We start from the raw sequence: 57,671 nt of genomic DNA on the forward strand, positions 1-57,671 counted from the left end.
TACACCGCGGACTGGCCGATCGACAGCGCGAGAACGATGCCGACCTCCCAGAGGAGGCGCGCGCGGGATGGGGCGGAGGTAGTCACGCACGTCAGCGTGCCACAGCGATGTTATTTCCACCTGGAACGCAGGAAGCGAGCGTAACCTTGAGCACAATGCGCAGCGCACAGCGATTTCTGAGTACTTCCTGAGCAGTCTGGTGGCATCGAACTTTGGTGGTTTCCTCTCGAGCGCATATAGTCGCGTGGCAGTCTGCGACGTCGACCCCGATGTTCGGATGCACCCGTCTCTTTCTCAAGGAGTAACAGTGAAACGCAACACCCACGCACTGACCGGTGTCGCTGTCCTCGGTCTCGCCGGCATCGCCCTCACGGGCTGCGGTCCGGCCGACGACGGCGAAACCGCGCAGGTCTCGGGCCCCGCGCTGAAGATCTCGTCGAACGCCGACGGCGGCCACGAAGGCTGGATCAACGCGGTCGCCAACTCGATCTCGGGCGCGATCGGCATCCCCGTCGAGGCGGACATGTACCCCGACTTCGCCAGCTACCTCGATGACCGCGACGCCGAGAAGATCCCCGGCGCGTTCCGCGCGGGCTGGCAGGGCGACTACCCCGGCCTCTACAACTTCCTCGGCTCGCTCTACACGACCGGTGCCGAGTCGAACGACTCGGGCTACTCGTCGGAGGAGTTCGACACCCTCGTCGCCGAGGGCATCAGCGAGGCCGACCCGGACAAGGCCGCCGAGCTGTTCAACCAGGCGCAGGAGGTGCTGCTGCGCGACCTTCCGGTCATCCCGCTGTGGTACCAGAACGCCGTGGGCGGCTGGAGCGAGAACGTCGAGAACGTCGAGTTCGGCTGGGACTCCGTCCCGCTCTTCGACGAGATCACCAAGCCCGGGGGCGGCCCCGTCACGGCTAACGGCACCGAGCCGCAGAACCCGATCCTCCCGAGCCGCACCGACGAGGTCGGCGGCGGCCGCGTGCTCGACACGATCTTCGCCGGTCTCGTGAGCTACAACGCCGACGGCTCGATCGAGAACGACGTCGCCGAGTCGATCACTCAGGACTCGCCGACGCAGGTCACGATCAAGATCCGCGACGGCCTCACCTTCACCAATGGCGAGCCCGTCACCTCGGACAGCTTCATCGACGCCTGGAATTACGGCGCCATCGCGTCGAACGCCCAGAAGTCGACGTACTTCTTCCAGGACATCGAGGGCTTCGTCAACACGGAGGAGCAGTACGGTGCGCCGGACGAGGGCCTCTCGGGTCTGAAGAAGATCGATGACCACACCTTCCAGGTGACGCTGAACAAGCCGGCCTCCGACTTCGCGCAGCGCCTCGGCTACTCGGCGTACTACCCGCTGCCGCAGGTCGCGTTCGAGGACATGGACGCCTTCGGCGAGAACCCGATCGGCAACGGCCCCTTCAAGTTCGAGAAGGAAGGCGCCTGGGAGCACGACGTGCAGATCTCGCTCGTCAAGAACGAGGACTACAACGGCCCCAGCGAGGCGCAGTCCGAGGGCCTGATCTTCAAGTTCTACTCGGGCTTCGAGGCCGCGTACAACGACCTCCTGGCGAACAACCTCGACGTGCTCGACACGCTGCCCGACCTCGCATACGAGACCTACGAGGAAGAGCTCGGCGACCGCTCGGTGAACCAGCCCGGCGCGCTCAACCAGACCCTGGCCATCGGCGAGTACGTCGAGCACTTCGGACCCGACGAGGAGGGCACGCTGCGTCGTCAGGCCATCTCGATGGCCATCGACCGCGAGGCGATCACCGAGAAGATCTTCTTCGGCACGCGCCAGCCCGCCACCGACTTCACCTCGCCCGCGCTCGACGGCTGGACCGACGAGCTCGAGGGCGACGAGGTCCTGGAGTACAACCCGGAGAAGGCCAAGGAACTCTGGGAGCAGGCCAACGAGATCAGCCCCTGGGAGTGATCTCTCCGCCCAACCGATGATGCGAGGCGGTGGCACAGCGCCACCGCCTCGCAGCGTGTTGGACCCCGATATTCATCTAAGGAGGCTCGAGGGTGCTGTATTACATCCTCAAGAGGATCCTGCAAGTGATCCCCGTGTTCCTCGGGGCGACCCTGCTGATCTACTTCATGGTTTTCGCCATGCCGGGCGACCCGATCGCGGCGCTTTTCGGTGACAAGCGGCCGCCGGACGCGCTGCTCGACCAGATTCGCGCCGAGTACCTGCTGGATCAGCCGTTCATCGTGCAGTACCTGCACTATCTCGGCGGCATCTTCCGCCTCGACTTCGGCACGACCTTCGCAGGTCGAGAGGTCATCGACGTGCTCGCCGACACCTTCCCGGTGACGTTGCGGCTGGCGGTCGAGGCCGTTCTCATGGCCTTCGTGCTCGCGATCGTCATCGGTGGCCTGTCGGCGTTCTTCAAGAACACCTGGTTCGACCACACGATGCTGATCATCTCGCTGATCTTCGTCGCCATCCCCGTCTTCGTCGTCGGCTTCTTCGCGCAGTACTTCATCGGCGTGAAGCTCGGCTGGGCCAGCCCCACGGTGGGCGCGGACAACGGATGGCTGGGGCTGATCCTGCCCGCCATCACGCTCGCCTTCAGCATCTACGCCACGAGCATGCGCCTGACGCGCTCGTCGACGATCGAGACGCTCGGCCAGGACTGGGTGCGCACCGCCTACGGCAAGGGCCTCCCGCGCCGCCGCGTCATCCCCGTGCACGTGCTGCGCAACTCGCTCATCCCGATGGTGACCGACCTCGGCACGACCTTCGGCGTCCTCATGGTCGGCGCCACGGTGACCGAGGCGATCTTCAACATCCCCGGCGTGGGAAACACCCTCTACCTCGCGATCGTCAAGCACGAGGCGCCGACGATCGTGTCGTTCGTCACGGTGTTCGTCGTGCTGTACGTGATCATCAACCTGCTGATCGACCTGCTGTACGGTCTGCTCGACCCGAGGATCCGCTATGTCTCGTAACGAACACTTCGTCGCGCCCGTGCAGGGCGACGAGCTCGTCGTCGACCGGCTCGCGATCGACGCGAAGCGCAGCAACCTGTGGCTCGACGCGTGGCGCGACATGCGCCGCCGTCCGCTCTTCTGGGTCGCGTCCGTCGTCGCGCTCGTCATCGTCGTGATGGCCATCGTGCCGCAGCTGTTCACGAACGTGTCGCCTCTCGGCGGCGCGTGCCAGCTGCTCAACAGCAACGAGGGCCCTGCCCCCGGTCACCCCCTCGGCTTCGACAAGCAGGGTTGCGACATCTGGTCGCGCATCGCGTGGGGTTCGCGGACCTCCGTCGTCGTCGGGCTTCTGGCGACCGTGATCGGGACCGTGATCGGCCTCGTGATGGGCGCGCTCGCCGGATTCTTCGGCGGCTGGATCGACGCGCTCCTCTCGCGCCTGGGCGACATCTTCTTCACGATTCCCTACATCATCGCGGCCATCGTCGTGATGACGGTCGTGCCGAAGGACGAGCGCACCGTGCTGGTGCTCGCGTTCGCGATCGGCGGCTTCAGCTGGGCGAGCATCGCGCGCATCGTGCGCGCCGAGGTGCTCCGCGTCAAGCAGGCCGACTTCGTCATGGCGTCGACGGCGCTCGGTATGGGCCGCTTCAAGACCCTGCTCGTGCACGTCCTGCCGAACTCGATCGCGCCGCTCATCGTCGTGGCGACGCTCAGCCTCGGCAACAACATCGTGGCCGAGTCGGTTCTGTCGTTCCTCGGTGTCGGACTGGGCGGCGGCACGATCTCGTGGGGCGCCGACATCAGCCAGGCGCAGTCGGTCATCCGCACGGCGCCGATGTCGCTGATCTGGCCCTCGCTGGCCCTGACGTTGACGGTGCTGGCGTTTATCATGCTGGGCGAAGTTCTGCGCGACGCCCTGGACCCGAAGGCGAGGGCACTGCGTTGAGCAACGAGAAGACCCTGCTCTCCGTGCGCGATCTGAAGATCTCGTTCGGCAAGGGCAAGAAGCAGCGCGAGGTCGTCCACGGCGTCAGCTTCGACGTGTATCCGGGCGAGACCGTCGCGATCGTCGGCGAATCCGGATCCGGCAAGTCGACCACGGCGACCGCCGTGATCGACCTGCTGCCCGGAACGGGACAGGTCACGGGCGGATCCGTCACCCTCGACGGCCGCGAGCTGACGTCCATGAAGCGCGCCGACATGGAGCGCCTCCGCGGGCGCGAGATCGGCTACGTGCCGCAGGATCCGATGTCGAACCTGAACCCGGTGTGGTCGGTCGGCTTCCAGGTGAAGGAGACGATCAAGGCCAACGGTCTCGCCTCGAACCGCCGCGACGTGCACAGGATGGCCGTCGAGGTGCTGCAGAACGCGGGCCTCGCCGACGCCGAGCGCCGCATGCACCAGTTCCCGCACCAGTTCTCGGGCGGGATGCGCCAGCGCGCGCTGATCGGCATCGGCCTCGCCGCCGATCCCAAGCTGCTGATCGCCGACGAGCCGACGAGCGCCCTCGACGTCACGGTTCAGCGCGTGATCCTCGATCACCTGGCGAGCCTCACGCGCGACAAGGGCACGAGCGTGCTCTTCATCACGCACGACCTGGGTCTCGCCGCCGAGCGCGCCGACCGGGTCATCGTGATGAGCCGTGGTGAGATCGTCGAGTCCGGCCCCAGCCGCGAGATCCTCGAGAACCCGCAGCACCCCTACACGAAGCGCCTCGTGGCCGCCGCCCCGAGCCTCGCCTCGAAGCGGATCCAAGCGCGCGTCGTCGAGTCGGGTTCCACCGAGCAGACGAGCGTGCTGCTCGAGCAGAAGCCCGTCGTCGAGGTCGTCGACCTCGTGAAGGAATACCAGATCCGGGGCGGGGGCCTGCGTTCGACGCCGTTCCGCGCCGTCGACGGTGTCTCATTCCAGATCCCGAAGGGCAAGACACTCGCGCTCGTGGGCGAATCGGGATCCGGTAAGTCGACCGTCGCGAAGATGGTGCTGCAGCTCGAGAAGGCGACGAGCGGATCCGTGTTCATCGAGGGTCGCGAGACCACGTCGATGTCGCGGAAGGAGGTCTTCGACCTCCGCAGCCGCATGCAGCCGGTGTTCCAGGATCCGTACGGCTCGCTCGACCCGATGCGCTCGCTCGGTGCACTGATCGCGGAGCCCCTGAAGATCCACGGCGTGGGAGACGCGGCCTCGCGCCGCGCTCGGGTGCACGAGCTGCTCGAGCAGGTTGCGCTCCCGACGTCGCTCGCGGAGCGCTACCCGAACGAGCTGTCGGGCGGTCAGCGTCAGCGCATCGCCATGGCGCGTGCCCTGGCGCTCAAGCCGTCGATCATCGTCCTCGACGAGGCGGTCTCGGCCCTCGACGTCCTCGTGCAGGATCAGATCCTGACGCTGCTGAACGACCTGCAGTCTGAGCTCGACCTGACCTACCTCTTCATCACGCACGACCTCGCCGTCGTGCGCGTGGCGGCCGACCTGGTCGCGGTGATGGAGAAGGGGCGCATCGTCGAGCAGGGCACGGTCGACCGCGTGTTCGCCAGCCCGGAGCAGGAGTACACGCAGCGCCTCCTGAACGCGATCCCCGGCAAGGACCTGAAGCTCGGCGCGGCCTGACGCGCGTGTCCCGAAACCGGGCGCTCTCCGCTTTGCGGGGGCGCCCGGTTTCGGTCTATAGGCTGATCGCTATGCCATCGAGCTCCGATAAATACGTCTTCCGTTCCACCCTCGGCTGGGTGTGGTTCGGCGTCGCCGTCGTGGTCTGTGGCTACCTACTGGTCGACATGGCGATCCGGGGCGGCGTGTGGGATGCATTCCTCGTCGCACCCTGGCTCATCGGCGTGTGCTGGCTCGTGTGGATCTTCCAGGTCTCCCCGCGCATCGTCGCCGATGACGACGGCGCCCGCGTCGTCAACGTGCTGCGCGTCATCGAGCTGCCGTGGTCGACCGTCGAGACCGTACGCCTGCGCTACAACATCGAATTCCAGCTGCGCACGGGTGCCAAGGTCACCGCGTGGGGCGGATCCTCGCGCCGGCTGCACAAGTCCCTCAAGCGCCGCTCCGCGGAGGATCCCGCCGAGCAGGAGGCCGAGGCGCTGCAGCGCCTGCACGCGAACTCGAGCGCTCGGTCCGGCCGCGTGCACCGCACCTGGGACATGCCGGCGCTCATCGCGCTCGCCGTCATCATCGTCTGGATCGCCTTCTCGCTCATCCAGACCGGTGGGTTCGTGCTGCCGTAGGACCGCTCAGCGCACGGTCAAGTGGACACGATAAGATCGACTGCTCTGGTTTTCGGAGCGCATTCCAACGACCCAGAAGGATCCCTTCATGGCGCTTGCCACCCGTTCTGATCTCCGCAACGTCGCGATCGTCGCGCACGTCGACCACGGCAAGACCACCCTGGTCGACGCTATGCTCCGCCAGACCGGTTCGTTCGGCGACCACGAGCACGTCGACGAGCGTGCCATGGACTCGAACGATCTCGAGCGTGAAAAGGGCATCACGATTCTCGCCAAGAACACGGCGATCACCTACAACGGCGAGCACACCGACACTCCCATCACGATCAACGTGATCGACACCCCGGGCCACGCCGACTTCGGTGGCGAGGTCGAGCGCGGCCTGTCGATGGTGCACGGCGTCGTGCTCCTCGTCGACGCGTCCGAGGGCCCGCTGCCGCAGACCCGCTTCGTGCTCCGCAAGGCGCTCGAGGCGAAGATGCCCGTCATCCTCCTCGTGAACAAGACCGACCGTCCCGATGCGCGCATCGAAGAGGTGGAGAGCGAAGCACAGGACCTCCTGCTCGGTCTCGCCGGCGACCTCGCCGACGAGGTTCCCGACCTCGACATCGACGCGCTGCTCGACGTTCCCGTTATCTACGCCTCGGGTCGTGCCGGCGTGGCCAGCTGGAACCGCCCGGCCGATGGTTCGCTGCCCGACAGCGAGAACCTCGAGCCGCTGTTCGAGGCGATCCTCAAGCACATCCCGGCCCCGACGTACGACGACGAGGCGCCGCTGCAGGCGTGGGTGACGAACCTCGACTCCTCCACCTTCCTCGGTCGCCTCGCGCTGCTGCGCGTCGTCAACGGCACGCTGAAGAAGGGCCAGACGGTCGCCTGGGTCCGTTCGGACGGATCCGTGCAGAACGCCCGTATCACCGAGCTGCAGATGACGAAGGCGCTCGACCGCTACCCGGCCGAGCAGGCCGGACCCGGCGACATCGCCGTGATCGCGGGCTTCGAGGACATCATGATCGGCGAGACGATCGCCGACCCCAACGACGTGCGCCCGCTTCCGCAGATCACCATCGATGAGCCCAGCATCTCGATGACGATCGGCACCAACACCTCGCCGCTCGCCGGCAAGGTGAAGGGCCACAAGCTGACCGCCCGCATGGTCAAGGAGCGCCTCGACCGTGAGCTGATCGGTAACATGTCGATCCGCGTCAACGACATCGGCCGCCCCGACGCCTGGGAGGTGCAGGGCCGCGGCGAGCTGCAGCTCGCGATCCTCGTCGAGAACATGCGCCGCGAGGGCTTCGAGCTCACGGTGGGCAAGCCCCAGGTCGTTACCCGCAAGGACGAGAACGGCCAGCTCATGGAGCCCTGGGAGCAGCTGACGGTCGACTCGCCGGAGGAGTACCTCGGTGCGATCACGCAGCTCCTCGCCGCCCGCAAGGGCCGCATGGAGTCGATGACGAACCACGGTACCGGCTGGATCCGCATCGAGTTCGCGGTCCCGAGCCGCGGCCTCATCGGCTTCCGCACCCAGTTCCTGTCGATCACGCGCGGTACCGGCATCGCCAACGCGCTCTCGACCGGCTACGGTCCCTGGGCGGGCAACATCGAGGCCCGTGCACAGGGGTCGATCGTCGCGGACCGCGCGGGCGTCGTCACCCCCTTCGCGATGATCGGCCTGCAGGAGCGCATGTCGTTCTTCGTCGGCCCCACGGAAGAGGTCTACGAGGGCATGGTCATCGGCGAGAACTCGCGCGCCGACGACATGGACGTCAACATCACGAAGGAGAAGAAGCTGACGAACATGCGTTCGGCCACGGCCGACTCCTTCGAGTCGATGACGCCGCCGCGTCGACTCTCGCTCGAGGAATCGCTCGAGTTCGCCAACGAGGACGAGTGCGTCGAGGTGACCCCGGAGGCCGTGCGCATCCGCAAGGTCGAGCTCGACCAGGTCATCCGCGGTCGCGAGGCCTCGCGCCGCAAGCGTCAGGGCTGATCCCATGACGTGGCCGGCCCGCATTGTGACATGGATCCTCGCGCTCGCGTCGGGGGCCGTGTTCGGTGTGGCCGGCACGATCACGCACGCGTACCGGGCCGGCTCGATTCCCGTCGGGCTGGCCCTGTCGTGCGTGGGGTGCGCGGCGCTGCTCGTCGCCGTGCGTCTGCTGATCGAAGAGCGCGGCGCCGTCTGGTGGTGCGGGCTCGGCATGATCGGCGCGATGGCGCTGTTCTCGGGGCGCGGGCCCGGCGGATCCGTCGTCGTGCCGCAGGCGGCGGAGGGGGAGTTTCCCTTCGGGATCGCCTGGATGGGTCTGCTGACCCTCATCGTCGTCGCGGTCGCGGCATGGCCGCGCATTCCGGCGCTCCGGATGCCCGCCGAGTAAGGCGCTCCTTCAAGGCGACGATCAGATCGCGCGGCTAGAATAAAGCCGTGACTTACGTGATCGCCCTTCCCTGTGTCGACGTCAAAGACCGGGCCTGCATCGATGAGTGTCCGGTCGACTGCATCTACGAGGGCGAGCGCAGCCTCTATATTCATCCCGACGAGTGCGTCGACTGCGGCGCCTGCGAGCCCGTGTGCCCCGTCGAGGCGATCTACTACGAAGACGACCTGCCGGAAGAGTGGGAAGACTACTACAAGGCGAACGTCGAGTTCTTCGAGGGCGTGGGCTCGCCGGGAGGCGCGGCCAAGGTCGGTGTGATCCCGAAGGATCACCCCATCATCGCGGCGCTTCCCCCGCAGGGCGAGTAAGCGCGTGTCGATCAACGACCTCGACGACTACCCCTGGGATAAGGTCACGCCGTTTGCCGATCGGGCACGGCAGCACCCGGACGGCATCTGCGATCTGTCCATCGGATCACCGACCGACCCGACGCCGCAGATCATCCGCGACGCGCTGGTCGAGGCGACGGACGCGCACGCCTACCCGACGGCGGCAGGCACGGCCGAGGTCCGTTCCGCGATCCGCGCCTGGTATGAGCGACGCCGCGGAGTTGCGGGCCTGACCGACGCGAACGTCATCCCGACGATCGGTTCGAAGGAGCTCGTGGCGCTTCTGCCGTTGCTTCTCGGCCTCGGCGCGGGTGACGTCGTCGTGCATCCGCGCGCCGCTTACCCGACCTACGACGTCGGAGCGCGCGTGGCCGGCGCGACGCCCGTCGCCGCGGACGATCCGGCCGAGTGGCCGGAGGGCACGAAGCTCGTCTGGATCAATTCGCCCGGAAACCCGGACGGTCGCGTCTGGAGCGCGGAGGAGCTGCGCGCCGCGGTCGAGCGCGCGCGCGAGATCGGCGCGGTCGTCGCGAGCGACGAATGCTATGCCGAGCTCGGATGGGACGCGCCCTGGGACACCGAGCGGATCCCGAGCGTCCTGGATCCGGCGGTCGCGGGCGATTCGCTCGACGGCCTGCTGAGCGTGTACTCGCTGAGCAAGCAGTCGAACCTCGCCGGCTACCGTGCCGCGCTCGTCGCGGGGAGCGCGCAGCTCGTCTCACAGCTGCTCAAGAACCGCAAGCACCTGGGCCTGATGCCGCCCGCGCCGGTGCAGCACGCGATGGCCGTCGCTCTCGGCGACGACGAGCACGTGGCGCGCCAGCGCGAGATCTACCGCGCACGGCGCGAGGTCCTGAAGCCCGCCGTCGAGGCCGCGGGTTTCCAGGTCGACGGCAGCGAGGCGGGCCTGTACCTGTGGATCACCGAGGGCCGCGGCGCGTGGGAGTCCATGGGTCGACTTGCGGAACTCGGGATCCTCGCGGGGCCGGGCGTCTTCTACGGCGAGCACTACCCGAACCACGTGCGCCTGTCGCTGACGGCGAGCGACGATCGCGTCGCGGAGGCCGCAGCACGCCTGCGGGCCGCAGCGAATTAGTTCCTTCCGCCAGCTCAATTGCCCATACATTGACGATATCCACATAGGCCTCCCGGTGCCGGTAGGCTATGGCGGGATCACCGCACACCACGCGGGCGATTCCACCGCTTGAACACAGACGAATGCGAGGAGGCGCCGTGAGCGACGCGGGAACCCTGCCCGAGAAGGCCACTCTGACGATCGGTGACAAGATCGCCGAATTCCCGGTTCTGCCGGCTGTCGACGGCAAGCCGTCGATCGACGTATCGACCCTCTCGAAGCAGACCGGATACACGGCCCTCGACTACGGGTTCGTGAACACCGCGTCGACGAAGTCGGAGATCACCTACATCGACGGCGAGGCGGGGATCCTCCGCCACCGCGGATACCCCATCGAGCAGCTCGCGGCGAACTCGAGCTTCCTCGAGGTGGCCTGGCTCCTGATCTATGGCGAGCTGCCCACGGCCGACGAGCTCGGCGAGTTCGACGAGAAGATCCGTCGACACACCCTCCTCCACGAAGACCTCAAGCGCTTCTTCTCGGCACTTCCCTCGGGCGCTCACCCCATGGCCGTGCTCTCGTCCGCCACCAGCGCGCTGTCGACCTACTACTCGGACCAGTCGGATCCCGACAATCCGGATCACGTCGACATGAACATTATTCGCCTGCTGGCGAAGCTGCCCGTCATCGCGGCGTACGCCCATAAGACGGCCAACGGCCAGGCCTTCCTGTATCCCGACAACTCGCTCGGATACGTCGAGAACTTCCTGCGCCTCAACTTCGGCGTGATGAGCGAGCCGTACGAGATCAATCCCGTCATGGCGAAGGCGCTCGAGCGCCTCCTGATCCTGCACGAAGACCACGAGCAGAACGCCTCCACGTCGACGGTGCGCCTCGTCGCCTCGACCGGCGCGAACCAGTTCGCGTCCGTCTCGGCCGGAATCCAGGCCCTCTCGGGCCCGCTGCACGGCGGCGCGAACGAGGCCGTTCTGCGGATGCTCGGTCAGATCCGCGACTCGGGCGAGAGCGTGGCCCGCTTCGTCGAGCGCGTGAAGAACAAGGAAGACGGCGTGAAGCTCATGGGCTTCGGGCACCGCGTCTATAAGAACTACGACCCGCGCGCGAAGATCGTGAAGGCCTCGGCCGACGAGGTGCTCGAGGCGCTGGGCGTGAACGACCCGCTGCTCGACATGGCGAAGGAGCTCGAGGAGATCGCGCTGAGCGACGAGTACTTCCAGTCGCGCAACCTGTACCCGAACGTCGACTTCTACACCGGCGTGATCTACAAGGCGATGGGCTTCCCGACGAGCGTGTTCACGGTGCTCTTCGCGATCGGCCGCCTTCCCGGTTGGCTCGCGCAGTGGCGCGAACAGAATCTCGACCGACAGGGCAAGATTGGCCGTCCGCAGCAGCTCTACGTGGGCCCCGCCGAGCGCGACTACCCCGCGAAGTAAGCCCGACGAGAAGGCGGCCGCTCCCGGAAGGAAGCGGCCGCCTTCTCGCGTCCCCGGATCCCGGAGGTCAGGCGTGCAGGGCCTCGTTCAGGGTGACGCCAACGCCGCGGCGCTTGCGGGCCTCGATCGCACCGGTGACCGAATTGCGCAGGAACAGCACGCCGTTCACGCCCGAGAGCTGCGCGGCCTTGATCGTCTGCAGCGCCCCGTCGGCGGTGCGGGGCTCGTCCACGAGGACGACCTTCGTGCCCGCCGTGATGTACAGGCCGGCCTCGACGACGCAGTCGTCGCCGAGCGAGATTCCGATTCCGGAGTTCGCGCCGAGGAGGCTGCGCTGGCCCACCGACACCCGGTGCGAACCGCCGCCCGAGAGCGTTCCCATGATCGACGCGCCGCCTCCGATGTCGCTCCCGTCGCCGACGACGACGCCCTGCGAGATGCGGCCCTCGACCATCGAGGTACCCATGGTTCCGGCGTTGAAGTTCACGAAACCCTCGTGCATGACGACGGTTCCGGGCGCCAGGTGGGCGCCGAGGCGTGCGCGCGACGCGTCGGCGATCCGCACGCCGCGCGGGAGCACGTAGTCGGTCAGGCGCGGGAACTTGTCCTGTGCATACACCTGCACGCCGGCGCGCTTCAGCGCGGCGAGGTTCGACGCGGCGAACTCGGGCGTCGTGGGGCCGGCGTTCGTCCACGCATTGTTCGGCAGGTGGCCGAAGATGCCGTCGAGGCTGATGCTGTTGGGCTCGACGACAAGATGCGAGAGCAGGTGCAGACGCAGATAGGCGTCCGACACGGATCCGACGGCGGCGTCGAGGTCGATCTCCACCTCGACGACGCTCGTCGACGTGCCGAGGCGCTCGTCGGATCCCGTCTGCGGCTCGAGCGCGGCGCGCTCGGCTGCCGTGTCGAGGCCCGACAGCGGCAGGAGAGCGGGGGAGGGGTACCAGGTATCGAGGATCGTTCCATCGGCGGTCGTCGTCGCAATTCCGACTCCGGAGGCCCAGCGCGTTTCAGTCATACGTCAAGGCTAATAGGCTGGGGCCATGCTCGATCTCACCGCATCCGTTGCCCAGATCACTCGCGACATCTGCGACATCCCGAGCGAGTCGGGAGATGAGCGGCTCCTCGCCGATCTCGTCGAGCGCGCCCTGGCGGCGTACCCTCACCTCGAGGTGATCCGCGACGGCGACGCGGTCATCGCGCGCACGAACCTCGGCCGCGACACGCGCATAATCATCGCGGGACACCTCGACACCGTGCCCATCAACAACAACGTCCCGACACGCATGGTGGAGGAGGACGGCGAAAGCTACATCTGGGGGCGCGGAACGGTTGACATGAAAGCGGGCGTCGCGGTCCAGCTCAAGCTCGCGGCGGAGGTGACGGATCCGCTGTACGACATCACGTGGGTCTGGTACGACAACGAGGAGGTCGCGGCGGCGAAGAACGGACTGGGCCGCATCGCGCGCACCCGCCCCGAGCTGCTCGAGGGATCCTTCGCGATCCTCGGCGAACCATCGAACGGCGGCATCGAGGGCGGCTGCAACGGGACCCTCCGGGCCGTCGTGCGCACCCGCGGAATGCGCTCGCACAGCGCCCGGAGCTGGAAGGGCGAGAACGCGATCCACTTCGCCGCCCCCATCCTGACGAAGCTCGCGGGCTACACGGCGAAGACGATCACGGTCGACGGGCTCGAATACCGGGAGGGGCTCAACGCCGTGCGCATCTCCGGAGGGATCGCGGGAAACGTGATCCCCGACCTGTGCGAGGTCGAAGTCAACTACCGCTTCGCGCCCGACAAGTCGCCGGAGGAGGCCGTCCGACGCGTTCGTGGGTTCTTCGACGAGTACGAGGTGGAGATCACCGACCTCTCCGGGGGAGCCCGCCCCGGCCTCGACGCACCCCTTGCTCGGTCGCTCGCGGCGGCGGTGGGCGGCGTGCCTCGCCCGAAGTACGGCTGGACCGACGTCGCCCGATTCAGCGAACTCGGCATCCCCGCGGTCAACTACGGGCCGGGCGATGGTCAGCTCGCGCACCACGACGAGGAGCGCGTCCCCGTGTCGCAGATCGAGGCGGTCGAACAGGGCCTGCGCGCATGGCTGAGCGCGCGCTGACGCGCCCGCGCCGCCACGTGCTCGTCACGCTGCCCGTGTGGGCGCGTGTGCTCGTGGTGTACCTCGCGGCGCGCATCGTCACAACCCTGCTCATCGCCCTCAGCTCGGCGCTCGCCCCCGACGACGGCAGACACGGCGCAAATCCGACGATGCTCGACTACATCGTCGCGTGGGACGCCGCCTGGTATCGGGAGATCGCCCTCAACGGATACCCGAGCGAGATTCCCGTCGACGGTCACGGCCAGGCGCAGCAGAACGCGTGGGCGTTCATGCCCGTCTACCCCTGGGCGGCCAGGATCCTCGCCGCGCTCGTGCCCGGCGCGGGCTTCGGATCCGAGGACGTCTGGGCCGTCGCGAACGCCTGGGCGCTCGCCGCGGCGCTGATCTCGCTCGTGGCAGGATACTTCGCCTGCTGGGGGATCCATACCCTCCTCGTCGACCGCCTCGGAAGGATCAGCGCCCTCTGGGGCGTCGCGTTCGTCGCCTTCGGGCCGCTGTCGCTGATGTTCCAGGTCGGATACGCCGAGGCCGCCTTCCTCGCCCTCGCGGTGTGGTCGCTCGTCGCGATCCGGCGTGAGGCCTGGTGGTCGCTCTACCTCACGATCCCCGTGATGGCGTTCACCCGACCGGGCGAGCTCGCGCTTCCCCTGACGATCGCGCTGTACGGCCTGTGGCGCATTCGGCATCGGGCAGAGCGCCCGATTCATCGCGCCGAGGTGGTGCACATCCTCGCGACCGGTGCGCTCGGGTCGCTGCTGGGGTTCGCCTGGCCCATGATCGCGAACGCCGTCACGCGCAATCCGGACGCCTATTTCGAGACGGAGCTCTCGTGGCGCCGAGGCTGGGTCGGGGAGCACAGCGGCTTCATTCCCGGCGAGGGCTGGATCCAGGGCGCCGAGGCGTGGGCGGGAATCTGGGGCGTCCCCCACCTGTACGGCTACCTCCTGCTCGCGCTCGTCGCGGCGTGCGCCGTCGGCCTCTTCTTCCTGCCGTCCGTGCGCGCGCTCGGAATCGAGACGAAGCTCTGGGGTGCGAGCTACCTGGTATACGCGGCGCTCGTGATCTTCCCCCAGTCGAGCGTGTTGCGGCTCCTGATGCCGCTGGCCCCGCTGGCAGCCGGTGCCCTCGCCGCGCCGCGCCTGCTCCGTTCATCGCGGATCCTGATCCTCGTCGCGCTCACGGCGCTCCAGTTCTGGTGGACGCACGCGATGTACGGCATGGGCAACACCTTCTACTTGATTCCGTGACGCCCTACCTGATTCCGTGACGCCGCGTGACACTCCGAAGAACGGAACCCTGAACGATCGCCCTATAGAATGGGTGTGACCAATCTAGAAGGGGAGCTACCTATGGCTGCTATGAAGCCGCGCACCGGAGACGGGCCCATGGAGGCCGTAAAGGAAGGGCGCCTCATCATTGTTCGCGTCCCGCTCGAGGGCGGCGGACGCCTCGTCGTCTCGGTGAACGACGAAGAAGCGAAGGAGCTGCACGGCGTTCTCGCGAACGTCGTCGAGGCAGCCTGAGCGACCTGACAAGAAGGGCCGGATCCCACGGGATCCGGCCCTTTTGTCGTCTCGTCAGGAGCGCGGAAGCGTGATCTGCAGAAGGCCCTCGTCCGCGGTGTTGAGCGAAGCGAACACCGACGACGAGCCCAGCGTCTCGGAGATGAGGCTGCGCAGGTCGCTCGTGTGCGCGTCGCGCGCCACCGGATCCGCGACCCGCCCGCCCGCGAGAACGCGCGGCACGAGCACCGTGCCGCCCGGTCGCGCGAGGCGGAGCCCGTGCGCGACGTAGTCGATGATCTGGTCCTGGTCCGCGTCGATGAGCACCACGTCGTATGCGGCCTCGTTCATGCGTGGCAGCACGTCGGCCGCGCGGCCCCGGATCGCTCGCACGCGCGATGACGGCACCCGCGCCGCCGCGAACGATTCCCTCGCCGCGGCCAGGTGCTCAGGCTCCTTGTCGATCGTCGTGAGGACGGCGTCCGGCGCGCCGTGCAGGAGCCAGAGGCCGGACACCCCCGCGCCCGTGCCGATCTCGATCATCGAGCGTGCCCCCGTCGCCGCGGCGATCACGGCGCACTGGGCGCCGACGGAAGGGCTGATGGGAGCGGCGCCGAGCTCGAGTGCAGTCTGGCGGGCCCGGGCGATGGCGTCGGGCTCGACGACCTGTTCGCGGGCGAAACGTGCGACGGCGGAGCTGCTCATACGACCCACACTAATGACCTCGGCCTGTCAAGGTTCTCTGGAGCGGTCGCCACTAGGCTGAGCGCATGGGCTTCAGCATCGAGAAGGTCGTCATGATCGCGCTGATCGCCGCGATCCTGATCGGCCCCGAACGGTTGCCCCAGGCCGCGGAGTGGCTGGGGCGCGCCGCGCGCAAGACGCGCGAGTACGTTCAGGGTGCGCGGAGCCGCGTCGAGCAGGAGGTCGGCGAAGACTTCAGCGAGGTCGACTGGAAGAAGCTCGACCCGCGCCAATACGATCCGCGACGGATCATTCGCGAGGCGCTCCTCGACGACGCCCCGGTCGCGGCGCCGGCATCGCCGACGGTGCAGCCGCCGCGCACCGCGCCGCTGGTCCCGCACACCTTCTCGAGCGACAACCTTCCGCCGTACGACGACGAGGCCACGTAGCGGTCCGGAGGGCGCTCAGCGCGTCGTGAAGGGGAGAGATCGCGCCGTCAGGCCGCGACCGCTCGTCGCGATTCGTTCCGCGATCGCCGTGATGGCCTGCGCCGCGGGATCGGTGGGATGGGCGATCACGACCGGCGTCCCGTGGTCGCCGTCGGCTCGCAGCGCGGGGCTGAGGGGAACGGACCCGAGGAGGGGAGCGCCGTCGCCGAGCGCCGCGGACACCTCGGCGCCGCCGCCGGAGCCGAACAGGTCCATCGTGGATCCGTCGGGCATGACCATCGCCGACATGTTCTCGACGACGCCGATGACGCGCTGCCCGACCTGTCGGGCGACGAGCCCCGAACGGATCGCCACGTCGCTCGCCGCCGCCTGCGGAGTCGTGACGACGATGACCTCGGCCCCCGGCAGGAGGTGACCGGCCGAGATGGCGATGTCGCCCGTGCCAGGCGGCATGTCGAGCAGGAGCACGTCGAGGTCGCCGAAGAACACGTCGGTCAGGAACTGCTGCAACGTGCGGTGCAGCATCGGCCCCCGCCACATCACGGCGCCGGGGTTGGATCCGTCGGACTGCTTCAGGAACATGCCGATGGAGATCGTCTTCACCTCGTGCGCGATGGGCGGCAGGATCATGTCGCCGAGCTGCGTGGGGGAGGCCACCTCGTCGCCGTCCACGAGCCCCAGCAGCTGGGGGATGGAGAACCCGTGCACGTCGGCGTCGACGAGCCCGACCTTGAGGCCGCGCCGCGCCAGGGCGACGGCGAGGTTCGCCGTGAGCGTCGACTTGCCGACGCCCCCCTTTCCGCTCGTGACGGCGATGACGCGGGTCAGCGAATCCGCCCCGAAGGGGTTGCGCTTCGCCGGCCCGCGGAGCCGCTCCGTCAGGGCCTGACGCTCGGCGGGCGTCATCACGCCGACCTCGACCGCGACGGCGCGGCCCTCCGCCGCGCCCTCGGCGGCGGCGCGCACGTCCGCCTCGATCCGGTTCGCGGCGGGACAGCCGACGATCGTCAGGGCGATGCTCACCTCGACGCGGTCGGGCGTGACGGCGACGCCGCGCACCATGTCGAGCTCCGACAGCGGTCGGCGCAGCTCGGGGTCCGTGACGCGCCCGACGGCCTCGGTGACGCGCAGGGTGACGGCATCGCTCATCGGCGGCTCCTCATCGGTGTTCGTGCGTGCGCGGACCCGGTCACGCTCGGCCGTCGCGCAGCTCGCGGCGCACGTCTTCGCGGATCTCCTCGCGGAGCTCGGCCCGGATCTCCTCGCGGATCTCGTCGCGCAGGGTGTCGTGGGCCGTGTCGCGCACGACATCGCGGAGCGTATCGCGGAGTGCCTCGCGCGTGACCTGCTCCTTCTGCAGCTCGGCGAGCGTGAGCCGCAGGGAGACGATCTCGCGGGCAAGGTACTCGGTATCGGCGAGGTTCCGCTCGGCGCGCTGGCGGTCGTTCTCCAGCGCGACGCGGTCGCGGTCGTCCTGACGGTTCTGCGCGAGCAGCAGCAGGGGAGCCGCGTACGAGGCCTGGAGCGACAGGATCAGGGTCAGCGCCGTGAACCCGATGGCCGCGGAGTCGAATCGCCATTCCTCGGGGGCGAGCGTGTTCCAGGCCATCCACACGATGCAGACGACGGTGAGGATCAGGAGGAACGTGGGCGTGCCCATCGCCCGGGCGATCCACTCCGTGGCCCGGCCGAAGCGGTCGTTGGTGTGCACGGCATCGTCGATGCGGGGCCGGCGACCGCGGACGAAACCGCGTCCTTCTCCGCGCGCCATCAGGGCTTCACCGTCCGAATCGTTCCGGTTTCCATTGCGGGGATCGGGTCGTCCTCGTCGTGCGATCGCCAGTCGTCCGGCAGGAGCGAATCGAGCACGTCATCGACGGTGACGGCACCGAGAAGGCGGTGCGCCCGGTCGACGACCGGCATCGAGACGAGGTCATAGGTGGCGAGGCGCCGCGCGACCTCCGCGCCGGTCGACTCCGCCTGAACGGGCTCGATCGACTCGTCGAGGATCGCCCCGATGCGCTCGTGGGGAGGGTATCGGAGCATGCGCTGAAAGTGCACGGCCCCCAGATAATGCCCCGTGGGCGTCTCGTAGGGCGGCAGCGTGACGTACACGCTCGCGGCGAGGGCGGGATGCAGTTCGTGGCGCCGGATCCGGGCGAGGCCCTCGGCAATCGTGGCGTCGGCGGGCATAATGATCGGCTCGGTGGTCATGAGACCGCCCGCCGTGTTCGGACCGTAGCGCAGGATGAGTCGAACGTCGTCGGCCTCGTCCGGTTCCATCATCTGCAGCAGCTGCTCGCTGCGCTCGTCGCTGAGCTCGCCGAGCACGTCGGCCGCGTCGTCCGGATCCATCTCGTCGAGCACGTCGGCCGCGCGCTCGTTGCCGATCGCGTCGAGGATCGACACCTGGTCTTCCTCCGGCATCTCCTCGAGCGCGTCGGCGAGCCGCTTGTCGCTCAGCTCGGAGACGACCTCGATCATGCGCGACTGCGGCAGATCGAGGAGGGCACCCGCGAGGTCCGCGGGGCGGAGCTCGGCGTAGCTCTGCGCCAGTTGCTCGGCCGACTGCGGCTGTCCCGGTGCCTGCCTCTCGCGCATCTCGTCCCACGTGGCGAACACCGTCGGACCCTTCGAGAACGGTGAGGCGCTCGTGCGCGGCTTGCGGAGATACAGCTGTCCGATCGACCATTCACCGATGCGATTCGGCTCGATCGCCGCATCCTCGATCACGGCGGATCCGGATCCGTCGGCGAGCTCGACGCGGCGCCCGACGATCTCCGCCATGATGCGGCGTTCGTCGGCGCGCGGCTCGAAGCGGCGCACGTTGATGAGGCCCGTCGTGATGACCTGGCCCTGCGCGATCGACGTGACGCGCCCGATCGACACGAACACCTGGCGCCGCCCCGGGATCTCGAGCACGAGCCCGATCACGCGGGGCGACGACTCACTTCGATACACGACGACCACGTCGCGCACCTTGCCGAGCCGATCACCCGCCGGATCGAAGACCGGGCAGCCGGCCAACCGACCAACGAATACCCTCTGCATGCTCACGAGACCAGAGTAGTCGCCGGAGCTACACACTCTCACAGGAGGCGCATAGGCCCCGCCGGGCCCGCCGCGAGGCCCCGTGGGACAATGGAAGCATGAGCATGATGAACATGACGCTGCCGACCCCCGAAGTGGGCGAGACCGTCGCGACCTACTCGAAATACGAGGGCGCGCAGCGGGCGGTGTCGAAGCTCATCGAGAAGGAGATCCCCGCACGCGACATCGCAATCGTCGGCAAGGGCCTGCGCTCCGTCGAGAAGGTCACGGGCAAGCTCGGCTGGGGGCGCGCGGCATGGCAGGGCGCGCTGAACGGCCTCCTGTTCGGCATGCTGATCTCCGCCTTCGCGGTGATCTGGGTTCCCGAGGCCGGCATCGCGATGATCGGGGGCGTGCTCCTCATTGGCGTCGCCTTCGGCATGGCCATGCGCATCCTCAACTACTCGCTCGTGCGCCGCCGCCGCGACTACGCGAGCATGATGGCGATCACCGCCGAGCGCTACGAGGTGACGGTCGCCGGCACGTACACCGCGAAGTCGCGCGAGATCCTCGGGACGACGAAGCCGCGCACGACCGTCTCGCGCCCGCCGTCGATGGATCCGCCGCAGTACGGCGTCCGCATCACCGACCTGCCCCGTCCGACGGCTCCCCAGGCGCCCGAGACGAACGCGGGCCCGGCGGGCGAGCAGCCCACCGAGCCCGGGACGGCGCCAGAGGCGCCGGTTCAGTCGCGCGACTGAACCCACGCCTCGATCTCGTCCGCGGTGCGGGGGATCGCCGAGGAGAGGCTGACGGGGCCGTCCTCGGTCATGAGGATGTCGTCCTCGATGCGCACGCCGATGCCGCGATACTCGGCCGGCACCGTCTCGTCGTCGATCTGGAAGTACAGGCCGGGTTCGATCGTGAAGATCATGCCGGCCTCGACGGTACCGCCGTAGTACATCTCGCGCCGCGCCTGTGCGCAGTCGTGCACGTCCATGCCGAGGTGATGGCTCGTGCCGTGCACCATGTACCGGCGTTGCTGGCCGCCCTTGTCCGCGTCGAGCGCCTCCTCCGCCGTCACCGGCAGGAGACCCCACTCGGCCGTGCGCTCGGCGATGACCTTCATCGCGGTGTCGTGGAGCTCTCGGAAAAGCATGCCGGGCCGCGCCGCAGCGAACGCCGCGTCGGCGGCCTCGCGCACCGCCTCGTACACCTTGCGCTGAACGGGGGTGAACGAACCGCTGACGGGGATCGTCCGGGTGATGTCGGCGGTGTACAGGCTGTCGAGCTCCACGCCGGCGTCGACGAGCATGAGATCGCCCGGCACGACGGCTCCGTCGTTGCGGGTCCAGTGCAGGTAGCAGGCGTGGGGACCGCTGGCGGCGATCGTGTCGTAGCCCTCCCAGTTCCCATCCGTCCGTGCCCGGAGGTGGAACACGCCCTCGACGACGCGCTCTCCGCGCGGGTGCTCGATGATGCGGGGCAGCTCGCGAACGATGTCGTCGAAGCCCTTCGCGGTCACGTCGACGGCGAGCTGCATCTGCGCGATCTCGTACTCGTCCTTGACGAGACGAAGCTCGCTGACGGCGCTCGTGAGCCCCTCGTGCTCGTCGACGACGAGGTCCTCGTCGCCCGGCGTGAAGTTCTCCAGGTGATCCGTTGCTATGCCGAGGTCGGCGGCGACGGCCTCGAGAGAGGGGCGCGGGCCGACCCAGAACTCGCCGATGGTCGCGTCGCGGTAGAACTCCGGCGTATCGCGGGTGGCACGGTCGCGGAGGTAGAGCGTGACGTCGTGCGCGTCGCCGTTCGGCGCGAACACCAGCACGGAGTCCGCGACCGCGTCGGATCCCCAGCCCGTGAGATGCGCGAAGGCGGAGTGCGCGCGGAAGGGGAAGTCGGTGTCGTTCGAGCGCTGACGGAAGCCGCCCGCGGGGATCACGAGCCGGCGGCCCGGGAACTGTGCGCTCAGGGCCGCGCGCCGCGCAGCGGCGAACGGCGCGGACTCGCGCGGTGAGGGGATCTCGTCGGTGCGGTCCGCCCAGCCGGTTCCGATCGTGTCGAGGAAACCCTGGGGGAACGGCTGACGGCGATTCGTGTTGCTGTCGGACGTCGTGGATTCGCTGGTGTCGCTCATGACACCAGGGTAGTCACTCGCGCTGATCAGCCGGCCGGGTCGAGCTGGACGACGAGCGGCCGGTGGTCGCTCCCGTCGGCGTTCCCCACGACGGCGGATCCGCTGATGCTCCAATTGCTCGTCGCCATGACGTGATCGATCGGCGCGCCGAGCAGCTCGGGAACGGACGTCGGCCAGGTGCCGGCGGCACCGTTGCCCGTGCGCGAGGCGGCGTCGTAGCAGTAGCCCATGTCGGCATCGCCCTGGCCGAGGCGCGCCATGTGGTCGAGGGTGGCGTTGAAATCGCCCGCCATGATGACGTTGCCGTCGACGCACTGGTCGGCGAGCCACGCGAGGTCGTGCCGCCACTGGTCGAGGTAGCGGGGCTGCGGCGCGACCGCGTGGGCCGCGACCACGATAGGGCCGGTGCCGTCGACCGGCATGGCGACGGCGGAGGGGAGGACCGTCGTGCCGTCGGAAGACGCCTCGATCACCGCGTAGTCGCCGAGGTCCGGCGAGATCAGCAACGTCGTCTGCCACGCGTCGGGACCGCGCTCGATGTCTTCGTTGTAGGCCTCGGTGTGCACCCACATGGGGCGGCCGAGATCGCGCATGAGCAGCGCGACCTGCTCGCCCGTTGCCTCCGTCGTCTCGGGCAGGGCGATGATGTCCGCCTCCATCGCGACCGCGGTCTGAGCGATCTGTTCCGCGCTCGTCGCCTCGCCGGCCGTGTTCCAGGCCATCACCCGCACGCTGTCATCGAGCTTGTCCGGCAGCGTGTCGGATCCATAGCCGCGCAGGCCGAGGGTGACGCCGCCGCAGATGGCCGCGAGCACGCTCACGAACGCCATCGAGACGGCGAATCCGCGGATCCGGCGCGACGCCGCGAGCAGCAGGAAGAGCACCGCGAGGACGGCGAAACCGGTCACGGCGGCGCCCCGCAGGGCGACGATGTGCGCGATGCCGATCGTGTGCTCGAGTCGGAAGAACTGCGGCCACGTCAGGACGGCCGCGACGCACGCGAAGATGACCGTTACGAGGACACCGAACGAACGCATCACGGGGCGAGCCTACGCACGGGCGCTGGGAAAACCCGCAGGCACGGGCGGGGGAAACCTGCGCATTGGCCTAGGATCCTTTCGTGCGACACCTACTCCCGACCCCCGCAGACCTCCATCTGCACTCCACCTTCTCGGACGGCACGGAGTCGCCGACGGAGGTCGTGCAGCGTGCCGCGGAGGCGGGGGTTCGAACTCTCGCCCTGACGGACCACGACACCGTCGCGGGCTGGGAGGAGGCGGCCGTTGCCGCGCGCGCGAACGGGCTTGCGCTGGTATCCGGCATCGAGCTCAGCGCGAAGCACCGCGGGCGGAGCGTGCACGTCCTGGCGTACCTGCCCGACCCCTCATCACCGGCGCTGGCGCGCCTCATGGCGCGCGTGCGCGACGACCGGGTCGGACGGGCCGAGCGGATCGCGGAGCTCATCGCGCTCGACTTTCCCGTGACGTGGGCCGATGTACTCGCGCAGCGCGCGGGCGATGCGACCGTCGGGCGCCCGCACATCGCCGACGCGCTCATCGCCGCGGGCGTCGTGGCGATGAGCGAGGAGGCCTTTGCCCGCATCCTGCACCCGGCGGGACCTTACTACGTCGGACACGATGCGCCCGACCCGGGGGAGGTCGTGCGCGCGATCGACGGTGCCGGCGGCGTGTCGGTCATCGCCCATCCGGCGGGGCGCGGCATGCTGCCCGACGACGTGATCCGCAGCCTCATCGAGGACGGTCTGGGCGGCTTCGAACTCGGCCACCGCGAGAACACCCCGGCCGGCGTCGCGCATCTCGAGCGCATCGTGACGGCGCACGACCTCATCGTGACGGGATCGAGCGACTATCACGGCGCCGCAGGCAAGCCGAACCGTCCCGGCGAGCACACGACCGCACCCGACATGCTGGAACGGATCGTTCGCGCCGCCCGCGGCACCGAGCCCGTGCTGGCGTAACGCAAAGGGCGGCCCTCCCGAAGGAGAGCCGCCCGAGGCGTCGTTATGCGCCCTGCGTGCCCTGGCCCGAGGAGCGCCGGCTGCGGCGCCGGCGGCGTGCCGGGGAGGGCTTACCGTCGTGGTGCTCCTTGCCGGTGCCGTCGTGCGTGCCCTGGCCCTCGGCCGGCGCATCGGTCGATGCCGCGCCGGCGGATCCGGACGAGCGGCGGCGGCGCGTGCGCTGGCCAGGCTCGCGCGCCGGCTTGTCGTCCTTCTTCGGCGCCGTCGTTATGCGCCCCTTCGTGCCCTCGGGGATGTCGAGGTCGGCGTAGAGGTGCGGGCTGGTCGAGTAGGTCTCGAGGGGCTCGGGCTGCCCGAAGTCGAGGGCGCGGTTGATGAGCGCCCACTTGTGCAGGTCGTCCCAGTCGACGAAGGTCACGGCGATGCCCTCGCGGCCCGCGCGACCCGTGCGGCCCGCGCGGTGCAGGTAAGTCTTCTCGTCGTCCGGGATCGTGTGATTGATGACGTGCGTGACGTCGTTGACGTCGATGCCGCGCGCCGCGACATCGGTCGCGACCATGACGTCCTTCTTGCCGGCCTTGAACGCGGCCATCGAGCGCTCGCGCTGCTCCTGCCCCATGTCTCCGTGCACTCCGCCGACGGAGAATCCGCGGTCGGTAAGCTCGTCGACGAGGCGTTGCGCCTGGCGCTTGGTGCGCGTGAAGATCACGGTCTTTCCGCGGCCGTTCGCCTGCAGGATCCGGCCGATGACCTCGTCCTTGTCGAGCTGGTGCGCGCGATAGACGATGTGGCGGATGTTCGCCTGCGTGAGGCCCTCGTCGGGGTCCGTCGCGCGAATGTGGATCGGGTTCGACATGAAGCGGCGCGCAAGCGCCACGATCGGGCCGGGCATCGTCGCGCTGAAGAGCTGCGTGTGCCGCTTCGCTGCGACCCGCTGGAAGATCTTCTCGATATCGGCGAGGAAGCCGAGGTCGAGCATCTTGTCGGCCTCGTCGAGGACGACCTCGGTCGCGCCCGACAGGTCGAGGAGCCCCTGGCCCGCGAGGTCGATCAGACGGCCGGGCGTGCCGACGACGATCTGCGCGCCCGCGCGGAGCTGCTCGATCTGACCCTCGTAGGCCTTGCCGCCGTAGATCGCGACGACGCTGGTCGAGCGGCCCGCCGTGAGCAGATCCATGTCCTCGTACACCTGGGTCGCGAGCTCGCGCGTCGGCACGACGATGAGGGCCTTCACGCCGGGTTCCGGGTCCTTGCCGAGTCGCTGCACGACGGGGATGCCGAAGCCGAAGGTCTTGCCGGTTCCGGTCTTCGCCTGGCCGATGACGTCCTGCCCGGGGAGCGAGATCGGGATCGTCTGCTCCTGGATGGGGAACGCATTCTCGATTCCCTTAGTCGCCAGCTGGGCGACGATGTCCTCATCGACGGAGAGATCCGCGAACGTTGTCATGTGTGAGTGCCTGTCTCGACGGCGCGGCGCCAGATGACGCGGCCGCCGCCGGTGGAGATGTCCACGCCTCTACTCATCTGCCACAGGCGCGGGGCCCCGATCCCATGCCGGGGCTGTCTCCAGCGTACCCTGGTGATCGTGGTGAACTGGTTTTGGCAGCGTCGCAGGCCCGTCCGCAAGCTGCGTCTGCGGGCACGGGGCGAGATCGGCGACGCCGTGCGCGTCGATTTCGCGGAGCTCGCGCCCGACGTCATGGTGTTCCTGGGCCAGGCAGCGTACCTGCAATTGGGGTACTTCGAGACGCTCACGCGCCTGATTCGCCGCACCCCCGAGCTCGTCGAGAAGGAGGCGCTGTCGCTCGCCGCGGGCGCCGCTCTCGCGAAGCACCGCGAGATCGTCGAGATCATCCGCGCCCGCGGCGTGGATCCGGCCGAGGCGATGGAGCCGTTCCGCGCGAGCCTCGACGCGTTCCGCACCTCGACGCTCGGATCCCGTCAGCGCGAGACCATGCTGACGGTGCACATCACGGCCGGGATCCTCGACGATTTCTATCTCGCGCTCGCGTCGAGCTACGGGGAGACGGGGCGCCGGGTCGAACGGATCCTGGGGGCCGACCACGACCGTCAGCAGCTCACGCAGCTCCTCAGGGCGACGATCGATGCCGATGAGGAGATGCGCGGTCTGCTGTCGATGTGGGCCCGCCGCCTGGTCGGCGACACCCTGCTCGTCGCGCGCGCTGCCCTGCTTCCCGCGCACGATTCCGATGACGCCGAGAAGGTCGAGCCGGTCTTCACCGCGCTCATCGCGGCGCACTCGCAGCGGATGAGCGCCCTCGGGCTGTCCGCCTGAGCCCCGGCCGATCCGCGGCGACCGGGCGCCTCAGCCGGGGCTCGTGGCGGCGGACTCAGGCGACGAAGCCGACCTTGCGAACGTCCTGCGAGCCGATCTCGACGTAGGCGAGCGCCGTCGCGGGAACGATGTAGGTCGATCCCTTGGCGTCGTTCAGCGTGAGCGTCGTGCCCGCGGTCAGGGCCTCATCGACCCTGGCGGCGACGGCCTCGGCCGTCTCGTCCGAGGAGAAGTTGAGCTCGCGGCCGGTGTTCATCATTCCGATGCGGATATCCACGGGTCGTGCCTTTCGTCGTGCTGACTCACCCCGATCGGGGCGCGAAATCCACTCTATCCGCGCGTCTCGGGCGCGGCGGCGGCGCACGCTGAGGGCGAACGCGCGGGCGGGATCGTTTCTTTGTCGGTGGTCCTCACTAGCGTGGAACCCATGAGCGAGATCACCTGGGATGCCGAACAGCGAGCGGTGCTGGAGCTGCCCTCCGAGGCGAGCGGCACGATCATCGGTGCGCCGGGCAGCGGGAAGACGGCGGTGCTGGTCGAACGCGTCGCGCGTCTGGTCGGCGGAGCCGACGCGGCCTTCGGTGCCGACCAGGTGCTCGTGCTTACGCCATCCCGTGCGTCGGCGACGCGGCTGCGCGATCGGCTCGCGCAGCGCGTCGGCGTCGCGACGCCCGGGCCGCTCGCGCGGTCCGTGGGGTCCTTCGCCTTCCAGATCGCTCGCGCCGAGCTGACGCTCCGCGGTGAACCGGCGCCCGAACTGCTGACGGGCGCCGAGCAGGACCGCATCCTCTCGCAGGTGATCGAGGGCGACATCGACGCGCCGCGCATCCCCTGGCCCGAGCATCTCGGCGAGACGGTGCGGCGCTCGAAGGACTTCCGCTCCGAGCTGCGGGCCTTCCTCGACGCGGCGATCGAGCTCGACGTGTCGCGCGAGGAGCTCGCCGCGCTCGCGGGCGGCGCATGGGCGCCCATCGCCGCCCTCACGCGCGAGTACGGCGCCGTTCTCAGCCGGATGAGCACGAACTCGATGGGGGCGGCCGAGCTTGCGAGCGCGGCGCGGAAGGCGCTGGTCCGTGGCGGCGCGCTGCCCGGCATCGATCGGATCCGCGCGGTGCTCGTCGACGATGCCCAGGAGCTCACGCAGGGCGGAGTCGCGCTCGTCGGCGCTCTGAGGGCGCGGGGTGTCGCGGTGCTCGCCGCCGGCGATCCTGACATCGCGTCGGGGGCGTTCCGCGGTATCGGGCCGGACGTCTTCGCTGCCCTCGTGGACGCGCTGGGCGATGTGCATGTGCTGCGCGGCCAGCATCGATCGTCGGAGGAGATCGGCTGGCTCGTCCGCCGGGCGACCGAGGCGATCGGCGCGGGCGGCCGCGTCGAGCATCGACGGGCGCCCGGAGCAGAGCCCGAGCAGTGGCGAGACGTCCGGGTTGTGAAGGCGCCCAGCCCAGGGGAGGAGCACGATCAGATCGCGCGAGCCCTGCGCGAACTGCACCTGAGCGACGGCGTGCCCTGGGGCCGGATGGCGGTCATCGCACACGACACCCGGCAGCTCGTCGCCCTCGAATCCGAGCTCGCGTCGAGAGACGTGCCGACCCGCGCTTCCGGCGTCCCGCGCCCGTTGGGGAGCGAGCGCACCGTTCGGCAGATTCTCGAGCTCGTGCGCCTCGCGCTCCTGCCGCGAGACCGGCGCGGCGTCGACGCGCTGGTCGAGGCGCTGCGCACGCCGTTCGGAGGATTCGACGGCGTGGCTCTTCGTCGTCTTCGCGGAGGATTGCGTCACGCCGAGCTCGAGGCCGCCGGTACCCGTCCCGCGCGTGAACTGCTCGCCGAGGGCTTCGCGCATCCCGTTCTGTTCTCGTCCCTGGATACCGACGAGGGGCGCCGAGCCGAGCGTTTCGCCACGACCCTGCACCAGGTCCACGAGATGGCGGAGAAGGGAGCGACGATCCACGAGCTCCTCTGGCACGTCTGGGACCGCGCGCGCCTCGCGGGCAATAGGCGTCTCGCGGACGTCTGGCGGCGTCAGGCGACCTCGCCCGGCCCGACGGCCGGCGACGCCGCGCGTTCCCTCGACGGTCTCGTCGCTCTCTTCGCCGCCGCAAAGCGGGCGATCGAGCGCAACCCACGCCAGAGCGCCGATCACTTCATCCGCGAGATTCTCGACAGCGACGTTCCCGAGGACACGCTGTCGGCGCCCGAGCGCGACGCGACGGTGGCACTGATGACGCCCGCCAACGCACTCTCGACCGAGTTCGACGTCGTCGTGATCGCCGGCCTCCAAGACGGCGTCTGGCCCAACACGCGATTGCGCGGCGGACTGCTCGGCACGTGGCGCCTCGCCGACGCCGTGCGCGCGCACCGCGATGGAACGCCCATGCCGGAACCCGCGACTCTGGACCGGCGCCGGCAGGCGCTTTACGACGAGCTCCGCCTCTTCGTTCGCGCACTGTCCCGGGCGCGCACGAAGGTGCTCGTCACGGCCGTCGACGACGAGGGGTCATCGCCGAGCCCGCTGTTCGGCTATCTGCCCCCCGCACTCGACCCCGACGACGGGGCCGAGCATCCACTGTCGCTCCGCGGTCTTGTCGGGCACTACCGTCGGCTCCTCACAAGCTCTCGGAACGACGCGGCGCGCGCGGAGGCGGCGGCTCAGCTCCGAGTGCTCGCCGCGCACGGCGTGCCCGGTGCCGATCCCGACGAGTGGTACGGCATACGCCCGGCATCGACGCTCGCGCCCCTGCGCGACCTCGACGCGACCTTCGTGAGCGTGTCGCCGTCGCGCATCGACGGCTTCGAGGCCTGCGGCCTGGAGTGGGCCATCGGCTCGCTGGGCGGCGACACGGTCACGTCGCCGAGCGCGGGGCTCGGTACGCTTCTGCACGCGGCTCTCGAGCGCGTCCCCGAGGGCGGCGTCGACGCGATGCGCGCCGTCGTCGACGAGCGCTGGGGCGAGCTCGACTTCGAGACGCCATGGATCGCGGAGAAGGAGCGCCGCCGCATCGACCAGTACATCGAGCGACTCGACTCGTATCTCCAGCAGGTGCGGTCGCAGGGCGGGCGCGTGATCGCCTCCGAGGCCGACTTCCAGTACGCCGTATCGGTGGCCGACGGGTCGATCGTCCACGGCGCGGACGCCCACCGCGCGGGGCACGCGGTCATCAGCGGCAGCATCGACCGCGTGGAGGAGTACCCCGTGGCGGCCGGAGACCACGCCGCGGCGCGCGGACGCGGCTTCACGCCGATGCGCGCGCAGGACGAATCCGGCGGGCGGGTCGTCGTCGTCGACCTGAAGAGCGGGAAGAGCGAGGAACGCGTCGCCGATGCGAAGGTCGCGGGTGACGCGCAGCTAGCGGCCTATCAGATCGCGGTCGAGCAGGGACTCGTCGGCGGGGCGCGGCCCGACGCGCTCGCCGGGGCACGGTTGGTCGTCGTCTCGAAGACGCTCGCGAAGAGCGACTACCGCGTCGCGCATCAGCAGACGCTCCTCGGCGATGACCGCGAGGAGTTCCTCACCCGCGTCGCGGAGGCCGCGCGCGGCATGGCCGCCTCGAGTTTCACAGCGGCGGTCGAGGACCACTGCCACGGCGCACGATTCACGCCGATCTGCCGCATCCACACGATCGGAGCAGTCAGCGCATGACCACCGCCCCCGGCGTCCCCGCCATCTCGGCCGACCAGATCGCGGACGCCCTCGGACAGCACCGCCCGACGGCCGCTCAGCGCGCGGTCATCGAGGCACCGCTCGAACCCGCACTCGTCGTCGCGGGCGCCGGTAGCGGCAAGACCGAGACGATGTCCGCCCGTGTCCTCTGGCTCGTCGCCAACGGCTTCGTTCGCGCCGATCAGATCCTCGGGCTGACGTTCACCCGCAAGGCCGCGGGTGAGCTCGCCGAGCGCATCTCGCGCCGCCTCGCCGTGCTCGACGAGTTCGAGACGCGCGGCCTCCTGCCCCGCCTCGGCGAGGTCCTGGCGGCGCCCGAGTTCGCGCGCGTCGCCCGGGCAGAGACCGAGGCGCAGCGCGCGACCGTCCGTCGCGCGGTGCTCGACGAGCTCGCGTCGCGATGGGGGATTCCGCGCCGTGGCGAAGATCACGTGCTGGATGCGCTGCTGAACCGGCCTCGCGTCTCGACGTACAACGCCTTCGCGGACTCGGTCGTGCGCGAGAACGCGTCGCGCATCGGGCGCGACCCCGACGCCGAGGTGTTGAGCGGGTCGGCGGCCTGGCTGCTCGCCCGCGGGGTCGTCGTCTCGTCGACGCACCCCGCCCTCGTCGACCTCGAGCGCTCGCCCAACACGATCGTCGAGGACGTGCAGCGCCTGGCCGCCGCGCTTCTCGACAACCGCGTCGATCCGGATGCCGTGCGCCGGTGGGCGGCGCGCCGCGCGGCCGACTTCGAACCGTTCCTCACCGCACGGGGAGACAAGCACTGGGACAAGGCGCACGCGGCGCTCGTCGCGCTGCCGATGCTCCTCGATCTGGTCGCGGCGTATACGGCGGAGAAGCAGCGCAGGGGCCTGCTCGAGTTCGCCGACCAGGTTTCGGGGGCGCTCGACGTCATCGAGAGCGCACCGGACGTCGTGAGCGAGCTGCGAGAGCAGTACCCGGTCGTGCTGCTCGATGAATATCAGGACACCTCGGTGCTACAGACGCGGCTGCTGGCGGGGATGTTCCGGGGGCTTGCGGTCATGGCAGTGGGCGATCCGAACCAGTCGATCTACGGTTGGCGCGGAGCGAGCTCCGACAACATGCACGCGTTCACGCGCGAGTTCGCCGGCGACGGGGCGGCGAGGACGTACGCCCTCATGACGAGCTGGCGCAATGACCGCGTGGTCCTCGCCGCCGCGAATCGCCTGGTCGCCCCGCTCGCACATCCAGGCACCATCGCGGTCCCGCCGCTCGAGCCGAACCCCGGGGCCGGCATCGGCGACCTCGAGGTGCGGTACCCCGAGACCGTCGACGACGAGGCGGCGGCCGTTGCCGAGTGGTTCGACGAACGCCGGGCAGAGCATGCCGCGGCCGGGAAGTCCGGCAAGCCGCACACCGGCGCGGTCCTGTTCCGCGCCAAGAAGCACATGCAGAAGTTCGCCGACGCCCTCGCCGAACGCGGGATCCCGCATCGGATCCTCGGTCTCGGCGGGCTGCTGTCCGCCCCGGAGGTCGTCGACGTCGTGTCGGCGCTCAGGGTCATCCACAGCCCGGCGGAGGGGTCGGCCCTGATCCGGCTACTCATCGGACCGCGGTTCGCGGTCGGTGTCGCCGACATGGGTGCGCTCTACGACCTCGCGAAGGCGCTCAGTAGGCGCGACGGTTCCCTCGCGCCGCTGAGCGATGAGGTGCGCGCCCGTATACGCGCCTCGGCGGGCATCGACGAGCAGGTCTCGATCATCGATGCCCTCGAGTTCCTGCGCCGGAGCCCCGACGACTATCGCCTGCTCGAGGGCTTCACGCCCGAGGGGCGCGCGCGACTTCGCGACGCCGCCGAGGTGATCGAACGCCTGCGCCGTGCCGCCGGGGCACCGATTCCCGAACTTCTCCGCATGATCGAGCAGGAGCTCCGGCTCGACATCGAGCTCTATGCGAACGAATCCCGCGGATCCGCGCGGTCATCGCACCTTCAGCTCCGCGCCTTTGCGGATGAGGTGCGGGGGTTCCTCTCGATCGACGAACGCGGAACTCTCGGTAGCCTGCTGGCGTGGATCGATCAGGCGGAGCGGGCGGACGATCTCGCCCCGCGCAGCGAGCCGCCCGAGCCGGGCGTCGTGCAGCTCCTCACGATCCACGGTTCGAAGGGCCTCGAGTGGGACGCCGTCGCGGTCGTGCGCCTCGTCGCGGGGGAGCTTCCCTCGACGCCGCGGGAGCTCGCCGCGGGGTTCTCGTTCGGTCATCTGCCCGATCCGTTCCGCGGAGACGCCGCCGCGCGCCCCGTTTTCGAGTGGGCCGCCCCCGCGATCGTGACCGACGAGACGCGGGATGAGCTGACGGCGGAACTCGCCGATGCGTTCGAGAGCTTCCGCGGCGGCGTTCGTGACGCCGCCGAGCACGAAGACCGTCGCCTGGCGTATGTCGCGGTCACGCGCGCCCGCGGGCACCTCCTCCTGACGGGGTCCCACTGGGCCGGTCACGCGCGACCGCGCCCGGCGAGCACCTATCTCGAGGAGATCCTCGACGAGTTCGAGGGGCGGATCCGCGCTGTCGGGGCGGGGAGCGTCGACGAGGGAGAGCCCGGCGACGACCGGGCGCTCTTCGAGGAAGAGGACGTCCAGGAACTCTACGCCGAGCGGCTGCGGCGGGCCCGCGCGAGCATCGCCCCGCGGGACAAGGAGGCCGAGAACCCGTACGGCGGCCCGGGTGCGCAGGCGACGTGGCCCCTCGACCCGCTGGGGGCACGTCGGGCAGTCGTCGAAGCGGCGGCTCGCGCCGTCCGCGAGGCCGCGCCGATCGAGGAGAGCCCGGAGATCAGCCGCCTGATCGCGGAGCGCGACGAGCAGCGACGGGCACGGACGATGTCAATCCCGGCCCGCGTGCCCGCGTCGAAGTTCAAGGACTACGTCGTCGATTTCGACGCGACGATTGGCGAGCTCGAGCGCCCGATGCCCGAGCGGCCCTTCCGCCAGACGCGTCTCGGCACCCTGTTCCACCAGTGGGTCGAGCAGCGCTCCGGCCTCTCGGGCTCCGCCGCCTCCGTCGACGACGCGCTGTGGGATCTCGACGACGGCGACGAATGGGCGGGATCCGTCGCCGCCACCGACGATGACGAACGCGACCTCGAGGCACTGCGGGAGACGTTCGAGCGCAGCGAATGGGCAGGGCTCGAACCGATCGAGGTCGAGACGGAGATCGATTTTGCGCTCGAGCTCGACGAGGGGCGTCCTCCGCACATCATGATCTGCAAGCTCGACGCCGTCTATCGGCGGGGCGAGCGCATCGAAATCGTCGACTGGAAGACGGGCCGGGCGCCCCGAACCGCCGCCGAGCGGGCGGACCGCATGTTGCAGCTCGCGCTGTACCGCCTCGCCTATCACCGCCGGCACGGGGTACCGCTGGACTCGATCGACGCGGTCCTCTACTACGTCGCCGATGACCTCGTGCTCCGCGACGAGCACCCCGCCGACGAGCGAGAGATCATCGAACGCTGGCGCGCGGCTACGAGCGGTCGTCGCGGAGATCGACCGGCTGCGTAGCGTCGGAGGGATCCGTGGCGTCCGCTTCCGCGGAGGGCCGGGCGGGCGCGACCGGCTGCGTGACGTCGACGGCCTCCGTCGAGGCGTCGGCACTCGCCCGCTCGCTGGCGGTCCGGGGCGGCGCCGAGTCCCACACCTCCTCGGTGTGCAGCGACAGATCGGCCGGATTGAACGCGTCGGTGTGCATGGAGGTGTCCGCGCCCGCTCGCACGTCGCGCGGTACGCGATCGAGGATTGCGATGGCCTCGCTCATGTCACCGCGGTCGCGGTGGGGCAGGTCCGCGAGCAGCGCGTCCCCCGCGAGCCCGGCGGAGAGCGAGTCCATGAGATCCGCCGCATCGTCCACGATGTCCGGTCGGTGCGTCTCGATGCCGTGCACGAGCCACCGAGCGAACTCCAGTTCGGCGTGCAGGCGCGCGCGCACGCGCAGTGCCCGGTCGGGCGCGCGCACCGAGGCCGCCGCGTAGGCGGCGAAGATGTCGTCGACGGCGTCGGGCGCGCCGGCGCTCCAGTGCAGATCGAGCGCGGGATCCCCGATCGAGAGCCCCTGCCAGTCCAGCACGCCCGCAACCTCCGGGGTGCCGTCCGGCGAATCACGCAGCACGAACGACGTCGACTGGGTCCCGCCGAGAACCACCCGGGCATCGTAATCCCACAGCCGGTCGTCCTCGACGGCCTCGCGCCAGCGCACCATCAGCCGGACGGGAACGCGCCCGCTGCGCCCCACCGCGTCCAGCAGGCGCTCGAGGTCAGCGCGCGCGTCGGCGGGGGAGCGGACAGGAAGACCCGCACCTCGGACGACGGACTGCGGCAGGTCGTGGATGCGCGCGAGAGCGCGGCCGATGGCATCGGCGACGCCCCGACCGGCGGGGATGTGCGAGGCCTCGACGTGATAACCGCGCAGGTAGCTCGTCACGATGACGCGGGTGTCATCGAAGGGGGCGGTTCCCCGCAGCTCTGGCGCGTCGAATCCCATGATCTCGCGGGCGCCGGCGGTGAGCGCGCGCAGCGCGATCAGCTCGCTCTCGACGTCGGCGAGGGCATCGGGTGAGGTGGGGACTCGCGCGACGAGATCCTCTCCTCCGGGCACGGACACGAGGGCGGCGTCGTAGCGGCCGGTCGTGCCCGTGGTCAGCTGGCGCACCCCTTGGATCTCGACATCGGGCAGGGCCGCCGAAGCGGCCGCGGCTAGAGTGAGAAGGGAACGTGCCATGCCGCCCAGACTAGGTGGCAAGCATGCGAGCGGCCACCACGCCACGCAGGAATCCGCGCAGGAAGCCACAACCGAGAGGACCTCGATGATCGATCTCGCCGATGCATTCGACACCAGCGCGCGAGAGCGCACCGAGGACGATCTCATCGAGCGGCTGCAGCGGGACCCGGCGACGCGCGTGCTGCAGATCCACGGCGACAGCGCACCGATTCAGGCCGCTTCGGTGGCGTTCGCGAATCCGGACGAGGTGGCGGACGGCGCGGCCTGGGCGTTCCTCGGGCGCGGGCGTGCCGGCGAGGGGATCCTGCTCGCCGTGCACTCGGGCGACGCGCCGTCCCTCGTCCGCGGCGAGTGGGCACCGTACCGCGCGGTCGGGGCCTCGCTCGATGGATTCGAGGCTTCGCTCGTCGTTGCAGGCCTGGCGCTCGGGCGCTGGCTGGTCGATTCGCCCTTCTGTCCCCGCTGTGGCAACGACGCGGCGGTCACCACGTCGGGTTGGGCGCGCCGGTGCGTGTCGTGCGGCCGCGAGCACTTCCCTCGCACGGACCCGGCGGTGATCGTTGCGGTCACCAATCGCGATCGCACGAAGCTGCTGCTCGGGGCCAACGCGGCGTGGAAGGGCGAGATGTTCTCCTGCTTCGCAGGCTTCGTCGAGGCGGGCGAATCCGCCGAGCTCACGGCGCACCGCGAGCTGCTCGAAGAGACCGGAATCCGCATCGACGAGCTCCGCTACATCACGTCGCAGGCGTGGCCGTTCCCGAGGTCGCTCATGCTCGGATTCCATGCGACCGTCGTAGACGAATCGGAGGTCGAGCCCGACGGCGAGGAGATCATCGCGTCCCGCTGGTTCATGCGCGAGGAGATCGGACGGGGTCTCGCCGGCGAGCTCGACGTGCGGCTGCCGGGCGGGGCCTCTGTCGCGCACCACCTGATCCGCGCCTGGTACGACGCGAAGTGAGCCCGCTCGACGCCCTCGACGAGTCGCAGCGCCGCGCCGCCGAGGTCCTCCGCGGGCCCGTGGCGGTCCTCGCGGGCGCCGGCACGGGAAAGACGCGCGTGATCACGCACCGCATCGCGCACGGAGTCGACGAGGGCACCTACACGCCGAACCGGGTGCTCGCGCTGACGTTCACGACGAAGGCCGCGGGCGAGCTCCGCGGGCGCCTGCGTCAGATGGGCGTGACGGGCGTGCAGGCGAAGACGTTCCACGCCGCCGCGCTCTCGCAGCTGAACTACTTCTGGCCGACCGTCGCGGGCGACACCGCCCCCTCGATCATCGACAACAAGGTGCGCCTTCTGGCGCATGCCGCCGACTCTCTGCGGATCCGCCCCGACACGAACACGCTCCGCGACATCGCCGCGCAGATCGAGTGGCGGAAGGTGACGATGCGGTCGATCGAGAACTACGCCGCGCTCGGCAGGGCGATCGGATCAGTGGGCGCGTCGGCACTCGTCGATCTGATGGCCGCGTACGAGAAGCTGAAGGACGAGCGCCGCCAGCTCGACTTCGAGGACGTCCTGCTCGCATGCGCGGGCATGATCGAGGCGGAGCCGCGCGTGGCCGTCGCGATCCGGGAGCAGTACCGGCACTTCACCGTCGACGAGTACCAGGACGTGTCGGCGCTTCAGAATCGCCTGCTCGAGCTGTGGCTCGGCGATCGCCGCGACATCTGCGTGGTCGGCGACGCGAGCCAGACGATCTATTCCTTCACGGGGGCCGAGGCCAAGCACCTGCTCGAGTTCGGCACCCGCTATCCCGACGCGACCGTGGTGCGACTCGAGCACAATTACCGATCGGCGCCACCGATCCTCGACGCGGCGAACGCGCTGATGCGCGATCGCCCGGGCGCGCTTCGGCTGCGACCGACCCGAGAGCCCGGGGCCCCGCAGCCGGTCGTCGTCGAGTATGCAGACGACGCGGCCGAGGCGGCGGGCACCGCGTCGCGGATTCGAGCGCTAATCGATGGCGGCGTCCGGGCCAACGACATCGCGGTGCTCTACCGCGCCCACGGTCAGTCGGCGCTCCTCCAACAGGCGCTCGCGGATGCGCAGGTCGCATCGAGCGTGCTCGGAGGCACCCGCTTCTTCGATCTGCCGGAGGTGCGCCAGGCGATCCTCGCGATCCGCGGCGCCGCGGTGGCGCCCAGCGAGCTCGGCTTCCTCGACGCGGTGCGGGACGTCCTCCGGGGCCTCGGCCACGTCGACGAGGCTCCCGCCGCGGGCGGTGCGCTTCGGAACGCGTGGGAGGCGCGGCAGGCGATCATCCGTCTCGCCGAGTCGAGCTCGCAGCGGAGCCTGCGCGGCTTCGCCGACGAGCTCCTGGCGCGGGCAAAGGATCAGCACGAGCCGGCCATGCACACCGTCACCCTCGCGACGCTCCATGCCGCGAAGGGCCTCGAGTGGCCCCACGTGTTCCTCGTCGGCGTGTCGGAGGGACTGCTGCCGATCTCCTACGCGTCCACGCTCGAGGCCGTGGACGAGGAGCGGCGCCTCGCGTACGTGGGGATCACTCGTGCCGAGCAGACGCTCTCGATCTCGTGGGCGCGCGCGACGGGTCGAGGCGAACGATCTCCGTCTCGTTTCCTGGCTGAGATCGGCACAGGCATTCTGCGTGCGGAACGTGCGAGCGCCAGCGGCGTCGGCCGTCGCGGCTGAGCTCGACCGAGCGGCTGCGGTCCGAGCCCGGTGACACGGAATCGAGGACCTGCGGGACGAGCGCGGCGGCGAAGCCGGCGATCGATCGCGACGGGCCGTCCGGGATCCGCCGCGCGACGAGCTGGCTCGCGAGCATCGGCCAGGCGGGGTCGCGGTCAGTCTCGTGCGCCCACAGGCAGGCGAGGCACGCCGTGGCGCCGGGGCGGACGGCGGGGCCCACGACCGCGCGCTGTGCGTCGAGCACGATCGGGACGTGCATCACATCGGCCGAGACGAGCTCTCTCGCGAGATACGGCGGTACGAGGCCCGTCGAGACGATCACGGCGGCGACGTTCGGTCGCGCGGCGGCCTCCCCGGCGGTGCGCCGCACCGGCGCGAGGCCCGTGTCGGTGAGCGCGTCGAAGACCCGGAGGACGGCGGCGTGCGGCACGCGTTCGGTGACGAGCAGCGAGATCTCCCGCGGGGCGCCCACCTCGCGCAGCGCCGATCCGAGCCGCGCGACGAGCGCGGCGGCCTCGGCGGGGTCGCCACCCAGCGCGAGCGCGAGGCCCGCGAGCTGACCCGGTGCGACGCCGTGCACCAGGACGTTGAGCAATTCGAGCTGCCACAGCGGCGGATCGTCGAGCGTGCAGACAACCGGGTGCACACCGATCTGCACGCTGTGCTCATCGCGCCACAGCACCGGGTAGGCGGGGTCGAGCTTGATCATCGGCATGTCGCCGATTGTGCTCCTGTTCGGCACCCGCCGCGCGGTTATCCACAGGCCATCCCGGGGGAGAGGCCTGTGGATCGCTCGACGTCATCCGCGCGGCGTGGAGCCCTCGCCCGAATCGTCGTCGCCGTCCTCGGCCTCGGCCTCCGCGAAGAGCTGGGCGAGCGCCTCGTCCATCTCATCGCGGGGCGCCTCCTCGCCTCGCGCCGACGCCTCGAGACGCGCGATGAGCCCCGCCGGATCATCGATGTCCTCCGCGGTCGGCACGAGGTCCGGGTAGTCCCAGAGGCCGTCGCGCACCTCGGGCCCGACGGCATCGCCGACCGCGCGCCACATCGATGCGGCCTCGCGCAGCCGGCGAGGGCGCAGCTGCAGGCCGACGAGCGCTCCCAGCGCGTCCTGGGCCGGGCCGCCGACCGCACGGCGACGCCGGGTCGCCTCCGCGATGCGTTCGAGGCTCGGGATCCTCGACGCGGCATCGGCGGCGACGACATCGACCCACCCCTCGATCAGGGCGAGCATGTTCTCGAGGCGGTCGAGGGCGTTCTTCTGCGCGTCCGTCTGCTGCGGCAGAAGCGCGCCGGATCCCAGCGCTTCCTGCAGCTCCTGCGGATCCGACGGGTCGAAGCGCTCGGCGAGGTCGTCGAGCACGGTCGTGTCGATGTGGATCCCGCGCGCGAAGTCGGTGACCTGGCTCATGACGTGCAGGCGGAGCCACTTCGCGTGCTTGAAGAGGCGGGCGTGGGCGAGTTCGCGGGCCGCGAAGTACAGCGCGAGCTCGTCGTGCGGGACCTCGAGACCCTCACCGAGGTCGGCGAAGTTCTGCGGCAGGATCGCGGCGACCCCGGCCGGCAGCACGGGCAGCCCGACGTCGCCGCCGGAGACGACCTCCTTCGACAGACGCCCCACGACCTGCCCGAGCTGGGCCGCGAAGAGCGAACCGCCGATCTGCCGGATCATGCGGCTCGCATTCGACACCATCTGGCGCATCTCTTCGGGGGTCTGCTGCTCGAGCGCCTCTGTGAGCGCATCGGCGACCGAGGTCGCGACGGGCTCGGCGGTCTCCTGCCATACGGGGAGCGTCTGCTCGACCCACTCGCCTCGCGTCAGCACGACCGGCAGCTGGCCGGTCGGGGCGATGCTCGTCGCCTCGCTGAGCCAGAGGTCGGCCAGCTGGAACGATGCGGCGAGGTCGTCGCGCTGGCCGGAGGTGATCGCGAGGCCGTCCTGATTCGCCACGTGGAGGGCGCCGGTTCGTGCGGCATCCCACGGGATGCCTCCGTCCGATGCCGACATCGCCTGCTGGAAGGCGGCCATCATCTGCTGCATCTGCGCCGGATCCACACCCATATTGCGGAGCTGCTCGGGGTCGAGACCGCCCGCCCCGCCGAATGCCAGCGGGTCCCCGCCGAGCATCCGGCGCAGCATCTCCTGGAAATCGTCGTCCGGAGTGTTGTCGCTCATCGGGAGTCGCCTTTCGCCGCGGTCTTCAGCCTGCGCTGTGGGTACGACAACTACGCTAACGTCTCTGAGCCGAGTGCAGTCCTCGGCGAGCGAGGAAGGTACGGGCAGTGACAGAAGCCATCGAGAGCACACGCCGCTGGTCGCGCCGCCTCACCGTGGGGGTATCGGCCCTGATCGTGTCGATCGTGGCGCTCCTGGTGATGAGTTTCCTGCCGACCGGCTATGTGCTCGAGCAGCCGGGTCCCGTGTTCAACACGCTGGGGCACGTCACGAACGCGGACGATGAGGACGTCCCGCTCATCTCCGTGGCCGACGCCGATACCTACGACACGAGCGGCTCGCTGTCGCTCACGACTGTGCAGGTTGTGGGAGATCGCGAGCACCCCCTGTCCTGGACGGAACTCGCCCTGGCGTGGTTCCGCCCCTCGCAGGCCGTGGTGCCGGTCGACGCAATCTTCCCGGAGGGGGAGACGAGCGAACAGCGCGAGCAGGCGAACGCCGTCATGATGGACGACTCGCAGAGCAAGGCCTCGGCGGCCGCCCTGAACGCGCTGGGGTACGACGTGCCCGCAGACATCAGCGTCGTCTCGCTCGTCGACGGATCGCCCGCGGAGGGGATCCTGGAGGAGGGCGACCGGATCCTCGCCGCAGGCGGGGAGAAGATCACGGACGTGATGCAGCTCCGCGACCTCATCGGCGCGGGGGAGGGCGCGCCCGTCACACTCACCATCGAGCGCGACGACGAGACCCGCGACGTCGAGGTGACCCCGGAGAAGACGGAGCTCGACGGCGAAGAATCGTGGGCCATCGGGGTGAGCCTCATGAACGGCTATGAACTGCCGGTGGAGATCGCGATCCAGCTGAACAACGTGGGCGGCCCGAGCGCGGGCATGATGTTCGCGCTCGGCATCGTCGACACGCTGACGCCGGGCGAGATGACGGGCGGCGAGCACATCGCGGGCACGGGCACGATCGAGGCCGACGGCACCGTCGGGCCGATCGGCGGCATCCGTCAGAAGCTATACGGCGCACGGGACGCGGGCAACGACTACTTCCTCGCTCCGGAGAGCAACTGCAACGAGGTCGTCGGGCACGTGCCGAGCGGGCTACAGGTCATCTCGACCTCCACGCTCGAGGAATCGATCGAGGCCGTCGAGGCGATCGCTCAGGGCGATACCGAGAATCTGCCCACCTGCGCCGGCTCATAGGAGACACTCATAGGATGGGAGGGTGACCTCCCACTCGACGCAGAACTCGGCCACGCCGTCATCGCCGACCAGACGGATTGTAATCGCGACCGTCGCCATCATCGCCGTCATTCTCGTGGTGCTGTTCGGCCTCGCGAGCCTCTACACGGAATTCCTCTGGTACCGCCAGCTCGACTTCGCCTCCGTGCTCACGACGCAGTGGATCGCGAGGGCGGTGATGTTCGCCATCGGCTTCGTCGGCATGGCGGTGCCCGTGTGGCTGTCCATGTTCCTCGCCTACCGTCTTCGACCCGTGTACGCGCGCCTGAGCTCGCAGCTCGACCGCTATCAGGAGGTCGTCGAGCCGCTGCGCCGCCTTGCGATGTGGGGCATCCCGGTGCTGTTCGGCTTCTTCGCGGGCTTCGCGGCCTCGACCCAGTGGCAGACGACGTGGCTCTGGGCCAACGGCGTCGACGCGGGGGAGACCGACCCCCAGTTCGGGCTCGACGTGTCGTTCTACATGTTCGACCTGCCGTTCTATCAGAGCGTCGTGGGCTTCGCGCTCGCCGCGACCCTCATCTCCCTCCTCATCACCGCGGTCGTCAGCTACCTGTACGGCTCGGTGCGCGTCGGGCAGGGTGAGCTGTCGATCTCCAAGCCCGCGCGGATCCAGATCGCGATCATCGCGGGCGTCTATCTGCTGCTCCAGGGCGCGAGCATTTGGCTCGGCCGCTACGCGAGCCTCGTGTCGACGCACGACCGCATCACCGGTCCGGATTACGTCGCCGCGCACGCGCTGATCCCCGGCCAGACGATCCTGTCGATCGTGGCGGCGCTCGTCGCCGTTCTCTTCCTCATCACGGCCTTCATCGGCAAGTGGCGCTACCCGCTTGTCGCGACGGGTCTTCTGATCGTGACCTCGCTGGTCGTCACGGTTGCGCTGCCGTGGGGCGTGCAGACCATCCAGGTCACGCCGAACGAGCGCGCGCTGCAGTCGGAGTACTACCAGAAGAACGTCGACGCGACCCGCGCCGCGTACGGCCTCGACCAGATCGAGACCACTCAGTACGAGGCCGAGACGACGGTCGAGAAGGGGCAGCTGCGCGGAGACGCGGATACGACCGCCTCGCTGCGTCTCATGGACCCCTCGATCATCGGTCCCACGGTGCAGCAGCTCCAGCAGGTGCGCCCCTACTACCAGTTCCAGGACACGCTCGACGTCGACCGATACACGATCGACGGCGAGACGCAGGACGCGGTCGTGTCGCTCCGCGAGCTGAACCTCGAGGGCCTCGGCGACAACCAGAGCTGGGTCAACTCGACCATGACCTACACCCACGGTTACGGTATGGTCGCCGCGCGCGGAAACGCCCGCACGAACGAGGGCGAACCGGTCTTCGTCGAGGGCGACATTCCCTCGAAGGGCTTCCTGACCGACGCCGAGTACGAGCCCCGCATCTACTTCGGCGAGGCGTCGCCCCCGTACTCGATCGTGGGCGCCCCCGAGGGTGCGGACCCGGTGGAACTCGACTACGCGACGGGCTCCGGTGGCACCGAGAACCAGATCTACACGACGTTCAACGGTGACGGTGGCCCCAGCCTCGGCAACTACTTCAACCGCATGCTGTACTCGCTGAAGTACCAGTCGGCCGAGATCCTGTTCAGCGACCAGATCAACGAGGAATCGCAGATCCTCTACGACCGCCACCCGCGCGATCGCGTGCAGAAGGTCGCCCCGTACCTGACGCTCGACCAGGATCCCTACCCCTCGGTCGTCGACGGCCGGATCGTGTGGATCATCGACGGATACACTACGAGCGCGTCGTACCCGTACGCGACGCAGGTGAGCCTGTCGGAGGCCATCAGCGACTCCGCGAACCCGCAGCCGAACCTGCTCGTCGACGACGTCAACTACATCCGCAACTCGGTCAAGGCGACCGTCGACGCATACGACGGATCCGTCACGCTCTATGCCTGGGATGAGTCGGACCCGGTGCTGCAGACGTGGCAGAAGGTGTTCCCGTCCACGCTGAAGCCCATCAGCGAGATGTCGGGCGATCTCATGAGTCACGTGCGCTATCCCACCGACCTGTTCAAGGTGCAGCGGTCGATGCTCGGCATCTACCACGTCGACACCGCGAACGCCTTCTACCAGCGCGACAACGCGTGGGAGACCCCGAAGGACCCGAGCAACGACCAGGCTCTGCAGCCGCCGTACTACCTGACGATGCAGATGCCGGGTGAGGAACAGCCGACGTTCTCGATGTTCACCTCGTTCATCCCGGATGGTGGCGACCGCCAGGTGCTGATGGGCTACCTCTCGGTCGACTCCGACGCGGGTAGCGAACCGGGGCAGATCCGCGACGGCTACGGCAAGCTGCGCATGCTCGAGATCTCGGCCGGCAGCACCATCCCGGCACCCGGACAGGTGCAGAACGCGTTCGACTCGAACCAGGAGATCGCCAACGAGCTCAACGTTCTGCAGATCGGTGACTCGAACGTCGTGCCCGGAAACCTGCTGACGCTCCCCGTGGGCGGCGGATTGCTCTACGCGCAGCCCGTCTATGTGCAGTCGAAGCGCGACACGTCCTACCCCCTGCTGAGGAAGGTGCTCGTCGCCTTCGGCGACCAGGTGGCGTTCGAGGATACCCTCGCGGAGGCGCTCGACAAGCTCTTCGGCGGCGACTCCGGCGCGGAGACCGGCGACCAGAACGTCGACCCGGTCGACCCCGAGACGGGCGCGCCAACGGACGAGACGGACGGCGGCGCGGAAGAACCCGCACCGGAGCAGACCGAGGAGCCCGATTCGGGCACGGTCGCCCCGCCGGCGGGTAGCTACGAGGAGGCGCTCGCGGCCGCGAAGACGGCGCTCGACGCCAAGTCGGCCGCCCTCGAGAAGGGCGACATGGTCGCCTACGCCGAGGCGGACGCCGAACTGACGCGGGCGCTCGAGACGCTCCTCGAGCTCTCCGAGTAAAGGCCCATGACGATGGCGCCGACGGGACCCGGTCCCGCCGGCGCCATCGTCGTCTCCGGGCGGGCGAGAATAGATCTATGAAGAAGCGGATCCTCGCCCTCGTCCTCCTGACGGGCGCCGTCGCGTCCGGGTGCTCCTCGAGCCCCGAGGCGGAACCGACCGGCCACACCACGACGGTCACCGTGCAGGTTCAGGGAATGACCTTCTCGCCGTCCGAGATCACGGTGCCGCGCGGCGATGAGCTCGTCGTGGAGTTCGAGAACACGGGAACCGAGCTGCACGATCTCACCTTCGGCAACGGTGCGGCCTCGGAACGCATCAACCCCGGCCAGAGCGAGACGATCGAGGTCGGCGTCGTCGGTGAGGACATGGAGTTCTGGTGCTCGGTGTCGAACCACCGTGCGATGGGCATGCAGGGCACCCTGACGGTGGAGTGAGCGCGCCGCCGCGGCTCCCGTCCGTCCGCGCGCCCGTCGGTACGATGGGATCCGTGCAACCGATCGACGCCTTCGCCCTCGTCGGCGACGTGATGTCGTGGATCGGGCTCGGGATCGGGCTGCCGTTGATCCTGACGGCGATGTTGATCCGCCAGGTGCAGGGCGAATGGGTGCCGATCGAGATCGCGGTGATCGAGCGGAACGGATCACCCACTGCCCGCTGGTTCGCCGGCGGCGACTTCCACGAGCGTCCGCTGCGCCGCCACGAGTCCGCGATGACCGACGATGGCTGGGCCGACGGTTTCGTCCAGACGATCGACCCGTCCCGCGTGCGCGTCGGCGACCCGCCGGATCCACGCCGCGTGTTGCGCACGGTCGGGATCGCCTTCGCGTCGGTCGGGGCAATCGGACTGATCGTCTCGCTGCTGCCGATGTTCTTCTGAGGAGCGGCACGGGTTCTCAGGCCGCGGATAGCCATCGCCGTTATTCTCGTCATGCCCACCCGTGCCCTACAGAAAGAACACCCGTGAGCGTTCATCGCACCTCCACCGACCAGGAGGGTCGATCTTGCGACCCCCTCGCTGAGAGAGGGGGTGACATCACATGCTGACCGCAGCGCTGACGCTGCTCCTCGGCATTCTCCTGACGCTGGCGATCATCGTCGCGTGCGGCTTCTTCGTCGCGCAGGAGTTCGCGTACATGTCGGTCGACCGCGCACGGATGGCGGCGAAGGCCGAGAAGGGCGACGCCCAGGCGAAGCGGGTGCTCGCGATCACGAAGCGCACGTCCTTCATGCTGTCCGGCGCCCAGCTGGGCATCACCGTGACGGGACTGCTCATCGGTTACGTGGCCGAGCCGCTGATCGGTGAGTCGATCGGAACGCTGCTGGGCGGCGCCGGGATCAACCCGGCCGTGTCTATCGCGATCGGCACGGTCGGCGCCCTGCTGCTTGCCACGATCGTCACGATGATCTTCGGCGAGCTCTATCCGAAGAACCTCGCCATCGCGGACCCCGAGCCTCTCGCGCGTGCGCTTGCCGTGCCGACGCGCATTTACCTGATGCTCTTCGGATGGTTGATCACGGTCTTCGACATGGCGGCGAACGCGCTGCTGCGCATGGTGCGCATCGAGCCGCTCGAGGACGTCGACGAGAGCGCCACGGCGCGCGACCTCGAGGCGATCATCGAAGAGTCGCGCGCGAGCGGCGACCTGCCAGGCGACCTGTCGATGATCATCGACCGCATCCTCGACTTCCCTCAGCGCGACGTCGAGCACGCCATGGTGCCCCGCTCACAGATCGACTCGATCTCGCCCGAGACGACCGTCGGCGAGGTGCGCACCCTCATGGCGACCGGTCACACCCGCTACCCGGTCATCGATGACGAGGACGCGCCGATCGGCGTCGTCGAGCTCATCGACCTGCTCCGCGGCGACCACGCCGACGACACCGCGGTGTCCGCCGTGATGCGGGACGCCGTCGTGCTCCCGACCACGATGCCGCTGCCGGCGGCGCTCGAGCGCATGCGTCGGACGCGCAACGAGCTCGCCTGCGTCGTCGACGAGTACGGCAACTTCGATGGCATCCTCACCATCGAAGACCTCACCGAGGAGGTCATCGGCGAGATCTCGGACGAGCACGACCTCATCGTCGACGAGGTCGTGCACGTCGGCGAACATCATTGGACGTTGCCGGGAGACGTGCACCTCGACGAGGTCGAACGACTGATCGGGCACGACCTGACGCGCGACGACGACGAGACGATCGCGGGGCTCGTGATCCGGGAACACGGCGACCTGCCTCCCGTGGGCGCGGTGCTGCGCGTCGACATCCCCGAAAAGGCCGCGGAGACGATCCAGGGGATCCGCATCGAGCGCTGGCTCGACATCGAGGTGGAGGAGGTGGCGCGCCTCGTGCCGTCGCGCCTCGCGGTGCGCCTGCACGAGGTCGATCTCGACGACGCGTCCGTCGCCGGGGAGCGCGAGCGAGCCGCCACGCCGGTTTCCGCCGCGGATGAGGGGATGTCGTCATGAGCTGGTGGATGGTCACTATCGTCACGACGGCGCTGATCGTCGCGAGCGCGTTCTTCGTGATCGTCGAGTTCGCGCTCCTGGCAGCCCGTCGTCACCGCCTCGAGGAGGAAGCCGAACGCAGCGCATCGGCGCGGGCCGCCCTTCGCGGTGTGAACGAGCTGACGGTCATGCTCGCCTTCGCCCAGCTGGGCATCACGGCATGCACCTTCGCGCTCGGCGCCGTCACCAAACCCGCGATCGACTACGCGCTGGCCCCCGTGCTCGAGCAGTGGGGCCTGCCCTATGTGCTCGCCGACGTGATCGCCTTCGTCGTCGCGCTGATCGCGGTGACGTTCCTGCACCTCGTCATCGGCGAGATGGCTCCGAAGTCGTGGGCCATCGCCCATCCCGAGACCGCCGCGAAGGCCACGGGAATCGCCGCGCGGGCGCTCACGTGGCCGCTCCGGCCGTTCCTCCTCTGGATCAACCGGATCGCGAACCGGCTCGTGAAGGCATCGGGCGTCGAGCCCGTCGAGAAGGCCGCCGCCGGCGGTCAGGATGCGGACACGATCCGCGAGCTGGTCGCGCACTCCCGTGCCGCCGGCACCCTCGAGGAGCTGTATTCGGAGCCGATCGCGAAGGTGATCTCGCTCGGCAACCTGACCGTGGGCGACATCGTGCGCACCGATCGGGTGCCGACCGCGGTGGCCGCGACGGCGACCGTTGCCGAGGTGCAGGCCGTCGCCGCATCGTCGAGCCACCTGCGGATCCTCGTGGGGGCGGGGCCCGAATCCCGCGTCGCGCACGTTCGGGACACGCTCGACGTCGCGCTGGACACCCCGGCGGCCGACATCGCCCGCGAAGCACTCGCGCTCGGCCCGTCGGCGTCGGCGTACGACGCGCTGGCGCAGATGCGCCGAGAGCGCGTGCAACTGGCGACGGTCGTCGACGGCGAACGCCTCCTGGGAGTCGTCACCCTCGACGATCTGCTCCGAGAGGTGCTGCCCTCCGCGGAGGACAGCCCCGCGAGCGCCTAACGGGATCCCGCGAGATCTCACCGTTGTGCCGAGATCGCCCCGAACTGAGGGCGATCTCGCGAAATGGGTGAGATCTCGCGGGGAGGGCGCACGCGGCGCCCGCTCGTTACAGGCCGCCCGCCACGCGGAGAGTCGCGCCGGTCGTGTACGAGGCCTCGGGCGAGAGCAACCAGGCGACGGCCCCCGCGATCTCCGCGGGTTCGCCGGCCCTGCCGAGGGTGAGGCGGCGGATCCGATGAGGACCAGGGATCCGGCGCGCAAGAAGGCCCGGTGTCCTCTAATGAGGAGACCGGGCCTTCCGATTGGTTGCGGGAGCAGGATTTGAACCTACGACCTCTGGGTTATGAGCCCAGCGAGCTACCGAACTGCTCCATCCCGCGGCACGAGAATTTACTTTACACGTTATCCGCTCGACGCGCAAGTTCGCCGACGCAGAAGGCCCGGATCCGTGGGGATCCGGGCCTTGCGCTTTGGTTGCGGGAGCAGGATTTGAACCTACGACCTCTGGGTTATGAGCCCAGCGAGCTACCGAACTGCTCCATCCCGCGGCACATCTCTTACTTTACCTGCCGTTCATGGGGAGGCAAATCCGGGACGGATCCCGGGCGAGCCTGTGCGGCGGCTGGGCGCGTGCGATGATGGCCGCATGAGCGCACACGAACCCGTCGGAATCGCCGTCTTCCAGTTCGCCCCCGCAGCCGATACCGACGCGAACCTGACCCGCCTCGCGGAGGCCGCCGAGGCCGCGGCGGATCGCGGCGCGCGGGTGCTCGTCGCCCCCGAGTACGCGAGCTATTTCGTGGATCCGCTCGACGAGAGCCTCGTGCGGTACGCGCAGGATCTCGACGGCCCGTTCACGCGATCGCTCGCGACGATCGCGGCCCAGCACGACCTCACGATCGTGGCGGGTCTCGTGGAGCGCGGCACCGGCGACCGGGTGCGCAATACTGTCGTCGCGGTCGACTCGACCGGCGTCATCGCGAGCTATCGCAAGCAGCACCTGTACGACGCCTTCGGGCAGACGGAGAGCGAATGGATCGAGGCGGGTGAGCTCGCGGACCCGGAGACCTTCGTCGTCGACGGGCTGCGGTTCGGGCTCATGACCTGCTACGACCTGCGCTTTCCCGAGGCCGCGCGGATGCTCATCGACGCGGGTGCCGACGTGCTCGTCGTGCCGGCCGAATGGGTCCGCGGGCCGCTCAAGGAGCATCACTGGGAGACCCTCATCCTCGCGCGCGCGATCGAGAACACCGCGTACGTGGTCGCCGCCGATCACACGCCGCCCGTGGGCGTCGGGCGCTCGATGATCGCGGATCCGCTCGGCGTCGTGACGGCGTCGCTCGGGGCGGAGGCCGACGTGACTGTGGGCTGGGCCTCGCGCGATCGCATCGTGGCGGTGCGCGAGACGAACCCGGCCCTCAAGCTGCGCCGCTACCGGGTCGAGCCCGCGAGCTGAGCGAGGCGATCGGCGGCCTCTCGGAGGACGTCTATCCGCTTGCAGGCCGCGAAGCGGACGAGAGAGCGGAACTCTCCGTCGTGCTCCTCGGTGACGAATGCGCCGAGCGGCACTCCCGCGACGCCGCCGCGCGCGGGCAGCGCACGGCAGAAGGATGCGGCGTCGTCGAACCCGAGCGGGCGCGTGTCGACGACGGTGAAGTACGTCGCCGCCGGCCTCGAGACGGCGAAGCCGGCGGCCTCGAGCCCGCGTCCGAGCGTCTCGGCCTTGGCGCGCATGTCTTCGGCGAGGCCCGTGAAGAACGCATCCGGCAGGCGAAGCCCCGCCGCGATCGCCGGTTGGAAGGGCGAGCCGTTCGCGTAGGTGAGGTACTGCTTCACCGTGAGAATCGCCGTGACGAGCGCCGAGGGGGCGGTCAGCCAGCCGATCTTCCAGCCGGTCGTGCGAAACGTCTTGCCGGCGGAGGAGATCGAGACCGTGCGCCCGCGCGCGCCCGGCATCGCCGCGACGGGGGAGTGCTCCGCACCGAAGGCTAGGTGCTCGTACACCTCGTCCGTGACGATGATCGCGTCGTGGCGCTCGGCGAGGCGCACGACGAGCTCCCGCGTGTCCTGCGAGAACATCGCGCCGGTTGGATTGTGCGGATCGTTGATGAGGATGACGCGGGTGCGATCCGTCACGGCGGATGCCAGTTCGTCGGCATCCGGTTGGAACGCGGGCCAGCGCAGCCGCACCGGAACGAGGCGCGCGCCCGCCAGCGCGATCGCTGCGGCATACGAGTCGTAGAACGGTTCGAACACGACGACCTCGTCGCCGGGTTCGAGGAGCGCCAGCAGCGTGGCCGTCAGGGCTTCGGTCGCTCCGGCCGTGACGAGGATCTCGGTTCCGGGATCCCAGGCGAGGCCGTAGAACCTCTGCTGGTGCTCGGCGATCGCGCGGAGAAGGTCGGGCGTCCCGCGCCCCGGCGGGTACTGGTTCAGCCCCTCCGCGATGGCGCGGCGCGCGGCGTCGAGGACTTCCGCGGGGCCGTCCTCGTCGGGGAAACCCTGTCCGAGATTGATCGCATCGGTGCGCGCCGCGAGGGCCGTCATCTCTGCGAAGATTGTGGGTGCGACCTCACCGTTTCCGCCGAGGAGTCGGGCCCCTGCGGCCGCGCGTTGCCACGGTCCGGGTACAAGCGTCATGTCGTCAGGCTACCCGCGACGAACTCACACACACGGCCTATTTCGGGCATAGACGGCTCATAGGAAACGGGCGCATGCTGAAGTCATCAGCCCAGAAGGAGCAGCCATGAGCAATGAGAGCGGTTCAATGATCCCCCCGCGTCCTGAGCGCCCTGCCGCCGAGCAGGCCGCGCGCGGTGGCTACGTCGGTCCCTCCACACCGCAGCCGGGCGCGCCGCAGTACGCAGCACCCGGCGCGGCGACGCAGGCGGGTGCGTTCACCGGTCAGGGCGGCGCGGACGCCTCCCAGCCCGGCTTCCCCCCGCCGACGACGCCGACATACGCCTGGGCGCAGCCGGAGCCGAAGCCGAAGAAGGCGAAGTCCGGCATCGGCGCGAAGGTCGCCGGCCTCATGGTCGTCGCCGCTCTCATCGGCGGTGGCGCGGGCCTCGGCGGCGCGTGGATCGGGTTCAACAGCTTCGGCGACGGCACGGCGCAGGAGGTCAGCTCCTCCTCGGCAACGGGCACCCAGAGCGTGACGATCAACAACCCCGAGGACGTCAATGAGACGGCGGCGATCGCGGCGAAGGCCCTCCCGAGCGTCGTCACGATCGAGGCGGCGAGCGATTCGGCGGGCGGCAGCGGCTCGGGCGTCGTCCTCAGCGAAGACGGATACGTGCTCACCAACACGCACGTCGTGACGCTCGGCGGTGAGGCCGCCCACGCGCAGCTGCGCGTGACCATGTCGGATGGAACGCTCTACAACGCGACCATCGTCGGCACGGATCCCACCTATGACCTCGCCGTGATCAAGCTCGAAGACGCCAGCGGTCTGACCCCGATCACCTTCGCCGATTCGTCGAAGCTGAACGTGGGCGACACCTCCGTCGCGATCGGCGCCCCGATGGGGCTGAACAACACCGTCACGACGGGCGTCATCAGCAACGTCAACCGCGCGATCGAGATCGCGTCGTCGGCCGCGCCGGACGACGAGTCGACCGAGGGCGACGGTGACCAGCAGTCGCCGTGGTTCTTCGATCTGCCGGGCCAGGAGCAGGGCGAGGGCACGACGCCCACCAACGAGTCGATCAAGATCGCGGTGCTGCAGACCGACGCGGCGATCAACCCGGGCAACTCCGGCGGCGCGCTCGTGAACGGATCGGGCGAGCTGATCGGCATCAACGTCGCGATCGCCACGGCCAACTCGTCGAGCGGTGAGGGCGGATCCATCGGGCTGGGCTTCGCGATCCCCGCCAACATCGCCAACCGCGTCGCGAACGAGATCATCGAGAACGGCAGCGCCTCGCACGGCCTCCTCGGCGCGAGCGTCGCTCCCGCCGCGAGCGTCGAGGGCACCACGACGACCGGCGCGTACATCGCGGAGGACCCGGTGGCCGGCGGCGGCGCCGAGAAGGGCGGCCTGCAGAAGGGCGACGTCATTACCAAGGTCGACGGCGTGCGCGTCAACGACGCGATCGACCTCACGGCGCAGATCCGCGCGAACGCGGCCGGGGCCACCGTCACCATCACCTACGTGCGCGACGGAAGCGAGCACGAGGCGGAGGTCACGCTCGGCGAGATGTGAGCCGATCGGAGAGGCGCCACCCGTTAGGCTCGACGGGTGGCGTCTTTCTCTTTCGGCTCGGGCAACGCTGCCAAGCTCGCCCGGCTCCCGCTGTATGGGCTCGGCCGCCTCGTGACCCTCGTGGTGCCGCGCTCCGAGCGGTGGGTCTTCGGGTGCGGCGCGGGCATCGCCGATGGCCCTCTCGCCGTCTGGGACGACGCCGCCGCCCGCGGAATACAGGCCGTCTGGCTCACCTCGTCGGACGCCGAGGCCCGGGAGGCCGAGCGCCGCGGGATCCCCGCGGTGCCGAAGCTCAGCTGGCGCGGCTTTTGGGCGACGGCCCGGGCACGCGTCGCGGTCGTCGCGTTCGGCTTCGGCGACGTCAACCCTTACGCCGTCACCGGAGCGTTTGTCGCCCAGCTGTGGCACGGCATCCCTCTGAAGCGGATCGGTCTCGACGCGCCCGAGGTCTCGCGCAGTGCCTTCCTCCCGAACTCCCGCTCCGTGCGCGCCCTGTTGCGGTGGATGTATCGCCGGTCGGCGCAGCGCATCGGCGTCATCCCGGCCGCGAGTCATCTGGTTCGCGGCCGCCTGGAATCGGCCTTCGGGATCTCGCACGAAAAGGTCGCGGTGACGGGCGAGCCCCGCGCCGACGTACTCTCGCACGGCGACGCACCCTCGCGCCGCGCGAGGGCACGCGCGCTCGTCGGCTCACTCGTGCCTGAGGCGCGGGGCGATCGCCGCCTCGTGCTCTACGCCCCGACGTGGCGCAACGGCGACCCGGATCCGGGCGTCCCGCGCCCCGAGGAATGGAACCGCATCCTCGCGCTCCTCGAGCGCCACGATGCGACGCTCGTGATTCGCTCGCATCGCCTCGGCGAGGGCGAGTACGCGCCGCCGGAGCGGACGGATCGCGTCGCCCTGATGGGCGCGGGTGTGCTCGCCGACATCAATCTCGCGCTGCCCGCGTTCGACGCGATCGTGACCGACTACTCCTCGCTCGTCTACGACTCGGCGCTCGTGCCGCTCCCGGCGTTCTTCCTCGCCCCGGACATCGATGACTATGCGCGTCGCCGCGGCTTCTACGGCGAGTACGCCGACATCACGGGCGGCGACGCGGCGCGCTCGTGGGCGGAGCTGCTTCCGGAGATCGACGAGGCGCTGGGCGACGCCGGCGCTCTGGAACGGCGCACCGAGCGCGCCAGGGAGCTGAGTCGGCGCGTGCACGACTTCCGCGACGGACACAACACGGATCGCGTGCTCGACGAGGTTCTCGCGCGCATCGGAAAGGCGCATCGATGACGGCGACGATCGCACTCGACACCACGGGGCCCGTTCCCGCACTCATCGTCTCCGGCACGGGAACACCGCCGGAGCGCGCGAGCCTCACCGGCCCGCGGGCGCGCGTCGACGCCGAGCCCGTGGCGGCCGAATCGGGCTGGAGCGCCCGCCTGCCGCTGCACCGTTCGAGGTGGGGCGGCGCGGAACTCCCGCTCCCGAGCGGGAACTACCGCCTCGAGGCGGCGCGGCACGAGCTCCGCGGGCACGTGCCGATGACGATCGAGGGCACTCTCCGGGTCGCCGTCGCGGACGAGGCCGTCGAGATCGGGCCGCCCCTGGATCCGTCGGTCGAGGACCCCGAGGGGCGCGCCGCGCTCGAACGCCGATACGCGCTCCACGCCGTGCCGCTCGAGAACGCGGTGTTCTTCGAGAGCTTCTACGGTCGCGTCGCGGGCGACAACCCGCTCGCGATCGACCGCGAGATCGCCCGCGTCGCCCCAGGCGTGACGCGCTATTGGAGCGTCATCGACCTGTCGGTCGAGGTGCCGGACGGCGCGATTGCGGTCGTCGAGGGATCCTCGGAATGGTGGCGCGCGCGCAGCGCGAGCCGCCTGCTCGTCGTCAACGACTGGCTGCGCCGCCGCTATGTCCGCCGCCGCGGACAGCGGGTTCTGCAGACCTGGCACGGCACACCGCTCAAACGCCTCGCCCTGACGCGACCCGGATTCCGCCCGCGCGCGTGGGGTGCCGTGCTCAAGGAATCGCGTCGCTGGGACGTCCTGCTCGCGCAGAACACCTACGCGGCTCGACTGCTGGCACGCGCCTACGCGTTCCGCGGCCGCGAGATGTGGGTCGAGGGTTACCCGCGCAACGACGCCCTCGCCACGGGCGACGGCGGATCCACGCGCCGGCAGCTCGGGATCGCCGACGGAGAGCGGGTCCTCCTCTACGCGCCCACCTGGCGCGACGACCGCTCGGAGATGGTCGACTTCCTCGACCCGGCGGAGCTGGCGGAACGCACCGGATCCGTCGTCCTCGTGCGCGGGCACAGCCGCACCCTGCTTCCCGGACAGAGCGTGACCGGCTCGCGCGTGATCGACGTCACCGGCTACGCCGACGCCGCCCGCCTGATGTGCGCCGCGGACGCGATGATCACCGACTACTCGTCCGTCATGTTCGACTTCACCATCACCGGCCGACCGATCTACTTCTTCGTGCCCGATCTGGAGCACTATCGGAGCGACCTGCGCGGCTTCTACTTCGACCTCGCCGAGCGCGCGCCCGGACCGGTCGTGCGCACGGCCGACGAGCTCGTCGAGGCGCTGGGGGAGGATCCGTCTCGCTACGCCGACCGCTACGCCGCGTGGCGGAAGGTGTTCAACGCGCGCGACGACGGCCGCGCGTCGGAGCGCGTCGTGGCCCGCATCTTCGACCGCGGGTTCCTGTCCCGCTGAGCGGGGCTAGCGGCTCACGCGCGATGTGTCGATCGTGTCGCGTGCGCCCCGGACGACGCCGACGATGAACCCCGCGCCCCAGGCGACGTGCATCGTCGGAACGACCGCGAGCGACCAGAGCTTCTGCCGCATTGACGCGGCCGACTGCACGGCCGAGAACCCGGCGATCACGAGCGCGTAGAGGGCGACGGGAACGAAGACGAGGCTCAGCACCGCCGCGAGCGCCCCGCGCACGACGCCGCCGACGCGGAGGCTCGCGACGAGCGCCGCCGCCCCGAGCAGCACGACGAGGGCCGGCGGGGCGAAGTATCGCGTCGAGTTGCGGAAGCCGTAACGGCGCACCAGTTCGCCCCGCCACCGCCCGGTCGCGAGGAACTGACGGTACAGCTGGATCCAGCTTTCGCGGGGCCAGTAGGCGACCGAGAGCTTCGGGTCGAACATCACCCGGTAGCCCGCCTGCCGCAGACGCAGGTTCATCTCCCAGTCGGATCCGCGGCGCAGCGTCTCATCGAACAGGCCGACCTCCTCGATCGCGGCGCGGCGCATCACGCCGAGGTACGCGGATTCGGCCTCCGACTCCTCGCCGGACCCGTGATAGGCGCCGCCGCCCAGCCCGATCTTCGAGTTATAGGCGGCGGCGACGGCGCGCTGGAAGGGGGTGCGCCCCTCGGCGTGCATCGTTCCGCCGACATTGGCGGCCCGCGTGCGGTCCAGCGTCTCGATCGCCCGCATGGTGTATCCCGGGCTGAGCTCCGAATGCGCGTCGACGCGCACGATGGTGGGGTATTGCGAGGCGCGGATGGCGAGGTTCAATCCCACGGGGTTGTCCGCGGCCGGGTTGTCGACGACGGTGATCCGGTCGTCCTGCGCGGCGAGCCGGTGCGCGAGCTCGGTCGTGCCGTCATCCGAGGGAGCGAGCGCGATGACCAGTTCGATCGGCCCGTCGACCTCCTGCGCCAGAGTCGACGCGACGGCGTCCTGGAGATAGTCGACCTCGTTGAGCACCGGCATGATGAACGACACTCCGGATCCCGCAGGCACCGCGGGGGCGTCGCGGCGGTCCGCCTGCGGACGCGTCGAACTCGGATCGTTACGCATTCGTCGATCATCCCATGGGAATTCGGAGGCGGGCTGGATACCGGCGCGGAGCAGCATAGCGGGTAACGATTGCGGCACGGTAGCGCGCGCGGTCAGGCATTTTTGCGCGTTCCCCAGGCTTGCCAGGCGTGTCGGCTGACACAATATGGCGGTGAGTTTCTCGTCTCGTCTTCGTGGGTTCCGTCAGCAGATCACGCGGCTGAAGCGCGCCGGAGCCGCCGAGCGGCGAGCGTACTTCCGAAGCCGCCCCGTGCGGGCGGAGCTCGTCTGTTACGAGTCGTTCGGCGGCAATGGCATGCTGTGCAACCCGGAGGCGATCTTCCGGGGACTCCTCGCCGACGCCGAGTTCCAGCACTTCGAGCACGTGTGGATCATCGACGACGACGAGGCCGCCGCGCGCTTCCGAGACGAGTTCGCGGGACATCCGCGTGTGTCCATGGTGCGCCGCGGGACCTCGGATTACTACCGCGCGGTGGCGACCGCGGGATACCTCGTCAACAACGCGACATTCCCTCCGCACTTCAGCAAGCGACCGGGGCAGGTGTACCTCAACACCTGGCACGGCACGCCCCTGAAGCAGATGGGCTTCGACATGCCCGACGGCGCACGCCAGTCGGCGAACACCCTGCGGAACTTCCTGCACGCCGACTATCTGCTCGCCGCGAACCCCTTCATGGCCGAGACGATGTACGAGGACGCGTATCGGCTGCGCAACGTCTTCGCGGGCGAGATCATCGAAGAGGGCTACCCCCGGATCGATCGCCAGTGGGTCGATGAGGAGTCGAGGCAGCGGGCGGAAGAACAGCTGCGCGCCGCGGGCATCGACACGGCCGGTCGTCGTGTCGTGCTCTTCGCGCCGACATGGCGCGGAACGGACTTCGCGCACGCCGGCGCCGACCTCGACGAGCTCGCCCGGCGGACGGAGCAGCTCGGCCGCGAGCTCGGCGGAGAAATCGTCGTCCTGCTGAAGACGCATCAGTCGGTGCACGCGATCGCCCGTACGCGGGAGGGCGGGATGCCGAACCTCGTGCCGAACACGATCCCGACCAACGTCCTGCTCGGCCTCGCCGACGGGCTCATCACCGACTACTCGTCGATCTTCTTCGACTACCTCGCCACCGGGCGCCCGGTGGCGTTCTACACGCCCGACGCCGACGACTACGAGCAGTCGCGGGGAACCTACCTGCCGCTGTCCGACCTTCCGGGGCCCGTCTCCGGCGACGCCGCCGAGACGGCCCGCGCCCTCCGTGCGCTCATGGACGGGTCCGAGAGGCACCCCCAGTACGGCGCGTGGCAGGAACGATTCGTCCCCTTCGATGACGGCGATGCGACGTCGCGCGTCATCGCGATCGTGTTCCGGGGCGAGCGCGAGGGATTCCGCGTGCGCCGCGCCGCGACCGATGGCCGCACCCCGATCATGGTCTATCTCGGCGGGATGAAGTCCAACGGCATCACGATGAGCGCGCTGAATCTGCTGCACAACATCGACCACGAGAAGTACGACGTCACCGTGCTCCTCGCGCAGTCGAGGAAAAAGCAGCAGCGAGCCAACCAGCGACGGATCGACCCGCGGGTGCGGCAGGTGTTCCGCATGGGGGAGATGAACGCTTCGAAGGCGGTACAGGTTCGGCGCTATCTCGACAATCGCCGGCTCAAGTCACGCCGACCCTCCTCGCGTGGGTGGCACACGCGGCTCTGGGCCGACGAATGGATTCGTCTGTTCGGCGGCGCCAAGTTCCAGTGGGTGGCCGACTACTCGGGATACAGCGCGTTCTGGTCGAACCTGCTGCTGCACGCCCCCGCGCGGCGCCGCGCCATCTGGCTCCACAACGAGATGATGAGCGATCGCGACCGCACCGTCGGCGGGCGCAAGCCCCTGCACCGCAATCTCAGCCTCGTCTTCGAGCTCTACCCCTACTTCGACGCCCTGGTTTCGGTGTCGCCCACGCTCACGGCGCACAATCGGCAGGGTTTGGAGGCGTTCGCCCGCCCGGAGACCTTCAAGACGGTGCGGAATCTCCCGAATGCCGACGAGGTTGCGGCCGGGCGCGCGGTTCCCCTCCGCGATGCCGCGCTGGGATCCGCGGCGGAGGAAAAGGCGGGCCCCGCGTGGCTCGAGGAGCTCTGCGGGCGCACACCGGACCAGAAGTGGTTCGTCAACGTCGGCAGGCTCTCGCCCGAGAAGAACCAGGAACGGCTGCTGCGCGCCTTCGCCGACGTGTCTCGCGAACGACCCGAGGCGCGGCTCCTGATCGTCGGCCAGGGGCCGCTGCGCGAGCACCTGAGCGAGCTCATCGTGGAGCTGGGCCTCGAAGGGGCCGCGTTCCTCACGGGCATGCAGCGCAACCCCTGGGCGATCATGGACGCGGCCGATTGCTTCGTCATGTCGAGCCGCTACGAGGGACAGCCCATGGTGATCCTCGAAGCGGCGCTCTGCGGGATGCCGATCGTCTCGACGCGGTTCGCGTCGGTGGAGGACGCGCTGCCCGAGCGCACGATTCACATCGTCGAACAGGACGACGCCGCCCTCGCCGCGGGCCTGCGCGCCTCCCTGGACGGCGAGGTGCCGCCCTCGCGGCTCGACATCCCGCGCTACACGGCGGACGTGCTCGCGGAGCTCGACGACGTGATCGCGACGTCGAACCCGACCGCCGCAGTCCGGATCCCGAAGCGCCGCTGAGGGCCGCGCACGCCCCGCAGCGGGTCCGGAGGTATATATGCCTGTGTTCATAAACCCGGGAGTACGTGCTTGGGCGTGTGCACCGGATTCCGGTGAATATCGGGAGATGGTCCAGACACAGTCCGAGATCGCGCGCGAGGTGGGGCGGCGCATCCAGAAGATTCGCGCGTCGACGGGCGTGAGTGCGCGCGTACTCGCGGAATGCGCGGACATGGACCTGACGAACTTCCAGCGCATCGAGCGGGGAATCGGCAATCCGACGATCGCGACCCTCGTCCAGATCGCGACGGCGCTCGAGATCGACGTTGCGGAGCTTGTGACCGGACTCGATCCCAATGACCTGCCGCACGGGCGTGAACCGTACGGATACTCGCAGGCGAAAACGCGTCGTCGCGCGTACCGCGCCGTCTACTAGGCGACGAACTGC

At 69.5% G+C, this 57,671-nt stretch carries 49 protein-coding genes and 2 tRNA genes (2 of these 51 cut by a window edge); 33 read left to right on the forward strand and 18 right to left on the reverse strand.

The window, feature by feature from the left end; genetic code table 11:
• On the reverse strand, positions 1-86 hold the 5' end (the start) of the coding sequence (locus IEX05_RS00900) for a CPBP family intramembrane glutamic endopeptidase (RefSeq protein ID WP_229661046.1). 661 nt of this gene lie to the left of the window's left edge; the window shows 86 of its 747 coding nt (coding positions 1-86); its start codon is at positions 84-86; its stop codon lies beyond the left edge, outside the window.
• Between the two features lie 221 nt (positions 87-307).
• On the opposite strand from IEX05_RS00900, the gene IEX05_RS00905 reads away from it, so the two are divergent.
• From IEX05_RS00905 to IEX05_RS00950, 10 genes are all read left to right on the forward strand, one after another.
• Positions 308-1,945 carry an ABC transporter substrate-binding protein gene (locus IEX05_RS00905; RefSeq protein WP_229661047.1) on the forward strand — a complete coding sequence of 546 codons (1,638 nt, stop codon included), beginning with the start codon at positions 308-310 and terminating at the stop codon, positions 1,943-1,945.
• Positions 1,946-2,037: 92 nt separating this feature from the next.
• Positions 2,038-2,967, forward strand: a complete 930-nt coding sequence (locus tag IEX05_RS00910; protein WP_188699494.1) for an ABC transporter permease — start codon at positions 2,038-2,040, stop codon at positions 2,965-2,967.
• Positions 2,957-3,898: an ABC transporter permease gene (locus IEX05_RS00915; RefSeq protein WP_188699495.1), complete on the forward strand. Its 942-nt coding sequence runs from the start codon at positions 2,957-2,959 to the stop codon at positions 3,896-3,898. Before IEX05_RS00910 ends, IEX05_RS00915 begins: the two co-directional genes overlap by 11 nt.
• A complete protein-coding gene (locus tag IEX05_RS00920) occupies positions 3,895-5,559 on the forward strand; it encodes a dipeptide ABC transporter ATP-binding protein (protein ID WP_188699498.1) in 1,665 nt (554 codons plus the stop codon). Before IEX05_RS00915 ends, IEX05_RS00920 begins: the two co-directional genes overlap by 4 nt.
• A 71-nt stretch (positions 5,560-5,630) precedes the next feature.
• Positions 5,631-6,182: a PH domain-containing protein gene (locus IEX05_RS00925; RefSeq protein ID WP_188699500.1), complete on the forward strand. Its 552-nt coding sequence runs from the start codon at positions 5,631-5,633 to the stop codon at positions 6,180-6,182.
• A gap of 88 nt (positions 6,183-6,270) precedes the next feature.
• The gene (typA, locus tag IEX05_RS00930) at positions 6,271-8,175 is read left to right on the forward strand and encodes a translational GTPase TypA (protein ID WP_188699502.1); all 1,905 of its coding nucleotides are present in this window, start codon (positions 6,271-6,273) and stop codon (positions 8,173-8,175) included.
• Positions 8,176-8,179: 4 nt separating this feature from the next.
• Positions 8,180-8,563, forward strand: a complete 384-nt coding sequence (locus IEX05_RS00935; protein WP_188699504.1) for a histidinol dehydrogenase — start codon at positions 8,180-8,182, stop codon at positions 8,561-8,563.
• Positions 8,564-8,610: 47 nt separating this feature from the next.
• Positions 8,611-8,931, forward strand: a complete 321-nt coding sequence (gene fdxA / locus IEX05_RS00940) for a ferredoxin (RefSeq protein WP_188699506.1) — start codon at positions 8,611-8,613, stop codon at positions 8,929-8,931.
• A gap of 4 nt (positions 8,932-8,935) precedes the next feature.
• Complete coding sequence (gene dapC, locus IEX05_RS00945) at positions 8,936-10,048, forward strand: succinyldiaminopimelate transaminase (RefSeq protein ID WP_308423389.1); 1,113 nt, start codon at positions 8,936-8,938, stop codon at positions 10,046-10,048.
• A 137-nt stretch (positions 10,049-10,185) separates the two neighbouring features.
• A complete protein-coding gene (locus tag IEX05_RS00950) occupies positions 10,186-11,481 on the forward strand; it encodes a citrate synthase (protein WP_229661048.1) in 1,296 nt (431 codons plus the stop codon).
• Positions 11,482-11,548: 67 nt separating this feature from the next.
• Here the strand turns inward: IEX05_RS00950 and dapD are convergent, their stop codons facing one another.
• Positions 11,549-12,502 (reverse strand): 2,3,4,5-tetrahydropyridine-2,6-dicarboxylate N-succinyltransferase, encoded by a 954-nt coding sequence (gene dapD, locus IEX05_RS00955; protein WP_188699510.1) that lies wholly within the window; start codon positions 12,500-12,502, stop codon positions 11,549-11,551.
• 25 nt (positions 12,503-12,527) lie between these two features.
• Between dapD and dapE the strand changes: the two genes are divergently transcribed.
• From dapE to IEX05_RS00970, 3 genes are all read left to right on the forward strand, one after another.
• Positions 12,528-13,598, forward strand: a complete 1,071-nt coding sequence (gene dapE, locus IEX05_RS00960; protein WP_188699511.1) for a succinyl-diaminopimelate desuccinylase — start codon at positions 12,528-12,530, stop codon at positions 13,596-13,598.
• A complete protein-coding gene (locus IEX05_RS00965; protein ID WP_188699513.1) occupies positions 13,580-14,845 on the forward strand; it encodes a hypothetical protein in 1,266 nt (421 codons plus the stop codon). The genes dapE and IEX05_RS00965 overlap by 19 nt, the downstream gene beginning before the upstream one ends.
• Before the next feature lie 102 nt (positions 14,846-14,947).
• Entirely contained in the window at positions 14,948-15,121 is a 174-nt protein-coding gene (locus tag IEX05_RS00970) for a DUF3117 domain-containing protein (protein WP_188699515.1), read from the forward strand.
• Between the two features lie 54 nt (positions 15,122-15,175).
• Here IEX05_RS00970 and IEX05_RS00975 read toward each other — a convergent pair whose 3' ends face one another.
• Positions 15,176-15,805 (reverse strand): O-methyltransferase, encoded by a 630-nt coding sequence (locus IEX05_RS00975; protein WP_188699517.1) that lies wholly within the window; start codon positions 15,803-15,805, stop codon positions 15,176-15,178.
• 65 nt (positions 15,806-15,870) lie between these two features.
• On the opposite strand from IEX05_RS00975, the gene IEX05_RS00980 reads away from it, so the two are divergent.
• Positions 15,871-16,233, forward strand: coding sequence for a twin-arginine translocase TatA/TatE family subunit (locus IEX05_RS00980; protein ID WP_188699519.1), 363 nt, complete (start codon positions 15,871-15,873; stop codon positions 16,231-16,233).
• 15 nt (positions 16,234-16,248) lie between these two features.
• On the opposite strand, the gene IEX05_RS00985 is transcribed toward IEX05_RS00980, so the two are convergent.
• Genes IEX05_RS00985 through IEX05_RS00995 form a run of 3 tightly spaced genes read right to left on the reverse strand, consistent with a single transcriptional unit; the run spans position 16,249 to position 19,290 of the window.
• The gene (locus IEX05_RS00985) at positions 16,249-17,382 is read right to left on the reverse strand and encodes an Mrp/NBP35 family ATP-binding protein (protein ID WP_188699520.1); all 1,134 of its coding nucleotides are present in this window, start codon (positions 17,380-17,382) and stop codon (positions 16,249-16,251) included.
• 40 nt (positions 17,383-17,422) lie between these two features.
• Positions 17,423-18,004, reverse strand: a complete 582-nt coding sequence (locus IEX05_RS00990; protein ID WP_188699522.1) for a DUF1003 domain-containing protein — start codon at positions 18,002-18,004, stop codon at positions 17,423-17,425.
• Complete coding sequence (locus IEX05_RS00995) at positions 18,004-19,290, reverse strand: magnesium transporter MgtE N-terminal domain-containing protein (RefSeq protein WP_188699524.1); 1,287 nt, start codon at positions 19,288-19,290, stop codon at positions 18,004-18,006. The genes IEX05_RS00990 and IEX05_RS00995 overlap by 1 nt, the downstream gene beginning before the upstream one ends.
• A gap of 92 nt (positions 19,291-19,382) precedes the next feature.
• Here IEX05_RS00995 and IEX05_RS01000 point away from each other — a divergent pair, with 92 nt between their 5' ends.
• Positions 19,383-20,024 carry a YflT domain-containing protein gene (locus tag IEX05_RS01000; protein WP_188699526.1) on the forward strand — a complete coding sequence of 214 codons (642 nt, stop codon included), beginning with the start codon at positions 19,383-19,385 and terminating at the stop codon, positions 20,022-20,024.
• Here the strand turns inward: IEX05_RS01000 and IEX05_RS01005 are convergent.
• Together IEX05_RS01005 and IEX05_RS01010 are read right to left on the reverse strand one after the other, a co-directional pair.
• Positions 20,009-21,400: an aminopeptidase P family protein gene (locus IEX05_RS01005; RefSeq protein WP_188699528.1), complete on the reverse strand. Its 1,392-nt coding sequence runs from the start codon at positions 21,398-21,400 to the stop codon at positions 20,009-20,011. The genes IEX05_RS01000 and IEX05_RS01005 overlap by 16 nt on opposite strands.
• Before the next feature lie 26 nt (positions 21,401-21,426).
• On the reverse strand, positions 21,427-22,437 hold the full coding sequence (locus IEX05_RS01010; protein ID WP_308423393.1) for an endonuclease/exonuclease/phosphatase family protein: 1,011 nt from the start codon (positions 22,435-22,437) through the stop codon (positions 21,427-21,429).
• A gap of 83 nt (positions 22,438-22,520) precedes the next feature.
• On the opposite strand from IEX05_RS01010, the gene IEX05_RS01015 reads away from it, so the two are divergent.
• Positions 22,521-23,378 (forward strand): PHP domain-containing protein, encoded by an 858-nt coding sequence (locus tag IEX05_RS01015; protein ID WP_188699531.1) that lies wholly within the window; start codon positions 22,521-22,523, stop codon positions 23,376-23,378.
• 43 nt (positions 23,379-23,421) lie between these two features.
• On the opposite strand, the gene IEX05_RS01020 is transcribed toward IEX05_RS01015, so the two are convergent.
• Positions 23,422-24,825 (reverse strand): DEAD/DEAH box helicase, encoded by a 1,404-nt coding sequence (locus IEX05_RS01020; protein ID WP_188699532.1) that lies wholly within the window; start codon positions 24,823-24,825, stop codon positions 23,422-23,424.
• A gap of 138 nt (positions 24,826-24,963) precedes the next feature.
• Here IEX05_RS01020 and IEX05_RS01025 point away from each other — a divergent pair, with 138 nt between their 5' ends.
• Positions 24,964-25,674 (forward strand): ferritin-like fold-containing protein, encoded by a 711-nt coding sequence (locus IEX05_RS01025; RefSeq protein ID WP_188699534.1) that lies wholly within the window; start codon positions 24,964-24,966, stop codon positions 25,672-25,674.
• 55 nt (positions 25,675-25,729) lie between these two features.
• Here IEX05_RS01025 and IEX05_RS01030 read toward each other — a convergent pair whose 3' ends face one another.
• A complete protein-coding gene (locus tag IEX05_RS01030) occupies positions 25,730-25,951 on the reverse strand; it encodes a DUF3107 domain-containing protein (RefSeq protein ID WP_188699536.1) in 222 nt (73 codons plus the stop codon).
• A gap of 150 nt (positions 25,952-26,101) precedes the next feature.
• Between IEX05_RS01030 and IEX05_RS01035 the strand changes: the two genes are divergently transcribed.
• Both IEX05_RS01035 and IEX05_RS01040 read left to right on the forward strand, forming a co-directional pair.
• Positions 26,102-29,314 (forward strand): ATP-dependent helicase, encoded by a 3,213-nt coding sequence (locus IEX05_RS01035; RefSeq protein ID WP_229661049.1) that lies wholly within the window; start codon positions 26,102-26,104, stop codon positions 29,312-29,314.
• On the forward strand, positions 29,311-32,856 hold the full coding sequence (locus IEX05_RS01040; RefSeq protein WP_188699538.1) for an ATP-dependent DNA helicase: 3,546 nt from the start codon (positions 29,311-29,313) through the stop codon (positions 32,854-32,856). Before IEX05_RS01035 ends, IEX05_RS01040 begins: the two co-directional genes overlap by 4 nt.
• On the opposite strand, the gene IEX05_RS01045 is transcribed toward IEX05_RS01040, so the two are convergent.
• Positions 32,819-34,069 carry a phosphotransferase gene (locus tag IEX05_RS01045; protein ID WP_188699540.1) on the reverse strand — a complete coding sequence of 417 codons (1,251 nt, stop codon included), beginning with the start codon at positions 34,067-34,069 and terminating at the stop codon, positions 32,819-32,821. The two genes, IEX05_RS01040 and IEX05_RS01045, sit on opposite strands and share 38 nt — an antisense overlap.
• Before the next feature lie 85 nt (positions 34,070-34,154).
• Between IEX05_RS01045 and nudC the strand changes: the two genes are divergently transcribed.
• Both nudC and IEX05_RS01055 read left to right on the forward strand, forming a co-directional pair.
• The gene (gene nudC / locus IEX05_RS01050) at positions 34,155-35,027 is read left to right on the forward strand and encodes an NAD(+) diphosphatase (protein ID WP_188699542.1); all 873 of its coding nucleotides are present in this window, start codon (positions 34,155-34,157) and stop codon (positions 35,025-35,027) included.
• Positions 35,024-36,724 (forward strand): ATP-dependent helicase, encoded by a 1,701-nt coding sequence (locus IEX05_RS01055; protein ID WP_188699544.1) that lies wholly within the window; start codon positions 35,024-35,026, stop codon positions 36,722-36,724. The genes nudC and IEX05_RS01055 overlap by 4 nt, the downstream gene beginning before the upstream one ends.
• A gap of 799 nt (positions 36,725-37,523) precedes the next feature.
• On the opposite strand, the gene IEX05_RS01060 is transcribed toward IEX05_RS01055, so the two are convergent.
• Entirely contained in the window at positions 37,524-38,900 is a 1,377-nt protein-coding gene (locus tag IEX05_RS01060; protein ID WP_188699545.1) for a zinc-dependent metalloprotease, read from the reverse strand.
• Between the two features lie 107 nt (positions 38,901-39,007).
• On the opposite strand from IEX05_RS01060, the gene IEX05_RS01065 reads away from it, so the two are divergent.
• From IEX05_RS01065 to IEX05_RS01090, 6 genes are all read left to right on the forward strand, one after another.
• Positions 39,008-40,108, forward strand: coding sequence for a YlbL family protein (locus IEX05_RS01065; protein ID WP_229661050.1), 1,101 nt, complete (start codon positions 39,008-39,010; stop codon positions 40,106-40,108).
• A gap of 22 nt (positions 40,109-40,130) precedes the next feature.
• Positions 40,131-43,064: a UPF0182 family membrane protein gene (locus IEX05_RS01070; protein ID WP_188699546.1), complete on the forward strand. Its 2,934-nt coding sequence runs from the start codon at positions 40,131-40,133 to the stop codon at positions 43,062-43,064.
• A gap of 77 nt (positions 43,065-43,141) precedes the next feature.
• A complete protein-coding gene (locus IEX05_RS01075; protein ID WP_188699548.1) occupies positions 43,142-43,501 on the forward strand; it encodes a cupredoxin domain-containing protein in 360 nt (119 codons plus the stop codon).
• A 53-nt stretch (positions 43,502-43,554) separates the two neighbouring features.
• Positions 43,555-43,944 carry a hypothetical protein gene (locus tag IEX05_RS01080; protein ID WP_188699550.1) on the forward strand — a complete coding sequence of 130 codons (390 nt, stop codon included), beginning with the start codon at positions 43,555-43,557 and terminating at the stop codon, positions 43,942-43,944.
• 160 nt (positions 43,945-44,104) lie between these two features.
• Positions 44,105-45,532 (forward strand): hemolysin family protein, encoded by a 1,428-nt coding sequence (locus IEX05_RS01085; protein WP_188699552.1) that lies wholly within the window; start codon positions 44,105-44,107, stop codon positions 45,530-45,532.
• Positions 45,529-46,548, forward strand: a complete 1,020-nt coding sequence (locus tag IEX05_RS01090) for a CNNM domain-containing protein (RefSeq protein WP_188699554.1) — start codon at positions 45,529-45,531, stop codon at positions 46,546-46,548. Before IEX05_RS01085 ends, IEX05_RS01090 begins: the two co-directional genes overlap by 4 nt.
• 106 nt (positions 46,549-46,654) lie before the next feature.
• On the opposite strand, the gene IEX05_RS01095 is transcribed toward IEX05_RS01090, so the two are convergent.
• The 3 genes from IEX05_RS01095 to IEX05_RS01105 all read right to left on the reverse strand — a co-directional run bounded on the left by IEX05_RS01095 (position 46,655) and on the right by IEX05_RS01105 (position 47,096).
• Positions 46,655-46,798: an SDR family oxidoreductase gene (locus tag IEX05_RS01095; protein ID WP_308423394.1), complete on the reverse strand. Its 144-nt coding sequence runs from the start codon at positions 46,796-46,798 to the stop codon at positions 46,655-46,657.
• A gap of 53 nt (positions 46,799-46,851) precedes the next feature.
• Positions 46,852-46,928: transfer RNA gene (locus IEX05_RS01100), tRNA-Met, on the reverse strand.
• A gap of 91 nt (positions 46,929-47,019) precedes the next feature.
• A tRNA-Met gene (locus tag IEX05_RS01105) sits at positions 47,020-47,096 on the reverse strand.
• Positions 47,097-47,194: 98 nt separating this feature from the next.
• On the opposite strand from IEX05_RS01105, the gene IEX05_RS01110 reads away from it, so the two are divergent.
• Positions 47,195-48,004 (forward strand): carbon-nitrogen hydrolase family protein, encoded by an 810-nt coding sequence (locus tag IEX05_RS01110; protein WP_188699556.1) that lies wholly within the window; start codon positions 47,195-47,197, stop codon positions 48,002-48,004.
• Here IEX05_RS01110 and IEX05_RS01115 read toward each other — a convergent pair.
• On the reverse strand, positions 47,980-49,188 hold the full coding sequence (locus IEX05_RS01115) for an aminotransferase class I/II-fold pyridoxal phosphate-dependent enzyme (protein ID WP_188699557.1): 1,209 nt from the start codon (positions 49,186-49,188) through the stop codon (positions 47,980-47,982). The genes IEX05_RS01110 and IEX05_RS01115 overlap by 25 nt on opposite strands.
• 106 nt (positions 49,189-49,294) lie before the next feature.
• Here IEX05_RS01115 and IEX05_RS01120 point away from each other — a divergent pair, with 106 nt between their 5' ends.
• The 3 genes from IEX05_RS01120 to IEX05_RS01130 are packed head-to-tail and all read left to right on the forward strand — an operon-like array spanning position 49,295 to position 53,466.
• The gene (locus tag IEX05_RS01120) at positions 49,295-50,752 is read left to right on the forward strand and encodes a S1C family serine protease (RefSeq protein ID WP_188699558.1); all 1,458 of its coding nucleotides are present in this window, start codon (positions 49,295-49,297) and stop codon (positions 50,750-50,752) included.
• Between the two features lie 36 nt (positions 50,753-50,788).
• Positions 50,789-52,033, forward strand: a complete 1,245-nt coding sequence (locus tag IEX05_RS01125) for a CDP-glycerol glycerophosphotransferase family protein (RefSeq protein WP_188699559.1) — start codon at positions 50,789-50,791, stop codon at positions 52,031-52,033.
• Complete coding sequence (locus IEX05_RS01130) at positions 52,030-53,466, forward strand: CDP-glycerol glycerophosphotransferase family protein (RefSeq protein WP_188699560.1); 1,437 nt, start codon at positions 52,030-52,032, stop codon at positions 53,464-53,466. The genes IEX05_RS01125 and IEX05_RS01130 overlap by 4 nt, the downstream gene beginning before the upstream one ends.
• A gap of 6 nt (positions 53,467-53,472) precedes the next feature.
• Here IEX05_RS01130 and IEX05_RS01135 read toward each other — a convergent pair whose 3' ends face one another.
• The gene (locus tag IEX05_RS01135) at positions 53,473-54,564 is read right to left on the reverse strand and encodes a glycosyltransferase family 2 protein (RefSeq protein WP_188699561.1); all 1,092 of its coding nucleotides are present in this window, start codon (positions 54,562-54,564) and stop codon (positions 53,473-53,475) included.
• Between the two features lie 151 nt (positions 54,565-54,715).
• Here IEX05_RS01135 and IEX05_RS01140 point away from each other — a divergent pair, with 151 nt between their 5' ends.
• Both IEX05_RS01140 and IEX05_RS01145 read left to right on the forward strand, forming a co-directional pair.
• Positions 54,716-57,244, forward strand: coding sequence for a glycosyltransferase (locus tag IEX05_RS01140; RefSeq protein WP_229661051.1), 2,529 nt, complete (start codon positions 54,716-54,718; stop codon positions 57,242-57,244).
• A gap of 106 nt (positions 57,245-57,350) precedes the next feature.
• Entirely contained in the window at positions 57,351-57,659 is a 309-nt protein-coding gene (locus IEX05_RS01145; protein WP_188699563.1) for a helix-turn-helix domain-containing protein, read from the forward strand.
• Here IEX05_RS01145 and IEX05_RS01150 read toward each other — a convergent pair.
• A protein-coding gene (locus tag IEX05_RS01150) for a hypothetical protein (protein ID WP_188699564.1) crosses the window boundary here: on the reverse strand, positions 57,656-57,671 show its end. Its footprint extends 266 nt past the window's final position; only the last 16 of its 282 coding nucleotides appear in the window; the start codon falls outside the window, past its right edge; its stop codon occupies positions 57,656-57,658. The two genes, IEX05_RS01145 and IEX05_RS01150, sit on opposite strands and share 4 nt — an antisense overlap.

The sequence above is a fragment of the Microbacterium nanhaiense genome (assembly GCF_014646015.1).
GTDB lineage: Bacteria > Actinomycetota > Actinomycetes > Actinomycetales > Microbacteriaceae > Microbacterium > Microbacterium nanhaiense.

Coding starts and splice junctions, on each gene's coding strand:
- IEX05_RS00970 (WP_188699515.1), top strand. CDS start 14,948: ATGGCTGCTATGAAGCCGCGCACCGGAGACGGGCCCATGGAGGCCGTA.
- dapD (WP_188699510.1), bottom strand. CDS start 12,502: ATGACTGAAACGCGCTGGGCCTCCGGAGTCGGAATTGCGACGACGACC.
- IEX05_RS01115 (WP_188699557.1), bottom strand. CDS start 49,188: ATGACGCTTGTACCCGGACCGTGGCAACGCGCGGCCGCAGGGGCCCGA.
- IEX05_RS00985 (WP_188699520.1), bottom strand. CDS start 17,382: ATGAGCGATGCCGTCACCCTGCGCGTCACCGAGGCCGTCGGGCGCGTC.
- IEX05_RS01000 (WP_188699526.1), top strand. CDS start 19,383: ATGAGCATGATGAACATGACGCTGCCGACCCCCGAAGTGGGCGAGACC.
- IEX05_RS00915 (WP_188699495.1), top strand. CDS start 2,957: ATGTCTCGTAACGAACACTTCGTCGCGCCCGTGCAGGGCGACGAGCTC.
- IEX05_RS01040 (WP_188699538.1), top strand. CDS start 29,311: ATGACCACCGCCCCCGGCGTCCCCGCCATCTCGGCCGACCAGATCGCG.
- IEX05_RS01145 (WP_188699563.1), top strand. CDS start 57,351: ATGGTCCAGACACAGTCCGAGATCGCGCGCGAGGTGGGGCGGCGCATC.
- IEX05_RS01120 (WP_188699558.1), top strand. CDS start 49,295: ATGAGCAATGAGAGCGGTTCAATGATCCCCCCGCGTCCTGAGCGCCCT.
- IEX05_RS01135 (WP_188699561.1), bottom strand. CDS start 54,564: ATGCGTAACGATCCGAGTTCGACGCGTCCGCAGGCGGACCGCCGCGAC.
- IEX05_RS01020 (WP_188699532.1), bottom strand. CDS start 24,825: ATGACAACGTTCGCGGATCTCTCCGTCGATGAGGACATCGTCGCCCAG.
- IEX05_RS00980 (WP_188699519.1), top strand. CDS start 15,871: ATGGGCTTCAGCATCGAGAAGGTCGTCATGATCGCGCTGATCGCCGCG.
- IEX05_RS00990 (WP_188699522.1), bottom strand. CDS start 18,004: ATGGCGCGCGGAGAAGGACGCGGTTTCGTCCGCGGTCGCCGGCCCCGC.
- IEX05_RS00935 (WP_188699504.1), top strand. CDS start 8,180: ATGACGTGGCCGGCCCGCATTGTGACATGGATCCTCGCGCTCGCGTCG.
- IEX05_RS01010 (WP_308423393.1), bottom strand. CDS start 22,437: ATGCGTTCGTTCGGTGTCCTCGTAACGGTCATCTTCGCGTGCGTCGCG.
- IEX05_RS00925 (WP_188699500.1), top strand. CDS start 5,631: ATGCCATCGAGCTCCGATAAATACGTCTTCCGTTCCACCCTCGGCTGG.
- IEX05_RS01130 (WP_188699560.1), top strand. CDS start 52,030: ATGACGGCGACGATCGCACTCGACACCACGGGGCCCGTTCCCGCACTC.
- IEX05_RS01060 (WP_188699545.1), bottom strand. CDS start 38,900: ATGAGCGACAACACTCCGGACGACGATTTCCAGGAGATGCTGCGCCGG.
- IEX05_RS01075 (WP_188699548.1), top strand. CDS start 43,142: ATGAAGAAGCGGATCCTCGCCCTCGTCCTCCTGACGGGCGCCGTCGCG.
- nudC (WP_188699542.1), top strand. CDS start 34,155: ATGATCGATCTCGCCGATGCATTCGACACCAGCGCGCGAGAGCGCACC.
- IEX05_RS01090 (WP_188699554.1), top strand. CDS start 45,529: ATGAGCTGGTGGATGGTCACTATCGTCACGACGGCGCTGATCGTCGCG.
- IEX05_RS01005 (WP_188699528.1), bottom strand. CDS start 21,400: ATGAGCGACACCAGCGAATCCACGACGTCCGACAGCAACACGAATCGC.
- typA (WP_188699502.1), top strand. CDS start 6,271: ATGGCGCTTGCCACCCGTTCTGATCTCCGCAACGTCGCGATCGTCGCG.
- dapE (WP_188699511.1), top strand. CDS start 12,528: ATGCTCGATCTCACCGCATCCGTTGCCCAGATCACTCGCGACATCTGC.
- IEX05_RS01110 (WP_188699556.1), top strand. CDS start 47,195: ATGAGCGCACACGAACCCGTCGGAATCGCCGTCTTCCAGTTCGCCCCC.
- IEX05_RS01035 (WP_229661049.1), top strand. CDS start 26,102: ATGAGCGAGATCACCTGGGATGCCGAACAGCGAGCGGTGCTGGAGCTG.
- IEX05_RS00965 (WP_188699513.1), top strand. CDS start 13,580: ATGGCTGAGCGCGCGCTGACGCGCCCGCGCCGCCACGTGCTCGTCACG.
- IEX05_RS01085 (WP_188699552.1), top strand. CDS start 44,105: ATGCTGACCGCAGCGCTGACGCTGCTCCTCGGCATTCTCCTGACGCTG.
- IEX05_RS00975 (WP_188699517.1), bottom strand. CDS start 15,805: ATGAGCAGCTCCGCCGTCGCACGTTTCGCCCGCGAACAGGTCGTCGAG.
- IEX05_RS01045 (WP_188699540.1), bottom strand. CDS start 34,069: ATGGCACGTTCCCTTCTCACTCTAGCCGCGGCCGCTTCGGCGGCCCTG.